Below are 43,325 nucleotides of genomic sequence, written 5' to 3'. Positions count from 1 at the left end.
GCAGGTAGACCCAGTTCTCCTCGGGCACCCCGAGGCGACGCGCCGCGTCGACCGACATCAGTAGCGCGGCCGCGCCCTGGTTCACCTGGTCGCGGGCCACCATCAGCCGCGGGTACGGCTCCGCGATCATCCGGTTGCGGTCGGTCACGGTGATCAGTTCGTCGACCGTGCGCTCCACGGGCGCGGCCGCGAACGGATTGCTGGCGGCGATCTTGGTGAACGGCGCGAACAGCTCACCCATCTTCCGCCGGTATTCCGCCGGCCCAAGCCCGATCCCGGCCCGCCGGGCGTTCTCCAGCAGCGCGTACTGGATCGGCGCGCTGGTCAGCCCGTGGATGACGGTGTAGCGCGAGACGAGCTTCTCGATGCCCTGGCCCCGGTCTTCCAAGTTCGCGTCGACCGTTTCGGTGAAGTCCGGCTTGGCTTCGGCCTTCGCGAAGTAGCGCAGCGTCGAGGTCGCATCCGAACCGAACACCATCGCGACCTGGGAGCGGCCCGCAGCGATGTCCGCCGCCAGTTCGCTGATCAGGTGCTGCGGCCCCTGGCCGCCGACGATCTCGAGAATCGCCCGAGCGGGGGTCGCGCCGATGCGGTTGGCTACTGATCGCGGGTAGTTGTTCGACCGTCCCAGCGGGGCGTTGATCAGACCGGAGATCTCGAACTGCCGGACGCCGGCCACGATGTCGATGGCCGACGCGGCGCCCTCGACACCACAGTCACCGACGGCGGCCCGGGCCGCCGCGGCCGCCAGTTCGACCGGCGACATCCCGCGGTAGTTCGGGTCGTCGATGCGTTCGGCTGCCTGCCCCACACCGACGACGACGGGGGTGTTCGGGTCGAGATTCATAGATCAACTATCTACCGCAGGTCCCGTCTCCCGGCCTAATCGGCGTCGGCCGGTTCGATGGTGTCGACCCGCTTCGCCCGGCTGCGCCGCGCTCGCGATCGCCACGGTTCGATGGTGTCGACCCGCTACAGGCTCTGCAGGATCTCCCGGGCCAGCTCCGCGGTCTCCGACGGGGTCTTGCCCACCTTGACGCCGGCCGCTTCCAAGGCTTCCTTCTTGGCGGCCGCGGTGCCCGACGAGCCGGACACAATCGCGCCCGCGTGGCCCATCGTCTTGCCTTCCGGCGCAGTGAATCCCGCGACGTAGCCGACGACCGGCTTGGACACATTGGCCTTGATGTAGTCGGCCGCGCGCTCCTCGGCGTCGCCGCCGATCTCACCGATCATCACGATGACCTTGGTGTCGGGGTCCTTCTCGAAGGCCTCGATGGCGTCGATGTGGGTGGTGCCGATGACCGGGTCCCCGCCGATGCCGATCGAGGTGGAAAACCCGAAATCGCGGAGTTCGTACATCATTTGGTAGGTCAGCGTGCCCGACTTGGAAACCAGCCCGACGGGGCCGGGGCCGCTGATGTTGGCGGGGGTGATGCCGGCCAGCGCCTCGCCCGGGGTGATGATGCCGGGGCAGTTGGGCCCGATCATGCGCGTCTTGTGACCCTTGTCCAGGTTGTAGGCCCACGCGTATGCGGTGTCCTGCACCGGGATTCCCTCGGTGATGACCACCAGCAGCGGGATCTCGGCGTCGATGGCCTCGATGATCGCATCCTTGGCGAATCGCGGGGGCACGAAGACGACGGACACGTTGGCGCCGGTCTCCTTGATCGCTTCCGCGACGGTGCCGAATACCGGCAGTTCGACATCCTTCCCGACGGGGTCGACGTGTGAGACCGTGGTGCCCGCCTTACGCGCGTTCACCCCGCCCACCACCTGAGTGCCGGCTTTCAGCATGAGTGCGGTGTGCTTGGTGCCCTCACCGCCGGTGATGCCCTGGACGATGACTTTGGAGTCCGCGTTAAGGAAAATAGACATGAGCCATTGGTCCTCTTCTACTTGTTCGCCAGCTCGGCGGCTTTGTCAGCGCCGGAGTCCATGGTCTCGGCCTGGATCACCAGCGGGTGGTTGGCTTGGGCGAGGATGCGGCGGCCTTCGTCGACGTTGTTGCCGTCGAGGCGGACCACCAGCGGCTTGTTCGCCTCGTCACCGAGCATGTTCAGGGCGGTCACGATCCCGTTGGCGACGGCGTCGCACGAGGTGATACCCCCGAACACGTTGACGAACACGCTCTTGACCTGCTTGTCGTTCAGGATGACGTCCAGCCCCGCGGCCATCACCTCGGCCGACGCGCCACCGCCGATGTCCAGGAAGTTGGCCGGCTTGACGCCGTTGTGCTTCTCGCCCGCATAGGCGACGACGTCGAGCGTCGACATCACCAGGCCGGCGCCATTACCGATGATGCCGACCTGGCCGTCCAGCTTCACGTAGTTGAGGTCGTGCTCTTTGGCCTTGAGCTCCAGCGGGTCGGTGGACGCGCGGTCTTCGAATTCCGCGTGCTCGGGGTGGCGGAAGTCGGCGTTCGCATCGAGTGTGATCTTGCCGTCCAGCGCCAGGATTTGGTCTTTCGGGTCGCGCACCAGCGGGTTGACCTCGACCAGGGTGGCGTCCTCGGCGACGAAGAGCTCCCAGAGCTTGTTGATGGTGACCGCGGCCGCGTCGAGCACCTCGGCGGGCAAGTGGCCCTGCTCGGCGATGGAACGCGCGGTCTCCAGGTCGACGCCCGTGACGGCGTCCACCGGCACCTTGGCCAGCCGCTCCGGTTTGGTGGCGGCGACCTCCTCGATTTCCATGCCGCCCTCGACGGAGCACATGGCCAGGTAGGTCCGGTTGGCCCGGTCCAGCAGGAAGGAGATGTAGTACTCCTCGGCGATGTCGCTGGCCTCGGCGACCAGCAGCTTCTTGACGACGTGACCCTTGATGTCGAGGCCGAGGATGTTCTTGGCGTGTTCGTAGGCGTCCTCCGGCGTCGCCGCGTACTTGACGCCACCGGCCTTGCCGCGCCCGCCGACCTTCACCTGCGCCTTGACCATCACCGGACGGCCGATTTCGGTGGCGATTTCCCGAGCGCCCTCGGCGGTGTCGGTCACCCGCCCAGGCGTAGTCGGTACGTTGTGCTTGGCGAACAATTCTTTTGCTTGATACTCGAAAAGGTCCATGGACTCTCTGTCTTCGCTCGACTCAACAACTAGGCCTCTTGATGGGCGGTGCCGCGTTCGGCAACTCGCACGGACGAACTGTATCGACCCTCCTACCGGCCCTTACCGGCGCGTCCGGCGATGTGGCACAACTCACGGCATCCCGGCATACCCGGTTCGTGACCCAAATCACAATTTCAATCGGATTGCGCGACGAGGTTGCCAGTTCCGCACGTCAGCGGATACCGTCCTAGGGTCCAGATAACGGTATGGTCACGATACGAGGACATTTCAGCTTGCCCCAGCATCGTTTGGCTCCTTTTACTGCTGAAACAGCAGGTGTGGTGCGGGTTGGCCGCGCGGCCGGCGGCCGAGGGATTGAGCCCCACCGCAACGAAGTTACCGAGATCCTCCCGCTCGACGGCTTCGACTTCGATGACCTGGATTGGCGCGACGAGGTCAGCGACCTCGGCGACCTCGACTACAGCAACGACTCGACCTTCGACAACGAAGCGCAGGTCTTGCTGGCTCCCGAGCTCGACGATCTGAACGACGCCGACGACCCGGCCCCGCTGTGGCTGGCCGCGCCGGTCACCGAGGTGTTGCCGCGTGTGGTGGTCGGGTCCGCGACCGGGCCGCGTATCGGTCGCGCGCACGACGTCGTCGGTGTGGCTCGACGCGGTGGGCAGCATCGCAAGGAGCCGACCAGCGCGGCACGGGGTCGCCTGCTGATCTCGGCCATGGCCGCCGGCGCGGCCGCCGCGGCGGCCCACACCGCCACCAGCCATGCCGACACCCCCAAGACCGAGGCCGTGCTGACCGCGAACGCGTCGGCGCTCACCGGCGGGTCGGGCAACGCCAACACCATCCGAGGCCCGCAGGTGGTCGCACTCGAGCCGGCGGCGACCGCCGCCCTGCATAACCAGGAGCTCGCCAAGGGCGTCGCCTACGCCAACGATCGCGCTCAGCGTGAGGCGCGTTTGCAGCAGCCGCTCTACGTGATGCCGACGAAGGGCATCTTCACCTCGAATTTCGGTTACCGCTGGGGAGTGCTGCACGCCGGCATCGACCTGGCCAACTCGATCGGCACACCGATCTATGCGGTGTCCGACGGGGTCGTCATCGACTCCGGGCCGGCCGCCGGCTATGGGGCGCTGGTCAAGCTCCGCCACGCCGACGGCACGGTCACGCTCTACGGCCACGTCAACACGACGCTGGTCAGCGTCGGCCAGCGTGTGATGGCCGGCGACCAGATCGCCACCATGGGCAACCGCGGTAATTCCACCGGCCCGCACCTGCACTTCGAGGTGCTCCAGGGCGGTACCGAACGGATAGACCCCGTCCCATGGCTCGCTAAGCGTGGTCTTATGGTCGGTAACTACGCTGGTTGAGGTGACCGAGCCGAATCAACCGCCTTCCGGTCCGCAGCCGCCCGAGTCCACGTCGCCGTCGGACTCCAAGACGCGGATCATCCGCCGCGCACCTACGGGGCCGGTCCCCATCACCACGGAATCCCCGACCAGCCTCATCCCTCCACAGCCACCGCCGTACCAGGGCGTCGCTCGCGCGGGACGCCCGGCCACTTTCGGTGAGCCGAGCGGCCGGACGGCCGTCGCCGCCTGCGCTGTCAGCATCATCAGTGGTTGGGCCACGTCGGTGGTCGCGACCGACCTGATCGCCGGCTGGTGGCGGACCGACCGCCTGTTTTGCATCGCCGTCGCGTTCCTGGCCCTGGTGTTCGCCCTAACCACCATTTCCGGCGTGATCATGCTGCTGCAGCACCGGCCTTTTGGGCGCTACCTCATCGTGGCCGGCGCGGTGGTCGCGGTGCTGACCTATGTGGGTGTGTTCATCGCCGGTGCCCGTGTTGCATGGGTAGTGCACCTGCTCCCGCTGCTCCCGATCGCCAGCGTGGTGCTGGCGATGCACCCGCGAACCAAACGCTGGCTGGAGGCCTGACCCGCGCCTAAGCGGATGCGGGCCGAGGCCGACTATTAGGCGACTTTCAAATCCGATATCACCCGCGATATCAAATTCCCGAATCGTCTAATGGTCCGCAGCCGCCAGGCGGCTAAAGCTTGCTGATCGGGGCGTGGTTGTGCATCAGCTTGACCCGCCCGGCGCTGCCGAAATCGATGAGCGACATGGCTGATTCGTTGACCCCCGAAACCTCTTCGACGCGGCCAAGACCGTACTTGTCGTGAGTCACCCGGTCGCCGGGCTCGAGCACGAGCAGTGGGCGCTTGCCCGCGCCCGAGCGGGTCGGAGCCGCGCGCGGCGCGCCGAACCGGCCGGCGCCGCTCACCGGCGCGCTGAACGACGGAGTTGGTGCGGTGCGGCGCCACTCGATGAGTTCCTGCGGAACCTCCCGCAGGAAGCGCGATTCCGGGTTCAGCATCGGCTGCCCCCATGAGGACCGAACGATGGCCCTGCTCAAATACAGCCGCTGACGGGCGCGGGTGATGCCGACGTAGGCCAGCCGCCGCTCCTCGGACAGTTCGGTCGGGTCGTCCAGCGCCCGCATGTGCGGGAACATCCCATCCTCCCAGCCGGTGACGAATACCACCGGGAACTCCAGCCCCTTGGCGGTGTGCAGCGTCATCAGGGTGACCATGCCGGCGCCGTTATCGGGAATTTCGTCGCTGTCGGAAACCAACGAGACGCGCTCCAAGAATTCCGCGAGCACACCGGTGTCCGGCACGTCTTCGTCGTCCGGGGCCTGCAATGACTCGTCCAGCGCGGCGGCGTTGGCCCGGTCGGTGCTGAATTCATGTGCCACACTGACGAGTTCGTTGAGGTTGTCCAAGCGGGCCAGATCTTGCGGATCGGTGGAGGATTCCAGTTCGCGCCGATATCCGGTACGTTCGAGCACCGACTCGACCAGATCGCCGAGATCCTCATCCAGGCGGCCCCTGAGCTCGTCGAGCAGCTCGACGAACCCGGCGATCGCCTTCTCCGCGCGCGAATTCAGCATCGGCACTTTGCCTTCGGCCGCGGCCACGAGCGCATCGGCGAAACTTGAGCCGGTGTTCTCCGCGTACACCGCCACGCACGCCTCGGCACGATCCCCGATGCCCCGCCGGGGGGTGTTCAGAATGCGCCGCATGCTGACCGCATCGCCGGGGTTGTCCAGCACCCGCAGATAGGCGACGATGTCGCGAATCTCTTTGCGCTCGTAAAACCGCACTCCCCCAACGACTTTGTAGGGAATGCCGGCGCGGATGAACACCTCTTCGAACGACCGCGACGAGTTGTTGGTGCGGTAGAACACCGCCACGTCGTTGTAGGTGATCTCGCCGCGGTCGGCGAGCGCATCGATCTCCTCGGCGACGAATCTGGCCTCGTCATGCTCGTTGTCCGCGACATAGCCGACGATCAATTCGCCGGCGCCGGCGTCGGTCCAGAGCCGTTTGTCCCGGCGCCCGGAGTTGCGGGCGATCACCGAGTTGGCCGCCGACAGGATGTTCTGTGTGGAGCGGTAATTCTGTTCCAGCAGAATGGTTATAGCGTCCGGATAGTCGCGCTCGAAGTCCTCGATGTTGCGAATGGTGGCGCCTCGGAACGCATAGATCGACTGGTCGGCGTCACCGACCACACAGAGCTCCGCCGGCGGGACCTCGTCGGGCGACTCCGTGGCGTCGTGGCCGACGAGTTCGCGCACCAGCACGTACTGAGCGTGGTTGGTGTCCTGATACTCGTCGACCAGGACGTGGCGGAACCGCCGCCGGTAATGCTGGGCGATCTGCGGGAAGGCCCGCAGCACCGCAACGGTTTCGCCAATCAGGTCGTCGAAGTCCAGCGCGTTGGCCGCGCGCAGCCGACGCTGGTATTCGCCGTAAACGGACGCCACGGTGCGCGCCAGGTCGTCGGAGTCGTCCGTCAGTTTCGCCACCGCCTCCGCGGGGTCGATCAGCTCGTTCTTCAGGTTGGAGATGGCGTTGGCCAGCAGCCGCGGCGAGTAGCGCTTGATGTCGAGCCCCATGTCGCGCCCGATCATCTGCAGCAGGCGGCGGGAATCGTCGGCGTCGTAGATTGAGAAGTTGGAATTGAGGCCTTCGATCAACGAGGCCTGGTTGCGCAGGATCCGCACACACGTCGAGTGAAAGGTGGACACCCACATCGCGCGGGCCCGGTTGCCGACCAGCCGCACCACCCGTTCGCGCATCTCGGCGGCGGCCTTGTTGGTGAAAGTGATGGCCAGGATCTGGCCGACCCCCACGCCGCGCGCCGCGATCAGATAGGCGATGCGGCGCGTCAGCACCGCGGTCTTGCCGGATCCGGCCCCCGCCACGATCAGCAGCGGCGAGCCCTCGTGCACCACCGCCTGGCGCTGTTGCGGATTGAGGCCTTCGAGCAACTGATCTGCGTCGGAGGCTACGTTGGCATCGGTTGCGTACACACTCATGTTGGTCCAAACTTACCGCCGCCCACCGACGCAACGCGCCCAGGCGTGCCACCAGGCTAGTGCCCCGGCCGCCCTCCGCCGGGCAGAAACGGGCCCGCGAAAACCGCGTTTCGCAATCGAATGCGCCCCCATTTGAAAATGGGCCGTAATTAGACTCGAGTATAAAAGCGAGTCATAATCACCGCCCGAGTTTGCGTCGCCGTCAATCTCGCACAATCCGCTATAACACCGAATTTCGCGCCGTGTTAATGGAATCCGCGCCGACCAGCAGCCCCGGCATGGGTGTCGCCGCGACGGACGCCGGGCTGTCCTCGCCCGGCGCGTCGACCCTGTAATGGCCAGCTCACGAGCACCTTTTTGCATGGGAGCCGTTTGTAGTGGCACACTCGTTTAGTGCTCAGCGCGCAGTGCCGTCGGCAGCCTTCCACACGGAACTGCCGCCGATTTTTCTACGGGTACCGGTTACCGGTCCCCGTGGTCTAGCTGCTTTCGTCAGAGCCCCGTGGTCCGCTTCCGCAGACCGGGGCTCGTCTCTTTTGTGAGGCCCGAAACCGGATGAGACCACAACCCCCACATCCCGAGAATGCGAAGTCAGCAGAGATGAAGGTTGAGACGGTGGAAACCCCACAGACGGCCGACGCCGACGAGTTGAGCATCGACGACTTGCGAAACGAGATCGACCGGTTGGACGCCGACATCCTCGCCGCGGTGAAGCGGCGAACCGAGGTTTCGCAGGCGATCGGTAAGGTCCGGATGGCATCCGGCGGCACGCGGCTGGTGCACAGCCGCGAAATGAAGGTCATCGAGCGCTACAGCGAGCTCGGTCCCGACGGCAAGGACCTCGCGATCCTGCTGCTGCGGTTGGGCAGGGGCCGGCTCGGCCACTGAGGCCCCTGGCTGGTGACGGCCCGCAGCGCCCGGCAGCGCCGCGCTTGCGACCGTCACTAGAGCAGATGGTGACGGCCCGCAGCGCCCGGCAGCGCCGCGCTTGCGACCGTCACTAGGGTCGAACTATGACCTCCGTGCAAAGCCTCCCCGACATCACCGCCACCCCAGCGTGGGACGCCCTGCGCAGGCATCACGAACACATCGGCGCGACCCATCTGCGCCAATTCTTCGACGAGGATCCCGACCGCGGTCGCGAACTCACCGTCTCGGTCGGCGACCTCTACATCGACTACAGCAAACACCGCATCACCCGAGAGACGCTGCGACTGCTGATCGATCTCGCACGGACGGCGAACCTCGAAGAGCGCCGCGACCAGATGTTCGCAGGAGCGCACATCAACGTCTCGGAAGACCGGGCGGTATTGCACACCGCGCTGCGACTGCCCCGCGACGCCGAACTGATCGTCGACGGCCACAACGTCGTGGAGGACGTGCACACCGTGCTGGACCGGATGGGCGCCTTCACCGACCGGTTACGCAGCGGTGAATGGAGCGGGGCCACCGGAAAAAGAATCAGCACCGTGGTCAACATCGGCATCGGCGGCTCGGACCTCGGTCCGGTGATGGTGTACCAGGCGTTGCGCCACTACGCCGACGCCGGGATTTCCGCCCGCTTCGTGTCCAACGTCGACCCGGCCGACCTCATCGCCACACTGGCCGACTTAGACCCCGCCACAACGCTTTTCATCGTGGCGTCGAAGACGTTCTCCACGCTCGAGACGTTGACCAACGCGACCGCCGCGCGCCGTTGGCTGACCGACGCGCTCGGCGACGCCGCAGTGTCCAAGCATTTCGTGGCGGTCTCCACCAATAAGCGCCTCGTCGACGACTTCGGGATCAACACCGACAACATGTTCGGCTTCTGGGACTGGGTCGGCGGGCGGTACTCCGTCGATTCGGCGATCGGCCTCTCGGTGATGGCCGCCATCGGCAAGGAGGCCTTCGCCGATTTCCTGTCCGGATTCCACATCGTGGACCGGCATTTCAAGACCGCCCCGCTGGAGTCCAACGCGCCGGCGCTGCTCGGGCTGATCGGGCTGTGGTACTCCAATTTCATGGGCGCCCAATCGCGCGCGGTGCTGCCCTACTCCAACGACTTGGCGCGGTTCGCTGCCTATCTACAGCAGCTGACCATGGAATCGAACGGTAAGTCGACGCGCGCCGACGGCACCGCGGTCACCACCGACACCGGCGAAATCTTCTGGGGCGAGCCGGGAACCAATGGCCAGCATGCCTTCTACCAGTTGCTGCATCAGGGCACCCGGCTGGTGCCGGCCGACTTCATCGGCTTCAGCCAGCCCCTCGACGACCTGCCCACAGTCGAGGGCACCGGCAGCATGCACGACCTGCTGATGAGCAACTTCTTTGCCCAGACCCAGGTGCTGGCGTTCGGCAAAACCGCCGAGGAGATCGCCGCCGAAGGCACGCCGGCCGACATCGTGCCGCACAAGGTGATGCCCGGCAACCGGCCGTCGACCTCGATCCTGGCCGACCGGCTCACCCCGTCGGTGCTGGGCCAACTGATCGCGCTCTACGAGCATCAGGTCTTCACCGAGGGAGTCGTCTGGGGCATCGACTCGTTCGACCAGTGGGGCGTGGAGCTCGGCAAAACCCAGGCGAAAGCGCTGCTGCCGGTGATCACTTCAGATAGTTCGCCGGCCCCGCAGTCCGACAGCTCGACCGACGCGCTGGTCCGCCGCTACCGGATGGAACGCGGCCGCACCAGCTGACAGCCCTCATCCGGTGCGGCTCATGACGTCGGAGCCCAATCGCCGTACGAAAGTGCGCAAGCGTTCCACGGTCGCGGTCTGCGGCTCACTGAGGTGCAGCTGCAGCAATTCGCGTCCGGCGGCGTGCAGGATCCGCGCGGTGTATTCGGGGTCGTGCACGTTGGGATTGATGCGCAGCAATTCGGTGACGAAGAACTGCAACACGACGGCCTGCGATTGAGCCAGCCGCGCATACAACTCCGGTGGAGCGCCCTGCGGCGGGAACAGAAACAGTCGCCACGTTGCCGGGTGGGCGTCGACCGCGGCCAGGACGCCGTCGAACGCGACGACGAGCGATTGGTCCTCGGCGACGGCATCCAACCCCGACACCGCGTCGGCGAACTGGGCGCCGGCCCGGGCCGCCTCCCGGTCGATCAGTGCGACGAAGAGTCCCGCCGGGTCACCGAACAGCTGATAGATCAACGACCGATTGATGCCGGCCGCCTCGGCGATCCGGTTCGGCGTGGCCGCGTGAAACCCCTCGGCGTCGACGATCGCGTGCGTGACGTCGAGGATCTGCTCGCGCCGGCCTTCGGCGGTCATGCGCCGCTTCGGGTTGCCCGCGCTCATGCTTGACAGCATAACTAACAACTTGTGAGTATTGCTCACGAACTGTTAGTTACTGGGAGGCAGCGATGGTCACGTACTACCCCGAACTCGCCGAGCGAGTCCGCAGCCAGCGTGAATTGCAGCCCGACCTGTATGGAGACTTCGACTTCGACCGGCAGCCGGACCGTCTGGCCACGGAGCCCGACGTCGACTCGGCTCTGCCCGCCTGGATCGCCGACCGCGCACCGATCCTAGAAGACGACCGAGTGGTCGAGCTGATGAGCACGGCCACCCTGCTCGGCGACGTCGTCGCCGACCCCTATGCGGCACTCATGGCCTCGCACAGCGTCGCCCAGCTGATCGACATGCTCAAGACGGCCTGCCGAGAGGGAATCGAGGCGGTGCCCGACGCCCCCCCGGAGCTGGTTTCGTTCATCGCCGCCATGGAGGCCACCCCGGAATGGATCGACTTCGACCTGGTCCGTGAGGGCGCCCGCCAAGAGCGGATCCCCGCAGCGCTGTTGGCCCCCTTCATCACGCGGGGGGCCTTCATCGCGACCTTCACCAACACCTACGCCGCGCTGCCGATGGCCCTCACCGGCGCACTATCGGGCAAGCGGGCCGCCCGCCGGGTAAACGAAACCGCCAGTTTCTTCGCCGTCACCACGCTGCCCGGTGCGCTGGACCGCTTCGGCCCCGGTTTTGAGGCGGCCGCCATGGTCCGGCTGATGCACTCGATGGTCCGCTACAACGCCCTCAAGAAATCGGACAAGTGGGATGCCGCCGTGTACGGCATGCCCGTGCCGCAGGTCGACCAGATGCCTGCCGGAATGATCGGCCAGTACCTGCTTGCCCGCAAGGCGCGCCAACAGGGCCGGACCGAGTTCACCGCCGAGGAGCGCGCCGTGGTCGAATTCGCCAGGTATCGTTGCTTTTTGCTCGGCCTACCGGAAGAACTGCTACCTGCGGAACCGGCCGACATCATCCACGTCATGCACGCGCGTTCGGCACTGCTGCGCGACGGTTTCGACAGCATCTGCCAAGAACTCGTCCGCGGAACGATGGCGGCCTACTTGCGCCCCGACACCACTCTTTTCGACCGTTGCGCCGAAGCGGTCGAAAAGAGTTTCAGCAAGCTTACTTTCGTTCGCACCTTCTGCAATGGGAATCGTGAGATCGCCGAAGCCATGGGAGTCTCGATGGGGCCGACGGACCTCATGCGCGTCGCCCTCACCGCGCCCTTCATCATCGGGCGTTTCACCGCCGTGAGCCACGCCAGCCGCGTCCCCGTGCTTCGAGAGATCACCGACGCCTACGTCATCGGGCTCCTCAAGCTACGGCTGGCGACCTACGGCAAACCCGAATTCACCAGCGACGCGGCGCATTACACGCCCGTACCGCATTGATCGCCGGCACGAGCGTGCGCAGTTGTACGCGTTCGCCCGGCGGGTCGCGTACAAACACGCACGCTCGGGGCTCTAAATCAGGGGTCAGGCGAACCACTTGGTGAGCGGGGGCGGCAGCACCCGCATCACCTGAACCAGTGGCGCCCACGGCCACCACGGCACCGCCGCCCGGCCCGGCTCGCGTTCCATGGCGGCGACGAGCGCGTTGACGCCAGTCTCGTTGTCCACCATCAACATTGTGCTGTTGGACTTGGCCGTCATCTCCGACTCGATGTAACCGGGCTCGATGACCGAAACCTTGATCGGGCCCTTCGCGTATTCGGCGCGCAGGGATTCACCCAGCGAACTCAGGCCGGCCTTGCTGGCGGCGTAGGCGGCCTTGACCCCCGGCACCCCCCTGTTGCCCAGTACCGATGAGATCAGCACCAGGTGACCCGAACCACTCTTACCGAACATCTCCAGCGCGGTCTCGATCTGCACCAGCGCGGCCACCAGGTTGGTCTCGATGGTCGCTTTGTTGGCCCACAGCTTGCCCGAGCCCAGCTTCGCACCCTTGCCGATGCCGGCGTTGACGATGACCCGATCAATGCCGCCGAGCTCGTCGCTGAGTTCTGCAAAGACCTTCGGCACCTGCTCGTGGTCGTTGACGTCCAGCGCCGCCACGGCGATCTTGATGCCCGGATACCGTTGCGAAAGTTCGGCTTTCAGCTCGTCGAGCCTGTCGGTGCGCCGAGCGCACAGCGCCAGGTCGCGGCCCTTGGCGGCGAAGGCACGCGCCATGCCGGCGCCCAGCCCGGAACTGGCACCAGTGATGAGGATCTTCTGACGAGTCACCCGGGCAGCATAGCGACCGCTGTCGTCGCCTACTTGAGCAGCCGCGACATCCGCCGGTCGGCCAGCACCTTGCCGCCGGTCTGACACGTCGGACAATACTGAAAAGACTTGTCCGCGAAAGATACTTCGCGAACCGTGTCCCCGCACACCGGACAGGGCAGACCGGTGCGGGCATGCACCCGCAGTCCGGAGCGCTTCTCGCCTTTGAGCGTGGCCGCCGCCTGACCCACGGATCGGCTCACGGCGTCGCGCAGGACGGACACCATCGCGTCGTGCAGCGTGGTGAGCTGCTCATCGGTCAGCTTGCCCGCGGTCGCGAACGGCGAGATCTTGGCGACGTGCAAGATCTCGTCGCTGTACGCGTTGCCGATGCCGGCGATCACCTTCTGATCGGTGATGACCGTCTTGATCCGCCCGGTGTTGCCGGCCAGCAGGCCGGCGAGATCGTCGACGTTGAGCTCCAGCGCGTCGGGGCCGAGGGCGGCGATCCCCGGCACCGACTGCGGATCGTCGACGAGCCACACGGCCAGCCGTTTCTGGGTGCCGGCCTCGGTCAGGTCGAAGCCGGGCGCCTCGCCGGGCGTGCCCAGGTGCACGCGCAGCGCGATCGGGCCCTTGCCCGGCCGCAGCGGCGCCGCGGCCAGCTTGTCGGACCACCGCAGCCACCCGGCCCGCGACAGGTGAGTGATCAAGTACAGCTCCGCCGCCTGCAAGCCGAGGTACTTGCCCCACCGATGGGCCCCCGTCACGGGTTGGCCGTGCAGCGTGCTGAGCGGCGGGTCGAAGGTTTTCAGCACGGAGAGCGCGCCGACGTCGACGCGGCCGATCGTCAGGCCGACGGCATGGCGGCGCAGATGGTCGGCCAGGGCTTCGACCTCGGGCAGTTCGGGCACGCCTTCAGTCTGCCGGTCTGAGTAAATAGGTGTCCATGATCCAGCCGTGCCGCGCGCGCGCCTCGGCCCGGACCGCCGCGATGCGCGGCGCGACCTCGCCGACGTTGCCGGCCACCAGCAACTCGTCGTCGGTGCCCAGGTAGGCGCCCCACCAGATCTGGGTGTCGGGCGGGCAGACCTGAAAAGAGCATTCGGCGTCGAGCATCACTATGACTGAGGGGCCTGATCCGGTCAGGCCCTGCGCGCGCAATTTCCTGCCGGTGGTGATCAGGACCGGCTCGCCGACCTCGTTGAGCGGGATGCGATGTCGAGCCGTCAGCGCCTGCACCGCGGTGATGCCCGGAATGACGTCGAAGGTGAACTCGAGCTCGGCCGCGACCGCCTCGAGGATGCGCAGCGTGCTGTCGTACAGCGACGGGTCCCCCCAGGCCAGGAAGGCACCAACGCCGTCGGGGCCCAGTTCGGCGGCGATCGCGGCCGCCCAGACCCGGGCCCGAGCCGCGTGCCAGTCCGAGACGGCCTCGCGGTAGTCGGAGTCGGTCGACCGTTTGGGATCGGGCAGCTCGACGAAGCGGTAGCCAGGCTCGCGGATGAACCGGGCGCAGATCTCTCGTCGCAGCGCCACCAGGTCGCTTTTCGCCTCGCCCTTGTCCATCGCAAAGAACACCTGGGTGTCGTTGAGCGCCTCGATCGCCTGAACCGTCACGTAGTCGGGGTCGCCGGCGCCGATGCCGATGACGTGGATATGCCGGCCCAAGACTCCTCCTCGTTGCTTGCATCAGATTGCCGAATCGAAACCTGAAGGGCCTAGTCGGGACCCAAAGTACCCAGTACCATGGGTACCGTCTGAAGCACCCGATGAAGGGACGCCGGCGCCATGACTTCCGCTGTCAAACCAGGTGGGCCGAGTCGTGAAGAGTTCTCGGAGCGTCTGCTCAGGGGCTCGGTGAAGAAGTCCTACGAACCGATCGTCGACATCGATTGGGACGCGCCGCTGGACCCGGACAAGTTCTACCTGCCGCCGCGGCTGGTCTCGCTGTACGGCACCCCGATGTGGGACGAGATGACCCGCGAGCAACAGATCGAACTGTCCCGCCAGGAATTGGTCAACACGCTCTCGGCGGGCATCTGGTTCGAGAACATGCTCAATCAATCGTTGCTGCGGACGATCCTGCACGAGGACCCCACGAGCCGGTCGACCCATTACAAGCTGACCGAGCTGGGCGATGAGACCCGCCACATGGTCATGTTCGGCAAGGCCATCGAGCGCATCGGCGCAAAGCCGGTGCGGCCCAGGCGTTTTCACCGGATGATCATCAACGCGCTTCCGCTGGCGTTTCAGCGCGGCTCGATGCTGTGGGTGGCCGCGCTGATCGGCGAGGAGATCTTCGACTCGTTGCAGCGGCAGATGATGGACGACCCCGAGTTGCAACCGATTATCCAGCGGCTCATGCGGATTCACGTCACCGAGGAAGCGCGCCACATCCAGTTCGCCCGCGACGGCGCCCGCAATCGGGTGGCCGAAATGCCCCGGCTGAACCGCTGGTTCATGGCCAACATCAACGGGCTGGGCGGGTACTTCTTCAACTATCTGTTCAGCAACCCGGTCCCGTATGCGCGCACGGGTCTGTACGCGAAGCGGGCCCGAAAGACCGCGCGCACCAGCCCGCACCGCCGCGAGATGCAGGTTGCCGGCTTCGCCCCGCTGGCGGCGTTTCTGGCCGAGGTGGGCCTGCTGGGCCCCCTCGCGCGCCGCGGCTGGAAGCGCAGCAGGTTTCTGTGACGCGGCCGCACGGCCTCGGCGAGCCTTGCCACCCCATAGCCATCCTGGGTGCGCACGCCCGCGTCCGTTCGGCGCTGTCGGCGGCCGGGGTCGCCTACCTCGTAGCCCCCGACGGGCCGGCCTCGGCAGCCGGGGCGACGTTCGACGATGTCACCGATACCTGGCTGCTGACGACGGCCGGCGGCGAGGATGTGCGGGCGCGGGCCGTCGTCGCCGCCAATGGGACGCCCTTCGTTCCCTGGCTGCCCGACATTCCGGGCCGCGACGACTTTCTGGGCGCCTCCTTTCACGCGGCCGCATGGGATGCCGACTTCGATCCGTGCGGTAAGCGCATCGCGGTGGTCGGCACCGACACCGCCGCCGGTCACCACATCGGCCGGCTGATCGAAGTGGCGGCCTCCGTCACCGTCTTCGCCCACTCGCCGCGCCGCGTGGTCACCGAGCTCCCGCTGTGGCCAACCCGGGCCACCCGCTGGCTGAGCCGGCGCATCCGGCCGGCCGCCGACCGCCCTGGAATCATGCTGGGGGGATCGCCGATCGAGGCGGTGACCGCATCGGGCGTCCGCACCCACGATGGCGCCGAGCACCACGTCGACGCCATCGTCTACGGCACCGGCTTCTCCATCCCCGACGAGCCGGCCGGCGCCGCACTGATCGGCGCCGGCGGGCTGACCATCCGGCAGGCCTGGCGCGACGGCCTGGAGCCGTTCTACGGCGTGGCCGTTCGCGGCTTCCCCAACTACTTCTTCGTCACCGGCCCCGACGCCGACGCGCAGACGCGCTACATCGCCGAGTGCCTGCGGCTGATGGAGCGCACGGGCAGCGGCCGCATCGAGGTGCGCGCCAGCAGCCTGGGGGTGTTCAACGAGCGCGCCCAGCTGACACCCGAACAGGCTCCTCTGGTGGCATCCGCCTTCGACCTGTCGGCCAGCGTGCCCGAGCGCGGCGACACCTATGACGGCGCGGCGACGCTGGAAATCGCCGGGGCCAGCCATCCGGTGCGAGTCCGGCTCACCGGCCACCTCGATCCGATCGACGGCCGATACCACTGGCAGGGAACGGTGTTCGGTTCGCCGTCGCGGCCGCTGCCGGACGAGGCGCTCAGGCATGCCCGGACCGCGACGTTGACGGTGGGCCGGCACAGCGCCGCCGCGCGGATCGTCGAGCAAACACCGTGGGGGACACACTCGGTCGCCGGAGTGGGCGCCCCGCCGTACGCCCCCAACTGGTCGGCGGCTTCCCGCTGCTAATCGCGCTTGTTTCGGCGGCGCGTTGCCGCGTTTGGGGGGACGCGGAAGGTGGTAATCCCGGGGGATGCGCGTGCTGCGCAGCGCACACGAACAATATGTTCGGCGCGGTAGAGGTGGGGGCCTCGAACGGGTGGGGACGGGCACGCGCCTCACTCATACCGCGCCGGCTGTCGCGCGCGCCGGCAACACGACGCCCGTGGGCTGCGCTTTCCGGTGGCGTCCAGGCTGCTCGACCCGAATTAGACTTTTGCCGCTGAGGGCGGATACTCAAGCAGTTGGCCCGGCAGAAATTCGAGGAGCAGCGATGGAACCGGACGACAGGACCCAGCTGAAAAGCCGGATTGCGACGTCGCCTCCGTTTCGGACCCCGCAGGGAATCCGCGCGCCCCGACGCCCCAGGCCCGCGAAGGCGAAGGGGTCGCGGGGGTGAGCTCGGTAGCTGAGTCCTCCAGCTCGCTGGCCGTCGCGACGCGGACGGATCAATCCGTGGCGATCTTGACCGTCGACGGCGTGCTCGACACCACCAACTCCTCCGCGCTCCGCGAGCACATTCTGCAGGCCACGCTGGGCGAGCCCACGGCCGTCATCGTCAACATCTCCGCGCTCAAGGTGCTTGCCGAATTGGCGTGGTCGACCTTCATCGGCGCGCACTGGCAGGTTCGCGGCAATCCCAATATTCCGGTTGTGCTGGTATGCGCGCACCGCGGGACACGCGAGGCGATCGCCCGCAGCGGCGTGGCCTACTTCATGCCGGTCTACTCGACCGAAAAAGCGGCGATGAAGGCGCTCAGTCAGCAGAGCCGCCGCACCGTTCGCTGCGCCGACGCCCAGCTGCCCGCCGACCTGACCAGCCTGCGCGAGTCGCGTCGGCTGGTCCGCGAGTGGCTCACAGCCTGGTCGCAATCCACGCTGATTCCGGTCGCGTTGGTGGTGGTCAACGTATTCGTCGAGAACGTGCTGGAACACACCGCGAGCTTCCCCATGATGCGGATCGAGAGCCATGGCGCGACCGCGACGATCGCGGTGTCCGACAGCAGCCACGCCCCGGCCGTACGGCTGCCGTCGCCGGCGAACGGCATCGACGTGTCCGGCCTCGCGATCGTCGACGCGTTGTCACGCGCGTGGGGCAGCACTCCCACCTCGGCCGGCAAGACGGTGTGGGCGGTCATCGGACCCGAAAACCAGCTCTGACGCCTTATTGTGCTGGGAACCCGGGCACGGGTAGAACTAGAACACGTTCTAATCTCGTGTGACCACCCGGCTCCAGGAAGGCAGATGACGTGCGGTTCACCTACGCGGAGGCGATGACCGACTACAGGTACTACATCCCGCTGGCCCAGGCGGCCGAGGCGGCCGGCTACCACGCCATGACCATCGCCGACAGCATCGCCTACCCGTTCGAGTCCGACTCGAAGTACCCGTACACGCCCGACGGCGATCGCGAGTTCCTGGACGGCAAGGAGTTCATCGAAACCTTCGTGCTGACAGCGGCATTGGGGGCGGTGACGACGAAGCTGCACTTCAATTTCTTCGTCCTCAAGCTGCCCATCCGGCCGCCGGCGCTGGTCGCCAAGCAAATCGGTTCGTTGGCCGCGCTGACCAACAATCGGGTGGGCTTCGGTGTCGGCACCAGCCCATGGCCGGAGGACTACGAACTGCTGGGCGTCCCGTTCGCCAAGCGCGGCAAGCGCATGGACGAATGCATCGAAATCATCCAGGGGCTTACCAGCGGCGACTACTTCGAATTCCACGGCGAGTTCTACGACATCCCGAAGACCAAGATGACGCCGGCTCCCACCGAGCCCATCCCGATCCTGATCGGCGGGCACGCCGACGCCGCGCTGCGGCGCGCGGCCCGATTGGACGGCTGGATGCACGGCGGCGGCGACCCGGAGGAACTCGACGGGCTCATCGCCAAGCTCAAGCGGTATCGCGAAGAAGCCGGCAAGACCGGACCGTTCCAGATTCACGTCATCTCGGCCGACGCGTACACCGTGGACGGCATCAAACGGCTAGAGGACAAGGGCGTCACCGACGCCATCGTCGGGTTCCGCATTCCCTACATCAAGGGCAGGGACACCGAACCGCTGGAGAACAAGATTCGCAACCTGGAGATGTTCGCCGAGAACGTCATCGCGAAGGTCTAGCGGCGGTCGCCACACTCACAGAAGCCGGGGCCGACGCCATCGGGCCAGCCCTCACAGCGGATCCCATCTCGGAGCACGCTTCTCCCGGTGCGCCTTGGCCGCCTCGGCCGGGTTGTTGGTGAAACCGCTCAGGATCTGGGTGCGGTTCTCGATCTCGATGGCATGCCGCAAACTGGGCGCGTCCAGTGCCGCGTTGAGACCGATCTTGGTCTGCCAGACGCCATAGGCGTTGTTCTCGGCGATGGACCGGGCGACCTTCAGCGCGGCAGCCATCAGCTCGTCGGGCGCGACCACCTCGTGCACCAGCTTGATCCGGTAGGCCTCGGCCGCGTCGATGATGCGGCCGGTCAGCATGAGCTCGCGCGCCACTCCGGCTCCGACGATCTTCGGCAGCAGGTAGCTGGTGCCCATGTCCATCGAGGAGAAGCCCGCCTTGATGAACGCCGAGGAGAACCGGGCCCGCTCCGAAGCGACGCGGATGTCGGAGACCAGTGCGAACGCCAGCCCTCCCCCGACGGCCACGCCGTTGACCGCGGCGATCACCGGAATGGGCAGCTCATAGATCCGGGTGAACAGCTCGGCCAGGCGGACCTGGGAGTCGTAGTTGACCTTGAACGGCGGGGTCGACGGTCTGGGCTTGGTCCACGGCTCGCCGGTGCCACTCAAGTCGGCCCCGGCGCAGAATCCGCGCCCGGCGCCGGTCAGGATCGCGGCCCTGATCTCGCCGCCACCGAGCGCATCCAAGGCGCGGTCCACGCCGTCGATCAGCGATCCGTCGATCGCGTTGAGGCGCTCCGGCCGGTTCAGGGTGATGCGGGCGATGTCGCCTTCGAGGGTTTCCAATTCCACTGGGGGCATAGCCGAAACCGTAGGCGACGCGCTGTTCACCGATGGGGCTTACGGTGGTTTGGCCGCCACATCGAAGGAGCAACCATGGCACGAACCGAAGGTGACAGCTGGGACCTGGCCAACAGCGTGGGGGCGACGGCCACCATGGTTGCCGCGGCCCGGGCCGCCGCGAGCAGGCGTCCGCAACCGGTCATCACCGACGACTTCGCCGAACCGCTGGTGCGTGCCGTGGGATTGGACGTGTTCAGCAAGCTGGCCAGCGGCGAGCTGGATTCCGACGAACTCGAGCAGAGCGTCGGGTTTCATCGGATGGTCGACACGTTCGCCGCCCGCGCCCGCTATTTCGACGATTATTTCGCGGCGGCCGGCCAGGCGGGCCTCCTGCAGGTGGTGATCGTGGCGTCGGGGCTGGACGCCCGCGCCTACCGGCTGCGCTGGCCGGTCGGCACCACGGTGTACGAGATCGACCAGCCCGAGGTGATCGCGTTCAAGGCGGCGACGATGTCTGAAATCGGGGCGGCGCCCACCGCCACGCTTCGCGAGGTGGGAATCGATCTGCGCGACGATTGGCCGGCGGCGCTGCAGGAGGCCGGTTTCGATCCTGCGCATCCCACGGCGTGGCTCGCGGAGGGGGTACTGATCGGGTGGCTCCCGCCGGAGGCCGAGGTTCGGCTGCTGGACTCCATCATCCCGTTGTCCGCCGAGGGCAGCCGGTTCGCCGCCGACTACGGAACGGTGAGCGGGACTTCGCCGGAGGCCGAGGAACAAGACCGGCTCATGACCGAAGGCTGGCGACGGTGGGGCCTTGACATGGACCTCACCGACTTGACGTACCCGGGCGAGCACACCGACGTCGCCGCGCATCTGCACGCGAACGGTTGGGACACCACCGAATCCCGGCTCACCGATCTGTTCTCCGCTGCCGGACTGCCGGAGTTGGGGCAGGCCGCGCAGCGGGTTCCGGCCACCACGATCAAATTCGTTCGGGCCGTGCGGCTTTAGCCTCGCTTGGCCAGCCACTCGGCTTGCATCACCAGCAGGGCCATGACCTCCAGCTGCGGGGTTCCCGGGTCGAGTTCGCGGTACCGCTGATAGACGTTGACGACCACTCGCTCCGCATCCAGCCAGGTCGCATACTCACCAAGGTCGATGGTGTCCGCCGCTTCGGACCACGATAGCCCCCGGCGGTAGGCGGCCTCGGCTTGTTCGGACACGTGCGCGAGATATCCACGGACCGCACGGATTCCGTCCGGATCGCTGACGGGGCCATGGCCCGGCACCACCGTCGGCGCGTCGAGCGCGATCATCGCGTCGCAGGCGGAGATCCAATTGGCGATCGGACCGGCCCACACGATAGGGGTGCAGCCGATGAACAGCAGGTCGCCACCGAAGAGCACCCCCGCGTCGGGCACGTGTACCACCGAATCCGCGGCGGTGTGCGCGGGGCCGAGGTTCAGCAGTTCGACGCGCCGCCCACCCACCTCGATGGTCAGCTCGCGATCGAAGGTCTGGTCCGCGTTGCGCACCTTGATGCCGCTGAAGTCGAAGTGCCCGAAGCGATCTCGCGTGTACGGAGTGGCAACCGGGCCGAGGTTCGCGGTCTGCGCCATCGCCAGCATTTCGGGTGCCATCCCGTGCGCGATCTCGTCGGCAGTGCCCTGCGCGGCGATGATCCGTACCGAGGCGTCGAGCAGCTGGTTGCCGTGGGTGTGGTCCCCGTTGGAGTGGGTGATCAGCGCGTCGGTGATGGGCGCCGACGAGGTGATATCCCGCATCGCGGTGAGCATTTCGCGGGTCAACGCCAGGTCGAACAGGGTGTCGATGAGCAGGGACGCCCCGTCGCCGGCGACCAGCCCGGCGTTGCTCCACCCGTAGCCGCCGTCCGGCAGCGTCCACGCCCACACCCGATCGGCGACCTCGTGCAGGCCGCGGGTGTAGGGGACCTTCGCGTGCGCCCGGTTCACCCGACGCGGGGCGGGCGCCGCGTCGGGGTTGGGCCGGGCCGCCAGCGGGTGCGGTGGGCCGCTGGCCCGCACGGTTTGCCGGGTCTCCCCCAGCCCCTGGACCTGGAGCGTGACGACGTCGCCGTCGTGCAGCCAGCCGGGGAACGAGTCCAGCGCCGTCGGGTTCAGATGCTCGACCAGCGTGCAGGTCGGCACGGTGCCGGAGCCGATGACGTCGCCGGGAACGAGCGTCACGCCGCGCGACGCGTAGGAGATGACTTCGCCGAAGGTCCAATCCATTTGGGCGGTCGACCCCGACCCGATCACGGTGTCGTTGACCAGGGCGGTCGCCCGCAGGGCCAGCCTGCCGTCCCGCCGGTACGGTTCGAGCTCGTCCGGCGTCACCAGGTACGGACCCAGCGTGACGCCGCTGTCTTTGCCCTTGCCCTGCCCGATGCCCAGTTGGCTTTCCATTTGCTGCAGGTCCCGTGCGGACCAGTCGTTGAAGATGGTGTAGCCGATGATGGCGCGTTCGGCTTCGTCGACCGAGAGGTCCCGCCCGCCGGTTCCGATGACCGCGGCGATCTCCAATTCGAAGTCCTGCCAAGCACTTCCGGGAGCGGTCGGGACGTCGTCGTAGGGTCCCAAAACGGTTGCCGGGCAAGCGAAATAAAACGCCGGTATCCGATACCAGGTGTCGGCGAGTGCCCCCCCGGCGCCCAGAGCGACCTGACAGTTGCGCATGTGGTCGAGAAAGCACAGGGAGTCGCGGATGGACGGCGGGCGTGGGATCGGCGCCAAGAGTCGCGCCGCACCGAGGGGCACCGTCGCCGCCGGTGCTCGCAGCACCTCATCGCCGGCCGCGCGCAACCCGTCGGCGCCACGGCCGATCAGGTCGAGCAGTGTCACGCCCGCGGGCATCGCGTGGATGGCGTCACCGGAGAGCACCCCGGTGCGTTCCCCGTCGGCGTCCAGGTAGGTCACCCATTTCATTCGCGCACCACCTCACTCGGCTCCTTGTCCGGCCGCAGCCCACGCCAGCTGGATTGGCGTAACCGGTCATCCGGGGTCCACTCGCTGTAGCGCACCTCCCCCACCAGCACCGGCTCGACGAACGTCACGCCCCTGGCCTCACTGCGGGGAAGCGGTGGGGTGAAGGGAGATTGGTCGGTGTGCAGTGGCGCCAGCGTCTTCTTCAGGTTGGCAAGGTCACGTTCGGTGAACCCGGTTCCGACCCGCCCGGCGAAGTGCAGACCCCCGTCGGTCGGGATGCCCATCAGCAGCGAGCCGATGCCGCTGCTGCGGCCGCCCTCGCCCGCCTTCCAGCCGCCGATGACGACTTCCTGGGTGTTCCAATGCTTGTCCTTGATCCAGGACGCCGACCGCCGGCCCGGCTGATAGGTGGAGTCGCGCTTCTTGGCGACCACGCCCTCCCAGCCGTGCTCAGCCGAGTGCTCCAGCGCTTGTTTCCCGTCACCCGGCAGCAATTCGGGAACGATCAGGTCGCTCCCACTCGCGAGCGTTTCCAACACCTTTCGGCGGTCCTGGTACCGGGCCCGCAGCAGCGAGCGGCCGTCGAGGAACAGCACATCGAACGCCCAGAACTCCACGCGGCTGCCGCGGCCGCGGTTCTGCATCGCATGGAAGCTCGGCACCCCGGCGGCGTCCAGGACCACCGCCTCGCCGTCGAGCACCACGTGATGGTCGGCGAGATCTGCTGCCAGCGTGCGTAATTGGGGATATTCATTGGTTACCTCGCGGCCGCGCCGGGACCGCACCCGTAAAGCGCCGTGGTCGATTTCGACCAGCAGCCGGTAACCGTCCCATTTGCCCTCGAAGGCCCACTGGCTCGCCTTGCACGCCGATATCGAGCCGTGGGTGGCGAGCATGGGCGCGATCCCGTCGAAGTCGAAGGTCTTCTGGTCCTTCATCCGGTGCGCCAGCCACTGGTCGCCGTTGGTCTGGATCAGCGCATAGCGGCCGGAAACCTTGTTGCCCCGCAGATTGACGATGACCTCCCCTTTTTCGGCGGAGTCATTGAACTTTTCCGCCTCATAGGTTCCGGAGTCCCAGATGATCACCTTCCCGGCCCCGTACTCCCCGTTGGGGATGTTGCCCTCGAACGTCGCGTATTCCAGTGGATGATCCTCGGTGTGCACCGCCAGGTGATTCACCGCGGTGGTTTCCGGCAGGTTCTTCGGCACCGCCCACGACACCAGCACGCCGTCGCGCTCCAGCCGGAAGTCGTAGTGCAGCCTGCGGGCATGGTGTTCCTGGATGACGAAGGAATTGCCTTGGCCCGTTGCCGGTTTCGTCCGGGGGACCGGTTCGGGAGTTTTCGACGAGTCCCGCATGCTGCGGTACTTGGTCAGCCGGTCCGGGACGGCGACGTCGTTGTCCAGCGCCGCCAGCAGATCGCCGTCGCGCGCGACCCGGTCCAGCACCTCGTCGTAGCGCAATTGACGCAGCGACCCGGGCGCGCCGAGTTCCGCCCAGGTGCGGGGCGCCGCGACCGTCGGATGCTGACGGCCGCGCAACGAATACGGTGCGATGGTCGTCTTGGCCCCGTTGTTCTGGCTCCAGTCGAGGAACACCTTGCCCGCCCGCAGGCTGCGGGTCATGGTCGACGTGACCAGCTTGGGCATCGACTTTTCCAGTTGCTGGGCAACGCGTTTCGCCAACACGGTCGCGCCCCTGCTGCTCACCGGCTCCGCCAGCGGCGCGTAGAGATGCAGGCCCTTGCTGCCGCTGGTGAGCGGAAACAGCGTCAGCCCGATGCCGTCGATGAGATCGCGCACGGCATGGGCCACCTCGGCGAGCTGAGCCATGGTCACGCCTTCACCGGGGTCGAGGTCGAACACCAATCGCGTAGCCGGGCCGGGCTTGAGCTGTTCAGCTTTGCTTCGGGTCCACTCGGCGACGAACCGCCACTGCGGCACGTGCACTTCCAGCGCGGCCTGTTGCGCGATCCAGGCCAATCCTTCTGGGCTGTCGATGATCGGGTATGTCGTGGTCCCGGACCGGTGGGTGACGCTGGCGCGCGGCAGCCAGTCCGGCGCCGACGAGGCCAGTTGCTTCTCGAAGAACGAATCCTGTTCGACGCCGTTGGGCCAGCGCTTGCGGGTGGCCGGGCGCCCCGCGATGTGCGGGATCATCACCTCGGCGATCCGGGTGTAATAGTCGAAGACGTCCCGCTTCGTGGTCCCGGTGGCGGGGTAGAGCACCTTTTCGGCGTTGGTGAGCTTCACCCGCGGTGCCATGAGAGTCAACTTACGCGTTTGAGCAGCGCGCATCGCTTCCCACCACGGAGTATGTCTTAAACGTAAATTTCTGTGACATCGATTACGAAGGCGTTAGACCCGCGGGCAGCCCGGGCACGGAGTATCGATGCCCATAATGTCCCGACGTCCAGAAAGCGGCGTCCCCCTCAGCAATGCCACCCTGCAACTGCACTCCCGGCGAATCGCCATACCCACCTACGAGAGGTCGGCCCTGCAACGCGGTGTCGTTCACATCGGTGCGGGCAACTTCCACCGCGCACATCAGGCCGTCTACTTCGACGACCTTGCCCGCTCAGGCATTTCGCATCGTTGGGGTGTTACCGGCGTCAGTCTCCACTCCCCGGGCGCCAAAGACCTGCTGTCCGCACAGGACGGGCTTTACACCGTCGTACAGCGCGGCCATGACGGGCAGACCGCCCGCGTGGTCGGTTCGATCGGCTCCGTCCATTTCGCACCGAATGACGGCGCAGCGGTCCGGGCCGCACTGGCGGATCCGCGAACCCGAATCGTCAGCCTAACGATCACCGACAACGGATACTTCCTGGATCCGGTCACCGACGAGTTCGACGCCTATCACCCCGACGTGCGCGCCGACCTGGTCGCATCCGACGGCTATGCCACCGCCTGGGGATATCTGGCCGAAGCCCTCGACTGGCGCCGCCGCGCGGGCTTCGCGCCGTTCACCGTGCTGTGCTGCGACAACATTCCCGGCGACACCCGCCCGGCGAGAACCGCGCTGGTGTCGTTCGCCGCGTGCAAGGATCCGGGACTTGCCCGCTGGATCGAAAAGCATGTCGCGTTCCCGTCGACCATGGTCGATCGCATCACGCCGCAAACCTCGAAGTCTGAGCGCACATTCGTCGAGCAGACATTCGGCGTGGCCGACAAGTGTCCGATCGTGACCGAGCCGTATCGCCAATGGGTGATCGAGGATTCGTTCAGCGATGGGCGGCCGCCGCTCGAGGAGGTCGGCGCCGAATTCGTCGCCGATGTCAGCGATCACAAGCTGATCAAGACGCGTCTGCTCAACGGAACCCATATCGCGCTCGCGTGCTTGGCCACGCTGGCCGGTTACCAGCGAACCGACGAAGCGATGCGGGACCGCGTCGTGTTCGATTACGTCGAGAAGCTGCTGCGCGACGAAATCCAGCCGCTGCTGCCCGCAGTCCCCGGGATGAACTGCCCCGAATACCGGGCCACCCTGCTCGACCGGCTCGGCAATCCCTGCATGAGCGACCAGTTGTCGCGGCTGGCCCGGCGGGGAACCAGCAAAATCACCTCCTTTGTGCTGCCCTCGCTGCAGGAGGCGATCACGCGGGGTAGACCGCACACGCTGCTGATGTTGGGTGTTGCGGGGTGGGCCCGGTATATGCGGGGCCACGACCTCCAGGGCCGCAAGCTGCGCCTCGAAGACTCGCAGGCGATACCGGTCGCTAGGTTGGCCAACATGGCAGGCAACAACCCTGATCCGCTGCTCCGACATGCGATGTTCGCCGACCTACGCGCGGTGCCCGGCTTTGCCAAGCGCCTCGGCACGATGATCGCGGACATCGACACGCGCGGTGTGGTGCCCACCCTGCGCGACGCGTTGCGCAACGACGAGCGGGAGTTGGTGTCTCGATGAACGACGGGCTGACCTTAGTGCGCACATTCGACCCGGCGCAGATCACAACGTTGCTCTGTGACGCCGATGACAACCTGTTCGCTTCGGAGCGGCCGGCGTTCGAAGCGTCGACCGGGGTCATGAATCGTTTCCTGGCCAGGTTCGGCGTGACCGCTCCGCTCGACTCGGAGGAGTTGCGTAAGCGCGCCGTCGGGAAGAACTTCCGCGCCATGGCTCTGGGCCTGGCCGTCGAGTGCCAATTGCCGCTCGATCCGGCGTTGGCCCGGGGTCTTCCCGCAGCGGTGATCGCCTCGGCCGGCGACCTGACGAGCAGCAAGGCGTTGTCCGCCGACGAGCTCGAGCAGTGGGTGCGCGAAGAGCGGGAACGGGTGACCGCTCACCTGGCCGTCACCCTGACCCCCGACCCGCGGGTGCTGGGACCGCTGCGGGACCTCGCGCCGCACTATGCGCTGGCGGCCGTCAGCTCCAGCGCCACCAAACGTCTGCGTGCGTGCTTCGCCGCCACCGGCATCGACTCGCTGATACCGGAGGCTGTGACTTTCAGCGCGGAGGATTCACTCCCGGTGCCGACAAGCAAACCCGACCCGGCGGTGTATCTGCACTCCGGCCAGGTGATGGGCGTCGCAGCGGAACAAGGCCTGGCCATCGAAGACTCAGTGGCAGGCGTGAGTTCCGCGGTCGCAGCCGGCTACGCCGCCGTGGGCAACCTGATGTTCGTGCCACCCGACGAACGGGATTGCCGCCGAGCGGATTTGATCGATGCGGGCGCGGTCGCAATAACCGATTCGTGGCGTGCGCTTGCCGATGTCCTGCTGCTGTCGGCTGTGCCGACCGGAGGTGCCCCGCTCGCCTAGGGCGTCGGCTGGTCCGCGACTGGTCCAAGCCGCTGGGCTTCTGCCCGCGGCCGTCATACCGTCGAGAGGTGCCGCGAGCCGAATAACGGCTGCGGCCCGGTGAGGAGTTGGCCAATGGTGGCTAGCGCGATCAACCTGAACAATGCGTCGCTTTCCGAACTGCCGATCGAGGCGCCGAACTACGACCGCGGCAGCGTGGCCGTCGGAATCGCGCATATCGGCGCCGGTCATTTCCACCGCGCACATCAGGCCGCCTACCTCAACCTGCTGCTGCAACAGGGCCTGGCGCACGACTGGGGCATCTGCGGCGTAGGGGTGATGCCCGCCGACTGGACCATGCGCGACGTCCTCAACGGTCAAGACGGGCTGTACACGCTGATCTTGGAGAACCCCAACGGCAGCCGGGACGCCCAGGTGATCGGGTCGATCGTCGACTACCGCTACGCCCCGGACGATCCGGAATCGGCGTTGGAGGTGCTCACCGCGGCATCCACCCGGATCATTTCGCTGACCATCACCGAAGGCGGGTACCGCGACCCCGATGGGCCGGCGTTCGCGTTGATCACCGAGGCGCTCACCAGGCGGCGCGATCGGGGAATCGCCGCGCCGACAGTCGTCTCCTGCGACAACATCGAGAACAACGGTGACGTCGCCAGGCGCACTGTGCTCGCCGGTGCCGAACGCAGGGATCCCGCGTTGGCCGAATGGGTGGCTGAACACGTCCGGTTCCCGAGTTCGATGGTTGACCGCATCACTCCGGCAACGACTTTGGAGATGGCCGCGGAAGTGCGGCGCGACTTCGGCGTCGACGACCGGTGGCCGGTGGTGGCCGAACCCTTCACCGCCTGGGTGATCGAAGACGACTTCGCCGATGGCCGGCCGCCGCTCGAGCACGCGGGGGTGCTGATGGTCGACGACGTACGCCCGTACGAGCTGATGAAGCTGCGGCTGCTCAACGCTGGGCATCAGTGCCTGGCCTACTTCGCCCATCTGTGCGGCTTCCAGTTCGTCCACGAGGCGGCGCGCGATCCCCTATTCGCCGAATTCTTGCTGTCCTACTTCGACAACGAGGCGATCCCCACTCTGCCGCCCGTGCCGGGAATCGACCTGCACGAATACGGCCGCACTCTGGTCGAAAGGTTCGCCAACCCGGCCGTGCGCGACACCGTCGCGCGCATCTGCGCCTACTCGTCCGACCGCATCCCGAAGTGGCTGTTTCCGGTCATCTGCGACAACCTGGCCAACGACGGTCCGGTTCAACTGGCGGCCGCGGCGGCGGCCAGCTGGGCGCGCTACGCCGAGGGCACCGACGAATGGGGTAGGCCTTACGAGGTGGTAGACCAGCTCGCGGATTCGCTCATCCCGATCGCCCGGTCGCAACACCAGAACCCCGCCGCGTTCATTGAGGTGACCGCCGTGTTCTGCGATCTGGCACACCAACCACGGTTCGTCGAGGCGTATTGCTGGGCGCTGGATTCGTTGCACAGCAAGGGAGCTCGGGCGACGCTGGAGGCTTTGGTGCGATGACCCGCGGGCTGGTGATCGGCGAGTCGCTGATCGATATCGTCGACGGGCACGAGCATGTCGGTGGCAGTCCGCTCAACGTCGCCGTCGGACTCGGCCGGCTGGGCCGCGAGGTCGACTTCCTGACCCACATCGCCGACGACCCGCATGGCCGGCGCATCATCGACTACGTGAAAAGTGCTGGGGCACAGCTTGCCCCGGGCAGCACCGCGGCTATTCGGACACCGACCGCGGTAGCGACCCTCGCCGCGGACGGATCCGCCACCTATACCTTCGATCTCGACTGGCGGCTCTCCGGCACACCTGAGGTTCCGCCGCCATTGTTCGTGCACACCGGGTCCATCGCCGCCGTGCTCGAGCCGGGCTGCTTGGCGGTCGCGGCGTTGATCGACACCTACCGCGTCTCGGCCACGGTCACCTTCGACCCCAACGTGCGGCCGTCGCTGATCGACGACCGCGATCTGGCCCGTGCGCGGATCGAGCGCCTCGTCGAGCACAGCGACGTCGTCAAGGTCAGCGACGAGGACCTGCGCTGGATCGACCCCGATCAGGAACCGGAGCGGACCGCTCGAGGCTGGCTGGCTTCGGGACCGGCGATCGTGGCGGTGACGATGGGCGCCCGCGGCTCGCTGGCGTTGTGCTCGGCCGGCGAGGCACGCGCGGCCGCCAGGCCCGTCCGGGTGGTGGACACCGTCGGCGCCGGCGACGCCTTCACGGTGGGCCTGCTCGATGCGCTCTGGGGAATGGAGTTGTTGGGCGCCGAACGCCGGTCCGCCCTGCGCAACATTCCGACCAATCTCCTGGCGGAAGCGCTCGAGGCGGCCAGCCTGTTGTCCGCCGTGACCGTGAGCCGCGCCGGGGCGGACCTCCCCCATCGCGCCGAGCTGCGGGCCCAGGCAAACCGGCCATAGCTTCCCGGCGGGCCTCGATGCGGTCACGAGCTGCGGCGCGACGGCCCGGCGTCCTGTTAGCCGGCGAACAGTATGGGCATACTGACTTACATGCGCTCCATCTGGAAGGGCTCGATCGCGTTCGGGCTGGTCAACGTCCCGGTCAAGGTGTACAGCGCCACCCAGGACCACGACATCAAGTTCCATCAGGTGCACGCCAAGGACAACGGCCGCATCCGATACCAACGCGTGTGCGAGGTGGACGGCGAGGTCGTCGAATACCGTGACATCGCCCGGGCGTTCGAATCCGACGACGGGCAGATGGTCATCATCACCGACGACGACATCTCCACCCTGCCCGAAGAACGCAGCCGCGAAATCGAAGTGCTCGAGTTCGTTCCCGCCGAAGAGGTCGACCCGATGCTGTTCGACCGGAGCTACTTCCTCGAGCCGGACTCCAAGTCATCGAAATCCTATGTGCTGCTGGCGAAGACGCTCGCCGAGACCGACCGCATGGCGATCGTGCACTTCACGCTACGGAACAAGACGCGGCTGGCAGCGTTGCGCGTCAAGGACTTCGGCAAACGCGACGTGATGATGGTGCACACCCTGCTGTGGCCCGACGAAATTCGCGACCCCGACTTTCCGGTGCTCGACAAGGAGGTCGAGATCAAGCCCGCGGAGCTCAAGATGGCCGGTCAGGTGGTGGAGTCGATGGCCGAAGACTTCAACCCCGACCGCTACCACGACACCTACCAGGAGCAACTGCAGGAGCTGATCGACGCGAAACTCGAAGGCGGCGAAGCCTTTACCACCGAGGAGCAGCCCAAGGAACTCGACGAGACCGAGGACGTCTCCGACCTGTTGGCCAAGCTGGAGGCCAGCGTGAAGGCGCGCTCCGGTAACGGCAAGGCCCCCGCCAAGAAGGCACCGGCCAAGAAAACCGCCGCGAAGAAGGCACCGGCGAAGAAGGCACCCGCCAAGAAGGCCGCGTCGAAATCCTGACGCGGAATCGCCGCGTACTCAGCGCCGCCGGGTCGCCAGGAACCGCGTCGCCGCCGCGATCAGGTTGATCACGGCGACGATGATGATCAGGCTCAGCGCCGCACCCCAGATGCGCAGGAAACCGGCGTGCTCGGGATTGGTGAGTTCGGTGTAGATCAGCAGCGGCAACGAGGCCATGTTGCCGTGGAAGATGTCGGTATTGATCGACCGGCTGTAGCCGACCAGCACCAGCACCGGAGCGGTTTCGCCGATCACCCGCGCTACCGACAACAGGATGCCGGAGACGATGCCCGGCATCGCGATCGGGAACACGATCCGCGTAATGGTCTTCCATTTGGGAACACCGAGCGCGTAGCTGGCCTCGCGCAGGTCGTCGGGGACCAACCTCAGCATCTCCTCGGCGGACCGCACCACCACGGGCAGCATCAGCAGGACCAGCGCCAGCGATACGGCGAACGAACTCTGCTGGAAGCCCAGGGTGGCGATCCAGAGGCTGAAGATGAACAGCGCCGCCACGATGGAGGGCACCCCCGCGAGCACGTCGACCATGAACGTCGTGAGGCGCACCAGCCGACCGGAACCGTATTCCACCAGGAAGACCGCGGTCATCAGGCCGAGCGGCACGGACAACAGCGCGGCCACCCCGGCCTGCACCACGGTTCCGTACAGCGCGTGATAAACGCCACCGGCGAACTGCTCCGGCAGAATCCCGCGCAGCGAGTGGGTCCACCACGTCGATCGGGTGACCGCGTACCAACCCCGGGCCACCACGACCGACAGCACCCAGACCAGCGGCACCAGCGCGACGAGGAACGAGGCGACGAAGAATATCGTCGCCGCGCTGTTCGTGAGCCGGCGCCGGACGCTGACGGGCCGGAACGCCTGGGTTTTGACCGGCCGGTCGAACACGTTTGCCGTCATCCGTTGACCTTCCCGCCGGCGATGGCGCGGGCCAGCGCGTTGACGACGAACGTCAAGACGAACAACGCGAAGCCCGCGGCGATGTAGGCCCCGGTGGGCAACGGTGCGCTGAATTCGGCTGCCGCGGAGGCGATCTTCGAGGCGAAGGTGTACCCGCCGTCGAACAGCGACCAATTCCCGGGGCGCGCGGCGGAGCGCAGAATGATCAGCACCGCCACCGTCTCACCGAGCGCGCGGCCCAGCCCCAGCATCGACGCCGCGATGACACCGCTGCGACCGAACGGCAGCACGGTCATCCGCACCACCTCCCATTTGGTGGCGCCCAGCGCTTGCGCCGCTTCCATCTGGATATGCGGGGTCTGCCGGAACACCTCACGCGAGACAGACGTGATGATCGGCAGGATCATCGCCGAAAGCACGATGCCCGCGGTGAAGATGGTGCCGCCGCCGGCCAGTGAGACGTTGCCCTGCTTGAACAGGAAGAACCAGCCCAGGTTGCGGTTGAGGAACGCCGCGATGGGCTCGATGTTGGGCGCCAGCACGAAGATGCCCCACAATCCGAAGATGATCGAGGGCACCGCGGCCAGCAGGTCCACGATCGCCCCGAACGGGCGGGCCAGCCGCTTGGGCGCGTACTGGGTGAGAAACACCGCGATCCCGACCGCGACCGGCACCGCAACCACCAGGGCGGTGAGCGAGCTCAGGACGGTCACCATCAACAGGTCGCGGATGCCGAACGCCAGCTTCCCCGGGTCGGTGGTGCTGAATTGGGCGCTGGTGAAGAAGTTCGCGTGGTTGACCCGTAGCGACGGAACGGCACGAATCAGCAGGAACAGCGCGATCAGCAGGATTGCGACCACGATCGTCGACCCGGCAGCGGCAGCCGTCAGCCTGAACAGCCGGTCTCCCCGCCGACCTGACGGCGTACCCAGCGACTTGAGCTCAGGTTTCTTGGGAGTCGACGGGCTGGCTACCGCTCCTCGGGTCACGACCACCTCAAATCACGTGATGGCGTTGATCGAAGCCGACAGTCTGGACTTGAACGAATCCGGGATGGGGATGTACCCATTGTCGGCCAGGCCACTCTGCCCCGCACCGATCGTACTTTGCAGGAACGCCTTCACCGCGGTGCCGACCTGCGAATCGGGATACTTCGAGCAGACGATCTCGTATGTCGCCAGCACGATCGGGTAGGACCCGGGCTGGGTCGGCTTGTAGAAGGAGAGCGTGTCGAGCACCAGGTCGTTGCCCTGCCCGCTGATTTTGGCCCCGGAAATTGTCCTGCCGACCGAGTCGGCGCTGATCGCCACCGCGTCGGGACCGGCAGACGTGACGACCTTGGCCATGTCCAGTTTCTGCGCCTGAGCGAACGACCATTCGTTGTAGGTGATGGATCCCTCGGTGGCCTTGATCGCCGCCGAGGTCCCGTCGTTGCCCTTGGCCCCCTCACCGACGCCGCCCTTGAACGTCTTTCCGGAGCCCTTGCCCCACGCGCCGTTGGAGGCGGCGTCGAGGTATTTCTGGAAGTTGTCCGTGGTTCCGGATTCGTCGTTGCGGAAGACTACGTGAATCGGCTCGGCGGGCAACGTCACGCCGGAGTTCAGCGCCGCAATGGCCGGGTCATTCCAGGTCGTGATGGCGCCGTTGAAGATCTTCGCCGCCGTCGGGCCGTCGAGGCTCAGGGAACTCAGGCCCTTGACGTTGTAGGTGATGGCGATCGGACCGAACACCACCGGCAGATTCCATGCGGGTGAGCCGCAACGCTGCTGCGCCGCCGCGTATTCCTTGGCGGCAAGTGGCGAGTCCGATCCGCCGAAATCGGTTTGGTTGCCGTTGAATTCACTGATTCCCGCACCCGAGCCATTGGCGGTGTAATTCAACGTCTGGCCGGAGCAGGCTTGTTCGAAGGCGTTGACGAAGCGCGTCATCGCGTTGGCCTGGGCGGTCGACCCGCTGGCCTTCAAGGTCTTCTTCCCGCCACAGGCGACCTTGCCCGACGACGACGCGCTCGTGGCGCTTCCGCCGCTGGCGTTGTTGTCACTTCCGCACCCCGACAACGCCAGCGCACCAGCGGTCACGACGCTCAGCGCGGCGCCGAATCGGTTGAGTTTCAAGTCACTTCCTAACGGTAGGGGTGAACAGGATTGCCGACGTTCTTCCAGCCGCTGCCCGGCGACCAGCGTCTCTCGCAGCAACGAAGCTAACAGCAAGAAGGTTAACGTTGGGCAAATTGCCGTCGGCCGATTGTCGCTGGCCAAGACGGCTTGCGGGGCCGCCGCATGCGGGTGCGGGGAGCTCACGAAATGGCGTCGATCGCTGCCGACAACCGGGACTTGAAGGACTCCGGAACGGGGATGTAGCCGTTGTCCGCCAAGCCGTTCTGTCCCGCGCCCACGGCGCTCTGCAGGAAAGCCTTCACGGCAGCCGCGACCTGGGGATCCGGATACTTCGAGCAGACGATCTCATAGGTTGCGAGCACGATCGGGTAGGAGCCCGGCCGGGTCGGCTTGTAGAAGGAGAATGTGTCGACGACCAAGTCGTTGCCCTCCTCGGTGAAGTCAGCACCGGCGATCGTCTTGCCGACCGAGGCGCCGCTGATCGCCACGGCGTCCGGGCCGGCCGACGTGACGATCTTGGCCATGTTGAGTTGTTGCGCCTGGGCGAACGCCCACTCGTTGTAGGAGATCGCCCCCTCGGTGGCCCTGACCGCCGCTGACGTGCCGTCATTGCCCTTGGCCCCCTCGCCGACACCGCCGTTGAATGTCTTTCCGATGCCCTTGTCCCAGGCGCCGTTGGCGGCGGAGTCCAGGTATTTCTGGAAATTGTCTGTCGTACCGGACTGGTCGTTGCGAAAGATCACCCGAATCGGCTCGGTGGGCAACGCGATGCCCGGGTTAAGCGCGGCAATGGCGGGATCGTTCCAGGCCGTGATGGCGCCCTTGAATATCTTGGCGGCCGTCGGGCCGTCCAGATTCAGCGAAGTCACACCCGTGACGTTGTAGGTGATCGCGATCGGCCCGAACACCACCGGCAAATTCCACGCCGGCGAACCGCAGCGTTGCCGCGCCGCGAAGTATTCGATGGGAGCCAGCGGCGAGTCCGACCCGGTGAAATCCGTTTGATTCGCCGTGAATTCGCCAATCCCCGCGCCGGAGCCGTTGGGCGTGTAGTTCAGCGTTTGGCCGGGACAGGCCTGTTCGAACGCCCTGACGAATCGGGTCATCGCATTGGCCTGGGCGGTCGACCCGCTGGCCTTCAGCGACTTCTTCCCGCCACAGCTCAGCTTGCCGGAAGACGTGCCCGGCCCCGCATTCGCCCCCGCCCCGTTTTCGTTGGTTCCGCAACCCGGCAGCGCCAGGACGGCAACGGTCAGCACACCTATTGCGGCGCGAAATCGATTCAGCCCCAATACGATTCCCATCGGGAAAGGTCGAGCATCATCGCCACCATTCAATAGCCGCTGCGCGCCGACCAAACGGTCAGCACTAAGGCTAGCGCCGGGCGGATGTTCTCGCAGTGGACGCGAAACGCGGCGAGGCCGGCCGGTTCCGGCGGTGAACCGGGAGTGGGCGCGGGGCGTTACATCGCTCCCTCCATATGCAAAAGTAGAACCTGTTCCAGAAATGCCGCATCCGAGACGGCGGGGCTTGCTACCGTGTCGGCTGACAACTTGGGCGAAGAGAGGCCGCAATGATCCTTGACAGATTTCGTCTCGACGACAAAGTCGCCGTCATCACCGGTGCCGGCCGCGGCCTCGGGGCGGCCATCGCGCTGGCTTTCGCCGAGGCCGGCGCCGATGTCCTGATCGCCTCGCGGACCGAATCGCAACTAGAAGGCGTCGCCGAACAGGTCCGTGCCGCCGGTCGGCGGGCGCACATCGTCGCCGCCGACCTGGCCCACCCCGAGGTGACCGCGCAGCTGGCCGGCCAGGCCGTCGAGGCCTTCGGGAAACTAGACATCGTCGTCAACAACGTCGGCGGCACCATGCCCAACACGCTGCTGACCACCTCGACCAAGGACCTCAAGGATGCCTTCACCTTCAACGTCGCCACCGCCCACGCGCTGACCGTCGCGGCGGTGCCCCTCATGCTCGAGCACTCCGGGGGCGGCATCGTCATCAACATCACCTCCACCATGGGCCGGCTGGCCGGACGCGGCTTCGCCGCTTACGGCACCGCCAAGGCGGCGCTGTCCCACTACACCCGGTTGACCGCCCTGGACCTGTGCCCGCGCATCCGGGTCAACGCGATCGCACCGGGATCGATCCTCACCTCCGCGCTGGACGTGGTCGCGTCCAACGACGAGCTGCGCGCGCCGATGGAGCAGGCCACCCCCATGCGCCGCCTCGGTGATCCCGTCGACATCGCCGCCGCCGCAGTCTATTTGGCTTCTCCGGCGGGCAGCTTCCTGACCGGTAAGACGCTGGAGGTCGACGGCGGCCTCACCTACCCCAATCTCGACATCCCAGTCCCGGATCTGTGACCCCCGACCGCTAAGGAGCCGTCATGGGAATACCCGTCGTTCAATTGGGCACCGGCAATGTCGGCGTCCACGCGCTGCGAGCGCTCATCATCAACTCCGAGTTCGAGCTCAGGGGCGTCTGGGTGTCCTCGGATGCCAAAGCCGGCAAGGACGCGGCGGAGCTGGCCGGACTTTCCGATCCGACCGGCGTGCTGGCCAGCACCGACCTGGACGCTGTGCTCGACACCGGACCGCAGTGCGCCGTCTACAACGCGCTCGCCGACAACCGATTGCCCGAGGCGCTGGAGGACTACCGGCGCGTCCTGGCCGCCGGGATCAATGTGGTCGGGAGCGGCCCGGTCTTCTTGCAGTACCCGTGGCAGGTGATTCCCGAAGAGCTCATCAAGCCCATCGAAGACGCTGCGCGCGAAGGGAATTCGAGCGTGTATGTCAACGGGATCGATCCCGGCTTCGCCAACGACCTGCTGCCGCTGGCGCTGGCCGGCACCTGTCAGAACATCCAGCAGATTCGCTGTATGGAGATCGTCGACTACGCCACCTATGACAGCGCCGCGGTCATGTTCGACGTCATGGGCTTCGGCAAGCCGCTCGATGACATCCCCATGCTGCTGCAGCCCGGCGTGCTCAGCCTGGCGTGGGGATCGGTGGTCCGGCAACTGGCGGCCGGCCTGGGCGTTTCGCTCGACTCGGTCGCGCAGGAGTACGTGCGCGTGCCGGCGCCGGAGGACTTCGACATTGCGTCCGGGCACATCCCCAAGGGCACCGCCGCCGCGCTGCGGTTCGAGGTGTTCGGCATGGTCAACGGCGACCCCGTCGTCGTTCTCGAGCACGTCACCCGGCTGCGCGAGGACCTGTGCCCGGACTGGCCGCAGCCCGCCCAGCACGGCGGGTCCTACCGCATCGAGATCACCGGAGAACCTTCCTACGCGATGGATGTCTGCCTGAGCAGCCGCAAGGGCGACCACAACCACGCCGGGCTGGTCGCCACCGCGATGCGGGTGGTCAACGCGATCCCCGCGGTGGTGGCTGCCCCGCCGGGGATAGTGACGACGCTGGACCTGCCCCTGATCACCGGCAAGGGCCTTTACCTGCCGGACTGAGCAGCGGGCGCGGCATGAAGCGCCGGCGCCATTGACCACCGAATGGTGGGGTGGCCTCCGGGTCCCCCGCGAGTCTTCGGCTAACCTCACTTTCTTATTCGGTCGTGTGAATCGAAGGGCGCCACGTTGACGCAGAGCAGCCAGGACTCGCTGAAAAGCAGTTGGTATCTGCTCGGGCCTGCTTTCGTCGCCGCGATCGCCTATGTCGATCCGGGCAACGTCGCCGCGAACGTCAGCTCCGGCGCGAAGTTCGGCTACCTGCTGCTGTGGGTCATCGTGGTGGCCAACGCGCTGGCCGGTCTGGTGCAGTATCTGTCGGCCAAGCTCGGACTGGTCACCGGACGCTCGTTACCCGCGGCCATCGGCAAGCGAATGAGTCGGCCCGTCCGGCTGGTCTACTGGGTCCAGGCCGAACTGGTGGCGATCGCAACCGATATGGCCGAAATCGTCGGCGGGGCAATAGCGTTGCGGATCCTGTTCGATTTGCCGCTGCTGGTCGGCGGCGTCATCACCGGGATGGTGTCCCTGCTGCTGCTGGCGATCCAGGACCGGCGCGGCCAGATCATCTTCGAGCGCGTCATCACCGGACTGCTGCTCGTCATCGCCATAGGCTTCGCGGCCAGCTTCTTCGTGAAGACGCCGCCGCCGGGGGCCGTGCTGGGCGGGCTGCTGCCGCGCTTCCAGGGCACCGAAAGCGTGCTGCTTGCCGCCGCCATCCTGGGCGCCACCGTGATGCCGCACGCCGTGTACATGCATTCCGGGCTGGTCCTCGACCGACACGGCCATCCGGCTGAGGGCGCCGCGCGACGCCTGCTGCTGCGGGTCACCCGGCTGGATGTGGTCCTGGCGATGGCCGTCGCGGGAACTGTGAACGCCGCGATGCTGCTGGTCGCCGCGATCAACCTGCAGCACCGCAACATCAACGCGTCCATCGAGGGCGCCTACTCCGCGATTCACCACACGCTGGGCGCGGCCATCGCGGTGCTGTTCGCGATCGGGTTGCTGGCCTCCGGGCTGGCATCGTCGTCGGTGGGCGCCTACGCCGGCGCGATGATCATGCAGGGGTTGCTGCACCGCAGGATCCCGATGCTGGTGCGCCGTTTGGTCACCGTGTGTCCCGCCCTGGTGATCCTCGCGGTCGGATTCGACCCCACCCGGGCGCTGGTGCTCTCTCAGGTCGTGCTGTCGTTCGGGATACCGTTTGCGGTCCTTCCGCTCGTAAAGCTGACCAGCGACCGGGACCTGATGGGCAGCGACACCAATCATCCCGTCACGACGGTTGTCGGCTGGGCCGTCGGCGTGATGATTAGTCTGCTTAACGTGGTGCTTATCTGGCTGACGGTGACCGGCTGAATGCCGGCCCGCCGGCATGCCTACTTCGCATATGGGTCGAACCTGTGCGTCAGGCAGATGGCGCTGCGGTGTCCCGATGCCGCCGATCCACGGCCGGCGGTCCTGTCCGATCACGACTGGTTGATCAACCAGCGCGGGGTGGCCACGGTCGAGCCGTGTGCCGGGAATCAGGTACACGGCGTGGTCTGGCAGATTTCCGATGGTGACCTGGCGACCCTGGACAGCGCGGAGGGTGTGCCGGTGCGCTACCGGCGCGACCGGCTGACCGTGCACACCGACGCCGGGCCGTCGCCGGCGTGGGTCTACATCGACCATCGGGTGACACCGGGTGCGCCCCGACCGGGCTACCTGCCCAAGATCATCGACGGCGCCGTGCAGCACGGGCTGCCGCAACGCTGGATCGACTTCTTGCGGCGCTGGGATCCCTCGCGCTGGCCCCGCCGGGCGTCGGTGTCGACGTCCGGGCCTGCGCCGCAATCGCTTTCAGCGTTGTTGAGCGAGCCTGGAGTGATCGAGGCGAGCCGATTGCGTTCGCGTTTCGGCTTTCTCGCCATTCACGGCGGCGGCCTGGAAGAAATGACCGACGTGATCGCCGAGCGCGCCGCCGCCGCCGTCGACGCATCCGTGTACGTGTTGCGGCATCCCGACCACTACCCGCACCATCTACCGTCGGCGATGTTCGACCCGGCCGAGTCGCGGCGGCTCGCCGAGTTCCTCGACCATGTCGACGTTGCGGTGTCGCTGCACGGCTACGGCCGCATGGGGCGCAGTACGCAGCTGCTGGCCGGCGGCCGCAACCGCGCCCTGGCCGCGCATCTGGCCCGGCACATTCAGCTGACCGGCTACCGGGTGGTCACCGACCTCGACAACATCCCGCCGGAGTTGCGGGGTTTGCATCCGGGCAATCCGGTGAATCGGGTGCGCGAGGGCGGGACCCAGCTGGAGCTGTCGCCTCGCGTGCGGGGTCTGAGCCCGCGCAGCCCGCTGCCCGGCGACGACGGCCTGTCGCCGGTCACCAAGGCGCTGATCCAGGGACTGGCGGAAGCGGCGCGTTGTTGGTAATTGTCCTTCGGTTGAACGGAGTTGTTGGTGGCCAGGGATTTTCGTTTCGGGATGAGCATGCGGTTCTTCAAGTCGCGCGAGGCACTGCTCGATAAGGCCAAGCGGGCTGAAGACGCAGGCTTCGACATTCTTTGTGTGCCAGACCATTTGGGTGCCGCAGCGCCCTTTCCGACGCTGACCGCGGTGGCCATGGTCACCACGAAGCTTCGGCTGAGCATGTATGTGCTCAATTCCGCGTTCTATAAGCCGGCTCTGCTCAGCAGGGATATGCAGGCCCTGGATCTGCTCAGCGACCACCGCCTAGAGATCGGGCTCGGCACCGGCTACGTCCGCGAAGAGTTCGAAGCCGCGGAAATCCCGTATCCCAGTGCCGGCGCGCGGGTCGACTACCTCGAACACATGACGAAGTACTTGAAGGAGCACCACCCGTCGACGCCACTCATCATCGCCGGCAATGGTGACCGGGTGCTGACCATCGCGGCGCGCAACGCCGACATCGTCGGGCTGACCGGCGCCAAGGTGCGCGCCGTCGATGACCCGTTCGCCGAACGCGTCGAATTCGTCCGCAACGCCGCGGGAGACCGGTTCGATTCACTCGAGCTGAACCTGGCGATCACGGCGATGCCGCGGGACGGCGAAACCGAGCCCGACCTCAAGCTGACGCGCACCTACTCCCCGGGGCTTTCCGATGAGGAGATTCTCTCCATGCCGTCGGTGCTCAGCGGTTCGCCCCGCGAGATCGCCGATACGTTGTCCGCTTATCGGGAAAAGTACGGGGTGTCATCCTTCACGGTGCAGGACAACAACATCGACAACTTTTCGAGGGTGATCGCGGAGCTGCGTTGAATGGTTAGCGGTTGCCGGTCAACTCGATCTCCAGAAGATCGTCGGCCCCCGTCACGACCCGTAACCCGAAGCGGCGGCTGACGTGCTCGATCGTGCCGCGGAGCCATTCGGCCTCGTTGCGTGCCGCACGCTCGAGCCGCATCCGGCGCACGCGCAGCGGAATCATCCGCAACGAGACCAGTTCTCCGGCAGCGGGATCCGTTTCGGTCAGGTACAGGAGTCTGAGGTCGCTGCGGAATGACTCGTGCCCACCGATGCCTTCGTAGTCGTCGATGACATCGCCGCAGCCGTAGAGGATGGGTTTGCCGCGGTAGATCTCGATCGGCCTGGGGTGGTGCGAGGAGTGACCGTGCACGACGTCGACGCCGGCATCGATCAGCCGGTGCGCGAATCCGACGTCACTTTGCGCAATGGCATAACCCCAGTTGGATCCCCAATGCACCGAAACGATCGCGACCTGGCCGTCTCGTTTGTGTGCCAGGACGTCCGCGGCCACCTCGTCGGCGGCGCCGCGCACCGATGAATCCCGGATCAGTCGTACGCCGGGCCGATCGTGGCGCGCCGCCCAAGACGCAGGAACGCCGGCCGACGGCATCGCCACCGAGCCCACCGTTACCCGGTTTCCGTCGCGAACGTCGACCACCGCCGGCTTGCGTGCGGCAAGCAGGTCGGCGCCGGCTCCGACGCCCCGGATTCCCGCACCGGTCAGAGCCGTCACGGTGTCGGCCAGCCCGTGGTGACCGAAGTCGAGGATGTGGTTGTTGGCCAATGCGCAGACGTCCGGCCGCACCGCCGCCAGCGCGGGCAGGTTGTCCGGGTGCATTCGATAACACACCGCTTTGCCGTGGGCGAATTCACCGCGGGCAGTGATCGTCGTCTCGAGGTTGATCAGCCGAACGTCAGGGGCGGCCTCATCGAGGAGCGTCAGCACCTCGCCCCAGGGCCAACGGGAGTCCACTGGTCGCGAAATCGGCCCATTCGCCCGCTCGGCCAACCGGACATATCCCCCGGCATCGCGCAGATACTCCTCACGCAATTCCGGATCGCCCGGATGGGGCAGGATCTGATCGACGCCTCGCCCGAGCATGACGTCGCCGCCCAATAACACCGTCACCACACCGGAGCCACGCGAGGAGCCCGGTGAGCGATCCGTCGCCACAGCGCCGACGCTAGGCGGCCGGAAATCGACGGCCAGGAGGCGTTGGTCCCCGCGGGAGTGGCCTTACGACCCTTCGGTGCGCAATAGGGTCGCGACACACTCGGAAGATGACGCAAAGGCATCGCGGTGGCGATTGCGGGCGGCCGCTGGCACAACGGCTGGCGTCGCTGCGTGGCGATTCGAGGCTGTTCGACGACCGCGGTGACGCCGGCCGACATCTGGCCGAGAGCTTGGGATCCTTGCGCGGTCAAGACGTTGTGGTGCTGGGCCTTCCGCGCGGCGGTGTGCCGGTGGCCTTCGAGGTCGCCAACGCCCTGCAGGCGCCGCTCGATGTGTTGGTGGTGCGCAAGCTCGGGGTGCCGTTCCAGCCCGAGCTGGCCTTCGGCGCGATCGGTGAGGGCGGGGTGCGGGTGATCAACGACGCCGTGGTGCGTGAAGCCCGCTTATCCGCGGACGAGATTGCCGCCGTCGAGGCCAAGCAGCGGACCGAGATGGCTCGTCGCTCGGACAGGTTCCGCAGTGGGCATCAGCGGATCCCGTTGGCGGGACGGACCGCCGTGATCGTCGACGACGGCGTCGCGACCGGCGCGACGGCCAAGGCCGCGTGCCAGGTGGCCCGCGCCGAGGGCGCGAGCAGGGTTGTGTTGGCGGTTCCGATCGGCGGAAGTGATGTGTTCGCACGATTCGCCGGATACGCCGACGAGGTGGTCTGCCTGCACACCCCGGAGTTCTTCTTCGCCGTCGGCCAGGGCTACCGCAACTTCACCCAGACTTCTGACGACGAGGTGGTCGCGCTCCTGGATCGCGCCCGCGACGGTTCTCGGGGGCCGGTCGGCGACGCCGCCTCGGCCGACCCACCGTTGCGCGACGAGGAAGTGCGGGTAAACGTCGGTTCGGTGTCGGTGGCCGGCCATCTGACGATCCCCGAGCATCCGGTCGGGGTGGTGCTGTTCGCGCACGGTAGTGGGAGCAGCCGGCACAGCCCCCGCAACCGTTACGTGGCCGACGTGCTGAACGACGCGGGTCTCGCCACGCTGCTGTTTGACCTACTCACCCCGGCGGAGGAACGAAACCGCGCCAACGTGTTCGACATCGAGCTGTTGGCGCGACGGCTGGTCGACGTCACCGGCTGGCTCAGCCGGCAACCGGACACCGCCGCGCTGCGGGTCGGCTACTTCGGCGCCAGCACCGGCGCGGGCGCCGCCCTGGTCGCCGCCACCGACCCCCGCGTAAATGTCGCGGCGGTGGTGTCCCGGGGCGGGCGGCCGGACCTTGCGGGCCCGTTCTTGGCCAGGGTTCACGCGCCGACGCTGCTGATAGTGGGCGGCAACGACGACGTGGTGCTGGAATTGAATCGGCAAGCGCGGGCTGCCATCCCGGGCAACTGTGAGCTCACCGTCGTGCCGGGCGCCA

The 43,325-nt window shown here is 66.7% G+C and carries 36 protein-coding genes and 2 pseudogenes (1 of these 38 only partly in view); 21 read left to right on the top strand and 17 right to left on the bottom strand.

Annotation, left to right across the window (positions count from 1 at the left end; translation table 11 throughout):
* The 3 genes and pseudogenes from A5678_RS24165 to sucC form a co-directional block, all read right to left on the bottom strand.
* Window positions 1-847 (bottom strand): annotated as a pseudogene (locus A5678_RS24165) (acetyl-CoA acetyltransferase); the annotation flags it as partial.
* A 125-nt stretch (window positions 848-972) separates the two neighbouring features.
* Window positions 973-1,875, bottom strand: a complete 903-nt coding sequence (gene sucD / locus A5678_RS24160; protein WP_068047997.1) for a succinate--CoA ligase subunit alpha — start codon at window positions 1,873-1,875, stop codon at window positions 973-975.
* 17 nt (window positions 1,876-1,892) lie between these two features.
* Window positions 1,893-3,056 (bottom strand): ADP-forming succinate--CoA ligase subunit beta, encoded by a 1,164-nt coding sequence (sucC, locus tag A5678_RS24155; protein WP_068047994.1) that lies wholly within the window; start codon window positions 3,054-3,056, stop codon window positions 1,893-1,895.
* Window positions 3,057-3,379: 323 nt separating this feature from the next.
* On the opposite strand from sucC, the gene A5678_RS24150 reads away from it, so the two are divergent.
* Window positions 3,380-4,426, top strand: coding sequence for a M23 family metallopeptidase (locus A5678_RS24150; protein WP_068048018.1), 1,047 nt, complete (start codon window positions 3,380-3,382; stop codon window positions 4,424-4,426).
* Window position 4,427: 1 nt separating this feature from the next.
* Window positions 4,428-4,994 carry a hypothetical protein gene (locus tag A5678_RS24145; RefSeq protein ID WP_068047991.1) on the top strand — a complete coding sequence of 189 codons (567 nt, stop codon included), beginning with the start codon at window positions 4,428-4,430 and terminating at the stop codon, window positions 4,992-4,994.
* Between the two features lie 112 nt (window positions 4,995-5,106).
* Here A5678_RS24145 and pcrA read toward each other — a convergent pair whose 3' ends face one another.
* Entirely contained in the window at window positions 5,107-7,440 is a 2,334-nt protein-coding gene (pcrA, locus tag A5678_RS24140; RefSeq protein WP_068047988.1) for a DNA helicase PcrA, read from the bottom strand.
* A 555-nt stretch (window positions 7,441-7,995) separates the two neighbouring features.
* On the opposite strand from pcrA, the gene A5678_RS24135 reads away from it, so the two are divergent.
* Both A5678_RS24135 and pgi read left to right on the top strand, forming a co-directional pair.
* Window positions 7,996-8,328 (top strand): chorismate mutase, encoded by a 333-nt coding sequence (locus A5678_RS24135; protein WP_082945722.1) that lies wholly within the window; start codon window positions 7,996-7,998, stop codon window positions 8,326-8,328.
* A gap of 125 nt (window positions 8,329-8,453) precedes the next feature.
* Window positions 8,454-10,118, top strand: a complete 1,665-nt coding sequence (gene pgi, locus A5678_RS24130; protein WP_068047981.1) for a glucose-6-phosphate isomerase — start codon at window positions 8,454-8,456, stop codon at window positions 10,116-10,118.
* Window positions 10,119-10,124: 6 nt separating this feature from the next.
* Here the strand turns inward: pgi and A5678_RS24125 are convergent, their stop codons facing one another.
* Entirely contained in the window at window positions 10,125-10,700 is a 576-nt protein-coding gene (locus A5678_RS24125) for a TetR/AcrR family transcriptional regulator (protein ID WP_068048015.1), read from the bottom strand.
* Window positions 10,701-10,792: 92 nt separating this feature from the next.
* Between A5678_RS24125 and A5678_RS24120 the strand changes: the two genes are divergently transcribed.
* The gene (locus A5678_RS24120) at window positions 10,793-12,112 is read left to right on the top strand and encodes an oxygenase MpaB family protein (RefSeq protein WP_068047977.1); all 1,320 of its coding nucleotides are present in this window, start codon (window positions 10,793-10,795) and stop codon (window positions 12,110-12,112) included.
* A gap of 84 nt (window positions 12,113-12,196) precedes the next feature.
* Here the strand turns inward: A5678_RS24120 and A5678_RS24115 are convergent, their stop codons facing one another.
* The 4 genes and pseudogenes from A5678_RS24115 to cobF all read right to left on the bottom strand — a co-directional run bounded on the left by A5678_RS24115 (window position 12,197) and on the right by cobF (window position 14,596).
* The gene (locus tag A5678_RS24115; RefSeq protein WP_068047973.1) at window positions 12,197-12,946 is read right to left on the bottom strand and encodes an SDR family oxidoreductase; all 750 of its coding nucleotides are present in this window, start codon (window positions 12,944-12,946) and stop codon (window positions 12,197-12,199) included.
* Window positions 12,947-12,975: 29 nt separating this feature from the next.
* Window positions 12,976-13,443 (bottom strand): zinc finger domain-containing protein, encoded by a 468-nt coding sequence (locus A5678_RS28105; protein ID WP_231983750.1) that lies wholly within the window; start codon window positions 13,441-13,443, stop codon window positions 12,976-12,978.
* Between the two features lie 153 nt (window positions 13,444-13,596).
* Window positions 13,597-13,839: pseudogene (locus A5678_RS28100) on the bottom strand (DNA-formamidopyrimidine glycosylase family protein); the annotation flags it as partial.
* A gap of 4 nt (window positions 13,840-13,843) precedes the next feature.
* The gene (cobF, locus tag A5678_RS24105) at window positions 13,844-14,596 is read right to left on the bottom strand and encodes a precorrin-6A synthase (deacetylating) (protein WP_068047967.1); all 753 of its coding nucleotides are present in this window, start codon (window positions 14,594-14,596) and stop codon (window positions 13,844-13,846) included.
* Between the two features lie 120 nt (window positions 14,597-14,716).
* Here cobF and A5678_RS24100 point away from each other — a divergent pair, with 120 nt between their 5' ends.
* From A5678_RS24100 to A5678_RS24085, 4 genes are all read left to right on the top strand, one after another.
* On the top strand, window positions 14,717-15,622 hold the full coding sequence (locus A5678_RS24100) for a diiron oxygenase (protein ID WP_068047964.1): 906 nt from the start codon (window positions 14,717-14,719) through the stop codon (window positions 15,620-15,622).
* Window positions 15,623-15,864: 242 nt separating this feature from the next.
* Window positions 15,865-16,872, top strand: coding sequence for a DUF4873 domain-containing protein (locus tag A5678_RS24095; protein ID WP_231983749.1), 1,008 nt, complete (start codon window positions 15,865-15,867; stop codon window positions 16,870-16,872).
* A gap of 426 nt (window positions 16,873-17,298) precedes the next feature.
* A complete protein-coding gene (locus A5678_RS24090) occupies window positions 17,299-18,063 on the top strand; it encodes an STAS domain-containing protein (RefSeq protein WP_068047958.1) in 765 nt (254 codons plus the stop codon).
* A gap of 89 nt (window positions 18,064-18,152) precedes the next feature.
* Window positions 18,153-19,019 carry an LLM class flavin-dependent oxidoreductase gene (locus A5678_RS24085; RefSeq protein WP_068047955.1) on the top strand — a complete coding sequence of 289 codons (867 nt, stop codon included), beginning with the start codon at window positions 18,153-18,155 and terminating at the stop codon, window positions 19,017-19,019.
* Window positions 19,020-19,070: 51 nt separating this feature from the next.
* On the opposite strand, the gene A5678_RS24080 is transcribed toward A5678_RS24085, so the two are convergent.
* A complete protein-coding gene (locus tag A5678_RS24080) occupies window positions 19,071-19,868 on the bottom strand; it encodes an enoyl-CoA hydratase/isomerase family protein (RefSeq protein WP_197502241.1) in 798 nt (265 codons plus the stop codon).
* A gap of 84 nt (window positions 19,869-19,952) precedes the next feature.
* On the opposite strand from A5678_RS24080, the gene A5678_RS24075 reads away from it, so the two are divergent.
* Window positions 19,953-20,870 carry an SAM-dependent methyltransferase gene (locus A5678_RS24075; RefSeq protein ID WP_068047948.1) on the top strand — a complete coding sequence of 306 codons (918 nt, stop codon included), beginning with the start codon at window positions 19,953-19,955 and terminating at the stop codon, window positions 20,868-20,870.
* On the opposite strand, the gene A5678_RS24070 is transcribed toward A5678_RS24075, so the two are convergent.
* Both A5678_RS24070 and A5678_RS24065 read right to left on the bottom strand, forming a co-directional pair.
* The gene (locus A5678_RS24070; RefSeq protein ID WP_068047947.1) at window positions 20,867-22,804 is read right to left on the bottom strand and encodes a fumarylacetoacetate hydrolase family protein; all 1,938 of its coding nucleotides are present in this window, start codon (window positions 22,802-22,804) and stop codon (window positions 20,867-20,869) included. The genes A5678_RS24075 and A5678_RS24070 overlap by 4 nt on opposite strands.
* Entirely contained in the window at window positions 22,801-25,071 is a 2,271-nt protein-coding gene (locus A5678_RS24065) for an ATP-dependent DNA ligase (RefSeq protein ID WP_231983747.1), read from the bottom strand. The genes A5678_RS24070 and A5678_RS24065 overlap by 4 nt, the downstream gene beginning before the upstream one ends.
* 136 nt (window positions 25,072-25,207) lie before the next feature.
* On the opposite strand from A5678_RS24065, the gene A5678_RS24060 reads away from it, so the two are divergent.
* The 5 genes from A5678_RS24060 (at window position 25,208) to A5678_RS24040 (ending at window position 30,989) form a co-directional block, all read left to right on the top strand.
* Complete coding sequence (locus tag A5678_RS24060; protein ID WP_156747062.1) at window positions 25,208-26,716, top strand: mannitol dehydrogenase family protein; 1,509 nt, start codon at window positions 25,208-25,210, stop codon at window positions 26,714-26,716.
* Window positions 26,713-27,570 (top strand): HAD hydrolase-like protein, encoded by an 858-nt coding sequence (locus tag A5678_RS24055; RefSeq protein WP_068047938.1) that lies wholly within the window; start codon window positions 26,713-26,715, stop codon window positions 27,568-27,570. The genes A5678_RS24060 and A5678_RS24055 overlap by 4 nt, the downstream gene beginning before the upstream one ends.
* 114 nt (window positions 27,571-27,684) lie before the next feature.
* Window positions 27,685-29,097, top strand: coding sequence for a mannitol dehydrogenase family protein (locus tag A5678_RS24050; protein ID WP_068047935.1), 1,413 nt, complete (start codon window positions 27,685-27,687; stop codon window positions 29,095-29,097).
* The gene (locus tag A5678_RS24045) at window positions 29,094-30,005 is read left to right on the top strand and encodes a carbohydrate kinase (protein ID WP_068047932.1); all 912 of its coding nucleotides are present in this window, start codon (window positions 29,094-29,096) and stop codon (window positions 30,003-30,005) included. The genes A5678_RS24050 and A5678_RS24045 overlap by 4 nt, the downstream gene beginning before the upstream one ends.
* A gap of 90 nt (window positions 30,006-30,095) precedes the next feature.
* Window positions 30,096-30,989, top strand: coding sequence for a Ku protein (locus A5678_RS24040; RefSeq protein ID WP_068047929.1), 894 nt, complete (start codon window positions 30,096-30,098; stop codon window positions 30,987-30,989).
* 18 nt (window positions 30,990-31,007) lie between these two features.
* Here the strand turns inward: A5678_RS24040 and pstA are convergent, their stop codons facing one another.
* The 4 genes from pstA to pstS (A5678_RS24020) all read right to left on the bottom strand — a co-directional run bounded on the left by pstA (window position 31,008) and on the right by pstS (A5678_RS24020) (window position 35,319).
* A complete protein-coding gene (pstA, locus tag A5678_RS24035; protein ID WP_068047926.1) occupies window positions 31,008-31,910 on the bottom strand; it encodes a phosphate ABC transporter permease PstA in 903 nt (300 codons plus the stop codon).
* Window positions 31,907-32,842 carry a phosphate ABC transporter permease subunit PstC gene (gene pstC, locus A5678_RS24030; RefSeq protein WP_156747065.1) on the bottom strand — a complete coding sequence of 312 codons (936 nt, stop codon included), beginning with the start codon at window positions 32,840-32,842 and terminating at the stop codon, window positions 31,907-31,909. Before pstC ends, pstA begins: the two co-directional genes overlap by 4 nt.
* Before the next feature lie 69 nt (window positions 32,843-32,911).
* A complete protein-coding gene (gene pstS / locus A5678_RS24025) occupies window positions 32,912-34,024 on the bottom strand; it encodes a phosphate ABC transporter substrate-binding protein PstS (RefSeq protein ID WP_068047920.1) in 1,113 nt (370 codons plus the stop codon).
* 182 nt (window positions 34,025-34,206) lie between these two features.
* On the bottom strand, window positions 34,207-35,319 hold the full coding sequence (pstS, locus tag A5678_RS24020; protein ID WP_068048012.1) for a phosphate ABC transporter substrate-binding protein PstS: 1,113 nt from the start codon (window positions 35,317-35,319) through the stop codon (window positions 34,207-34,209).
* A 281-nt stretch (window positions 35,320-35,600) separates the two neighbouring features.
* Here pstS (A5678_RS24020) and A5678_RS24015 point away from each other — a divergent pair, with 281 nt between their 5' ends.
* The 5 genes from A5678_RS24015 to A5678_RS23995 all read left to right on the top strand — a co-directional run bounded on the left by A5678_RS24015 (window position 35,601) and on the right by A5678_RS23995 (window position 40,753).
* Complete coding sequence (locus A5678_RS24015) at window positions 35,601-36,392, top strand: SDR family oxidoreductase (protein ID WP_068047918.1); 792 nt, start codon at window positions 35,601-35,603, stop codon at window positions 36,390-36,392.
* A 23-nt stretch (window positions 36,393-36,415) separates the two neighbouring features.
* Window positions 36,416-37,492 (top strand): diacylglycerol kinase, encoded by a 1,077-nt coding sequence (locus A5678_RS24010; RefSeq protein WP_068047915.1) that lies wholly within the window; start codon window positions 36,416-36,418, stop codon window positions 37,490-37,492.
* Window positions 37,493-37,618: 126 nt separating this feature from the next.
* Window positions 37,619-38,845 carry an Nramp family divalent metal transporter gene (locus A5678_RS24005; protein WP_068047911.1) on the top strand — a complete coding sequence of 409 codons (1,227 nt, stop codon included), beginning with the start codon at window positions 37,619-37,621 and terminating at the stop codon, window positions 38,843-38,845.
* The gene (locus tag A5678_RS24000; protein WP_068047908.1) at window positions 38,846-39,907 is read left to right on the top strand and encodes a poly-gamma-glutamate hydrolase family protein; all 1,062 of its coding nucleotides are present in this window, start codon (window positions 38,846-38,848) and stop codon (window positions 39,905-39,907) included. It begins immediately after the preceding gene.
* A 21-nt stretch (window positions 39,908-39,928) separates the two neighbouring features.
* Entirely contained in the window at window positions 39,929-40,753 is an 825-nt protein-coding gene (locus A5678_RS23995; protein ID WP_082945720.1) for an LLM class F420-dependent oxidoreductase, read from the top strand.
* Between the two features lie 4 nt (window positions 40,754-40,757).
* On the opposite strand, the gene A5678_RS23990 is transcribed toward A5678_RS23995, so the two are convergent.
* Window positions 40,758-41,870 (bottom strand): CapA family protein, encoded by a 1,113-nt coding sequence (locus A5678_RS23990; protein ID WP_156747064.1) that lies wholly within the window; start codon window positions 41,868-41,870, stop codon window positions 40,758-40,760.
* Window positions 41,871-42,019: 149 nt separating this feature from the next.
* Here A5678_RS23990 and A5678_RS23985 point away from each other — a divergent pair, with 149 nt between their 5' ends.
* Window positions 42,020-43,325, top strand: partial view of a phosphoribosyltransferase family protein gene (locus tag A5678_RS23985; protein ID WP_082945719.1) — the 5' portion only. 131 nt of this gene lie beyond the right edge of the window; the window shows 1,306 of its 1,437 coding nt (coding positions 1-1,306); the start codon lies at window positions 42,020-42,022; its stop codon lies off the right edge, out of view.

The organism is Mycobacterium sp. E2733, from assembly GCF_001667585.1.
GTDB lineage: Bacteria > Actinomycetota > Actinomycetes > Mycobacteriales > Mycobacteriaceae > Mycobacterium.
Note: the sequence above shows the minus strand (reverse complement) of the source record. Positions and strands in the feature narration are given on the sequence as shown.

Bases quoted from the DNA above. Each gene is read 5' to 3' on its own strand.
- A5678_RS24010 (WP_068047915.1), top strand. From the start codon at position 36,416: ATGGGAATACCCGTCGTTCAATTGGGCACCGGCAATGTCGGCGTCCAC.
- sucD (WP_068047997.1), bottom strand. From the start codon at position 1,875: ATGTCTATTTTCCTTAACGCGGACTCCAAAGTCATCGTCCAGGGCATC.
- A5678_RS24075 (WP_068047948.1), top strand. From the start codon at position 19,953: ATGGCACGAACCGAAGGTGACAGCTGGGACCTGGCCAACAGCGTGGGG.
- pstA (WP_068047926.1), bottom strand. From the start codon at position 31,910: ATGACGGCAAACGTGTTCGACCGGCCGGTCAAAACCCAGGCGTTCCGG.
- A5678_RS24120 (WP_068047977.1), top strand. From the start codon at position 10,793: ATGGTCACGTACTACCCCGAACTCGCCGAGCGAGTCCGCAGCCAGCGT.
- sucC (WP_068047994.1), bottom strand. From the start codon at position 3,056: ATGGACCTTTTCGAGTATCAAGCAAAAGAATTGTTCGCCAAGCACAAC.
- A5678_RS24045 (WP_068047932.1), top strand. From the start codon at position 29,094: ATGACCCGCGGGCTGGTGATCGGCGAGTCGCTGATCGATATCGTCGAC.
- pgi (WP_068047981.1), top strand. From the start codon at position 8,454: ATGACCTCCGTGCAAAGCCTCCCCGACATCACCGCCACCCCAGCGTGG.
- A5678_RS24050 (WP_068047935.1), top strand. From the start codon at position 27,685: ATGGTGGCTAGCGCGATCAACCTGAACAATGCGTCGCTTTCCGAACTG.
- A5678_RS24055 (WP_068047938.1), top strand. From the start codon at position 26,713: ATGAACGACGGGCTGACCTTAGTGCGCACATTCGACCCGGCGCAGATC.
- A5678_RS24000 (WP_068047908.1), top strand. From the start codon at position 38,846: ATGCCGGCCCGCCGGCATGCCTACTTCGCATATGGGTCGAACCTGTGC.
- A5678_RS24125 (WP_068048015.1), bottom strand. From the start codon at position 10,700: ATGACCGCCGAAGGCCGGCGCGAGCAGATCCTCGACGTCACGCACGCG.
- pcrA (WP_068047988.1), bottom strand. From the start codon at position 7,440: ATGAGTGTGTACGCAACCGATGCCAACGTAGCCTCCGACGCAGATCAG.
- A5678_RS24135 (WP_082945722.1), top strand. From the start codon at position 7,996: ATGAGACCACAACCCCCACATCCCGAGAATGCGAAGTCAGCAGAGATG.
- A5678_RS24070 (WP_068047947.1), bottom strand. From the start codon at position 22,804: ATGAAATGGGTGACCTACCTGGACGCCGACGGGGAACGCACCGGGGTG.
- A5678_RS24015 (WP_068047918.1), top strand. From the start codon at position 35,601: ATGATCCTTGACAGATTTCGTCTCGACGACAAAGTCGCCGTCATCACC.
- A5678_RS24065 (WP_231983747.1), bottom strand. From the start codon at position 25,071: ATGGCACCGCGGGTGAAGCTCACCAACGCCGAAAAGGTGCTCTACCCC.
- A5678_RS24060 (WP_156747062.1), top strand. From the start codon at position 25,208: ATGTCCCGACGTCCAGAAAGCGGCGTCCCCCTCAGCAATGCCACCCTG.
- A5678_RS24100 (WP_068047964.1), top strand. From the start codon at position 14,717: ATGACTTCCGCTGTCAAACCAGGTGGGCCGAGTCGTGAAGAGTTCTCG.
- A5678_RS24040 (WP_068047929.1), top strand. From the start codon at position 30,096: ATGCGCTCCATCTGGAAGGGCTCGATCGCGTTCGGGCTGGTCAACGTC.